Here is a 42,410-nt window from a genome sequence, read left to right on the forward strand (position 1 = left end):
GGCCACGGCCGTGGCCCGGGCACCCCGGGGGAGGGTCAGACGGCTCTACCTTCTGAGCTGGGTTGATCGAGCCACTCGTAAGGTTGGGTCGCCCAGGGGTGCTGGGTGTGGCTATCAGGCGGCTGCCGTTTCGTGGCTTCCCAGGCTTCGCCTCCCGGCACCCCACGACGACTCGGCCGCCGATTAGGAAGTGCGAGAAAGTCGCTGAGTAGAGCAATGCCGGCGAGGTCGTCCGTGGTACGAACAGCACGAACACGCACGTCAGGAGCATGATGAGCCGGATCTGGGCGGGGATCGACAGCGGCAAGGGCCACCATCACGGCCTGGCCCTCGACACGGACGGCAAGACCCTGCTGTCGCGGCGGGTCGCCAACGACGAGCCCGAGCTGCTGCAGCTGATCGGCGACGTTCTCGCCCTGGCCGGCGGCGGCCAGGTGACCTGGGCGATCGACATGACCGGCGGGGAGCCGGCCCTGCTGCTGAGCCTGCTGGTCGCCCACGGTCAGGAGGTCCTGTACATCCCCGGTCGGCTGGTGAACCGGGCCGCCGACGGCTACCGCGGCGAGGGCAAGACCGACGCCCGCGACGCCTATGTGATCGCCGACCAGGCCCGGATGTGCCGCGACCTGCGGCCCATCCGCCCCGGCGACGAGGCCGCCATCGAGCTCAAGCTGCTGACCGGCCGCCGAGCGGACCTGGTCGAGGACCGCACCCGCGCCGTCAACCGTCTGCGCGGAACCCTGCTGGGCATGTTCCCGGCCCTGGAACGAGCCCTGGACCTGACCAACGTGGGCCCGCTCAAGCTCCTGACCGGCTACCAGAGCCCGGCGGCGATCCGCCGGGCCGGGGTCGCGCGGCTGACCAAGTGGCTCGCCAACCGCAAGGTCAGAAACGCAAGATCCCTTGCTGAAAGGGCAGTTGAGGCCGCCGAGCGGCAGTACACCTCCGTCCCCGGGGAGAAGACCATCGCGAAGCTGGTCCACACCCTGGCCGAGGAGGTGATGACCCTCAACGAGCACATCACCGAGATCGACAAGCTCATCGAGGGCCGGTTTCGCGAGCACGAACTCGCCGACATAGTCCAGAGCGTCCCCGGCATCGGGGCGATCCTCGGAGCCGAATTCCTTGCCGCCGTCGGCGGCGACCTGAACGAATTCGACTCCCCCGACGCCCTGGCGGCCTTCGCCGGTGTCGCGCCCGCGCCGAGGGACTCGGGCAAGGTCAGCGGCAACCTCCACCGGCCGGTCACCTACCACCGCCGACTCCAGCGCGTGTTCTACACCTCCGCACTGGTCAGCGTCCGCTGCGATCCGAACTCGCGGACGTTCTACGACCGCAAGCGCGCGGAGGGGAAGAAGCACGTCCAGGCCGTGCTCGCCCTCGCTCGCCGACGCGTCAACGTCCTGTGGGCCCTGATCCGTGACCGGCGGTGCTACCAAGTCGCACCGCCGGTCACCGAGGCCGCTTGACAACGACATTAGGAAGCCCGGGTCAGGTGGCGGGCGAGGAACCGGACGGCGCTGTCGGCCTCGAAGCGGGGCAGCTCCTTGTGCCGGCCGGAGTTGACGTGCAGGGACTTCTCCGTCGAGGCGAAGGCGTCGAACAGTGCGAGGCCCTCCTCGCGGGAGATGTGCTCGTCGTCCCACTGCAGGTCGAACTCGATCGGGATGGTGATCCGCTTCGCCTGCTCGGCCAGGACGTGGGGCCAGTGCTGGCCGAAGACGGCCGCGGTGACCCGGGGTTCGGCCGCCACGAACGGTACGCCGATCGCGGTGCCCATGTTGATGCCCCAGAAGCCCACGGGGCCGTCGGTGCCGATCTCGGGGAGCTCCTGGAGGGCGTCCAGGGTGGCCCGGTACTCGGGCACCGCGAGATCAGCCAGGTGGGCGTTGTAGCGGACGACGATCGGGCCTTCCGGCTCGCCCGCCGCGCGGGCCCGGAACAACTCGGCGATCTCGGCCTCGTCGTGCGCCGTGCGCGGCCGGTCGCCGTGGCCGGGCGCGTCGAGGACGGCGACGTGGAAGCCGCAGCCCTGCACCAGGAGGCGGGCCCGGCCCGACATCGCCGGGTGCTTCTTGTGGTTGCCGCCGCCGTGGGCCATCAGGACCAGCGGTGCGCGGTCGGCGCCGGTGGCCGGCGACCAGAGGACTCCGGGGACGCCGGGGAGGTCGGAGTCGCCGTTCAGGGTGAAGTCGCGCTCGCGGATGCCGTTCGAGGTCGACTCAGAGGTGAACTGGAGAGAGTACATAGCGTGTTGCCTTTCGGGAATGCCCACATGTGTTCAGGGGCTCCCGGCGGACACCTACGTCTATCGCCCGACCGTCGCGGAGAGGGGGAGCACCCACATCGATACTGCGTTCACGGGGCTCACCTCCTCGTTCTCTTTCGCGGTCGGGAAGATCATGCAGGGCGAACGCCCCCGGGCGCAAGCCCTTTTCCCCTCACTCGCCGTCAAGTGCCGCGGCCACGGCCGCCTCCGCATGCAGACGAGTGGTCGGGAACACCGCGACGGGGCTGTCCTCGGGCCGCACCAGCAGTTCGATCTCGGTGCAGCCGAGGATCACGCCCTCCGCGCCCGCTGCCACCAGGTCCCCGATCACCCGCCGGTACGCCGCCCGGGACTCCTCCCGGACGATCCCGACGCACAGTTCCTCGTAGATCACCCGGTGCACCAGGGCGCGCGCGTCCTCTTCCGGCACCAGGACCTCCAGGCCGTGGGAGGCCAAGCGCCCCCGGTAGAAGTCCTGTTCCATCGTGAAGGCCGTCCCCAGCAGCCCCACCCGCCGGACGCCCGCCGCCCGGACGGCCTGCGCGGTGGCGTCGGCCAGGTGCAGCAGCGGGACCGAGACCGCCGCCGCGACCTGGTCGGCGACCTTGTGCATGGTGTTGGTGCAGATCAGCAGGAGGTCGGCGCCGGCTGCCTCCAGCGAGCGGGCCGCGCGGGCCAGGACCGACCCGGCCTCCTCCCAGCGCCCGGCGGTCTGCAACCGCTCGATCTCGGCGAAGTCGACCGAGTGGAGCACCAGGCGGGCGGAGTGCAGGCCGCCGAGCCGGTCGCGGGTGAGCTCGTTCAGCAGGCGGTAGTACTCGGCGGTGGATTCCCAGCTCATGCCGCCGATCAGACCGAGGGTTCGCATGGGCAGATTTATAAGCCGATGGAAGGCGAAGTGGCAACCCTATAAGCGAAGCTATGACCTTCCCCAGGCCTACCTCGCCACCCGGTGCTGCCACTCCCGGGTGAACACCACCGACCCGGCCTCCAGCGCCCGCAGCTGCACCACGCTGATGAAGTGCTCGGCATCGCACCGCAGTTGGGTGCGGGTCTGCACCGTGACGTCCCAGCCGATGTCCGGCCGCTCCAGCCGCACCGCGTGGTCCGTACGGGCCTGGGCGCTCAGCGGGGCGCCGGTGAGGACGCGGTAGGCGGTGACGGTCTGCTCGTCGCGGACCAGGCCGTCGGGGTGGGTGCGGGTGCCGCCGCCGGCGGGGGAGAGTTCGGTGCGCCACTCGTGGCGGCCGATGTCGTGCACCGTGAGGTGTTCGGGCCGGGCGGTGAGCGGCTCGGTGAGGTGGATGTCCGGCGGGTCGGGCAGTGCGGGCGGCTCGAAGGCGACGGGCGGGGCGCCGACGTCCGCGGCGAGGTGGCGCACGGGCAGGCTGAGCGTGGAGCGCGACGGGTCGACGGCGTAGCCGGTGTCGTCGGCGGGCGGCCACACCCACGGCCAGTAGACGGAGGACAGGGCGAGCCGCAACCGGTGCCCGGCCGGGACGGTGGCCGCGAAGGCAGCGAGCTCGATCTCGGCGTCCGGGCCGGCGGCCGTCAGCACGCCCCGGGTGAGCAGCCGCGAGGTGCCGTCCGGGGCGGCCTCGCAGAGCCGGGCGACCAGCTGGACGGGCCCGCCGCCCTCGCGGGAGCGCAGCCGCAGCCGCACCGTCGGGATGCCGAGCAGTTCGAGCGGCTCCGGCAGCGGCTGGGAGTCGAAGCAGACGGAGCGGCCGTCCTCCTCGCGCTGGTCCGGCGGCTGGTCGGCGGGGCGGCCGCGCGGGACGTAGGCGCCGGCGTTGAGGCCGGTGTGCTGCGGGGAGCGGACGTGGACGTAGCGGTCGTCGGCGGAGGTGCCGGCGGTGCGCAGCTGGCCGTCCAGCTGGTAGTGGATCTCGCGCACGTCGGGTGAGGGCCAGCTGTCCTCGCCGGTCCACCGGGTGCCGATCCAGCTCCGCAGGGCCGGCGCCTTGAGGGCGCCGGTGTCGGCGCCGCGCAGCCAGTGGTCCCACCAGCGCAGCGTCTCGGGCAGGGCGGCCTCGGGCAGGCCGTGCGGCCAGGGGCCGAGGACGGCGTGCGCGGTGGGGGACTCGGCCAGCAGGCGCAGGACGAAGGAGCAGGACGGATCGCCCCAGCCGGCGACCGCGAACACCGGGACGGAGACCGGCACGGTGGTGTCCCCGGCGGCGAGCCAGCGGTCGACCGGGGGTTCCAGCGACTCCAGCCGGGTGAGCCAGGCGGACCGCCAGGCGTCCCCGGTGTGCCGCGGGTCCGGCGGGAGCGCGGCGTCGGCGACCAGGGCGGTGAGCCGGGTGTGGAGGTCGGCGGCGAGGAGGGCGCCGCCGAGCCGGTGGCCGCCCTCGGGGCAGGCGGCGACCACGGCGCCCACGGTGTCCGGGCTGCGGGCGGCGAGGCGCAGCGCGTTGGTGGCGGCGGCGCCGGTGCCGAGCAGGCCGAGCCGGCCGTTGCACCAGGGGCGGCGGGCGATCCAGTCGATGACGGCGGCGCCGTCGGCGAGGTCCTGCTCGTCGCCGGGCTCACCGGGCAGGCCGTCGGAGTTGCCGTGGCCGCGGGTGTCGACCCGGACGGCGGCGTAGCCGTGGCCGGCGTACCAGGGGTGGCGCCGGGCGTCCTCGGCGACGGTGCGGTCGGAGAGGCGGTCGGCCGAGTACTCCAGCAGGGCCGGGACGGGCTCGTCGCCGGTCGGGCGCCACAGCCGGGCGGCCAGCCGGGTGCCGTCGGGCAGCGGGATGCGGACGTCCTCGCGGGTGGTGTGGAAGGGGTAGGACGGCATGGCCGCTCCCATCGGGTCCCGGGCCGGTGAGCACCGCGTGGCCCCGCGGCGCGTTCGGGGACGGCGTCGCGGGCGTCGGCATTCCGACAGTAAGGGGGGAAGCGGCGGATTTCCTGGCGAGCCGGTGTGAACAGGAGCGAACCACTGCGAACCACTTCGAACCAGTACGGATCAGGACCGGACGGACGAGTGCCGTGCGGTGGCGGGGTTCCGGGGGCCCGTGCGGCAGGGCACGAGACCGGTCCGTAATTGCGCATGACTTGCAACTGCTCGCCCGAGGGGGGAAAGATGGCCCAGCTCCGCCCGCACCACCCGAGAGGACCACCGGATGTCCAGCGCCGCCGCAGGTGCCCCGCCCGTCAGATGGCGAGACCGGCTCACCCGTGAGGAGTGGACGCGCCTGGCCGGGATGGGCGGTTTCATCCTGGTGCTGCACGTCGTCGGCTGGTTCACGCTGCTGGCCATGGTCGCGCCCGAGCGCTACGACGTCGGCGGCCAGGTCTTCGGCGCGGGCATGGGCCTGACCGCCTACACCCTCGGGATGCGGCACGCCTTCGACGCGGACCACATCGCGGCGATCGACAACACCACCCGCAAGCTGATGGGCCAGGGCAAGCGGCCGCTGTCGGTCGGCTTCTGGTTCTCGCTGGGGCACTCCTCGATCGTCTTCGGCCTCTGCGCGCTGCTCGCCTTCGGCATCCGCTCGCTCGCCGACGAGGTGGAGGCGGACGACTCGACGCTGCACCGGATGACCGGCCTGATCGGCACGACCGTCTCCGGCACCTTCCTGCTGCTGCTGGGCCTGATCAACCTGGGCGCGTTCAACGGCATCCTCGGGGTGTTCCGCCGGATGCGCCAGGGCGAGTACGACGAGGCCGAGTTGGAGCGCCAGCTGGAGCGGCGCGGGCTGATGAACCGGGTCCTCGGCAGGGTCACCCGGGCGGTCACCAAGCCCTGGCACATGTACCCGGTGGGCCTGCTGTTCGGCCTGGGCTTCGACACCGCCACCGAGGTGTCGCTGCTGGTGCTGGCCGGCGGCGCGGCGGCGTTCTCGCTGCCCTGGTACGCGCTGCTGACGCTGCCGATCCTGTTCGCGGCCGGGATGAGCCTGCTGGACACCATCGACGGTTCGTTCATGAACTTCGCGTACGAGTGGGCGTTCTCCAAGCCGGTCCGCAAGATCTACTACAACCTGACCGTCACCGGCCTTTCGGTGCTGGTCGCGCTGGTCATCAGCCTGGTCGAGCTGATCGGGCTGGTCGGCGAGAAGCTGGACATCACCAGCGGCCCGATCGCCTGGATCGGCGAGCTGGACCTCAACTTCGTCGGCTACGCGATCGTCGGCCTGTTCGTGCTGACCTGGATCGGGGCGATCGCGTTCTGGAAGTTCGGCAAGGTCGAGGAGAAGTGGTCGGCGGGGCTGGCCGCGGCCGAGTCGGAGTGATCCGTCGGGACGACCGAGGGGCCGGTGACCGGGGTATGGTCACCGGTCCCTCGGGGCTTCCGGCGTCCGCGCAGCGCCGTTCCGGGCTTCGCCCGGCCGGTGCTGGCCCGCGCTACCGCAGGGCGGCCAGCACCGCGTCGGCCATCGCCTTCTCGCCGGTCGCGTTGGGGTGGAACGGCACCGCGGGCGAGCCGGGCAGCGCGCCCTCGATCCAGCGGTCGTCGGAGCAGACGTCGTGCCCGGCGGTGGGCGTCGCGGTGTCCACGTACGTCGCGCCGTTCGCCGCCGCGGTGGACCTGAGGGCGGCGTTCAGCTCGTTGAGCACGCCGTACATGTACTCGACGTCGCCCGGCGTCACGGGCTGGCGCAGCACGCAGCTGGAGCCGTCGGCGGGCAGTACGGACGGGTAGCCGACCAGCAGCACCTTGGCCTTGGGCGCCTTGGCGTGGATCTGCCGGAGGGTGGTGGCGATCTGCGGGGCGATCGTGGTGGTGATCCGCTCGGCCAGGTCGTCGTTGCCGTACTGCCAGGACCAGGTGCTCCAGTCCCAGTAGCCGTGGTGGTAGACGTCCTTGCAGGGGGTGCCGGTCGGGTTGACCACCGCACCGGCGATGCAGGTGGCGACCAGCTCGCCGAGGCCGAGGTCGCTGGCGGCGAGGTCGTTGCCGCCGATGCCGAGGGTCACCAGGTCGGTGTCGCCGGTCACCGAGTCCAGCTGGGGGTCGTTGACCCGGATGAAGGCGTCGTACTGCGGCTGGGTCATGGCCTTGACCTTGGCGGCCGAACAGGTGACGTCGGTGTAGGTGCCGGCCTTGAGTGCGGCGGCGACCAGGTGGCCGTAGTTGCGGTCGGAGCGCAGGCACAGGCCGGCCGACTGGCCGGGCACGCCGGCACCCGCCGCGTAGGAGTCGCCGAGGGCCACGTAGTGCTTCGGCGCCGCGGTGGCGGCCTGGGCGGTGGTCGAGGTGAGCGCGAGGGCCGCGCCGAGGGCGACCGCGGCGAGCGCGGTGGAATTGCGGAGTCGCCGGGAATTCCGGGCAGGGCGGAGCACGGTTCCTCCTGGGGGAGAGAAACGACGGGTGGGGGAGGTGGTTCGACGGGTGGGGGTCGTGCCGAGCCGGGCCGCAGCTACTCGCAGGTAAGTTACTGCCAGGTTTCGCGCACGTCCATGGTTCCGACGGAAATCGCCGAAATTCCGTCAGCTGGCACCGGGTGACATTTCGAATTCCGCTCCACCGCGTATCGGAGGTGTTTTCGAAACGCCGTGGAGCGGAATTCGCGGACACGCTTGTTACCGGCCGGTTGACCGGGCGTCACCCCAGGCCGCACTATCGGCGCACACCGAACAGCCGCGACGGAGGACTGCGCAATGGCCCTGGACGCCGACGTCATCGTCATCGGAGCGGGACTCGCCGGCCTGGCCGCCACCGCCGAACTCGCCGACGCCGGACGGAAGGTGATCCTGCTCGACCAGGAGCCTGCCGCCTCGTTCGGCGGCCAGGCGCACTGGTCCTTCGGCGGCCTCTTCCTGGTCGACTCGCCCGAGCAGCGCCGGATGCGCATCCGCGACTCCCACGCCCTCGCCCTCCAGGACTGGCTCGGCACCGCCGGCTTCGACCGGCCCGAGGACGCCTGGCCGCGCCGCTGGGCCGAGGCCTACGTCGACTTCGCCGCCGGCGAGAAGCGCTCCTGGCTGCACCGCATGGGCGTGCGGTTCTTCCCGGTGGTCGGCTGGGCCGAGCGCGGCGGCTTCCTCGCCGACGGGCCCGGCAACTCGGTGCCGCGCTTCCACATCACCTGGGGCACCGGGCCCGGACTGCTCGCCCCCTTCGTCCGGCGGGTCCGCTCCGCCGCCGCCCGGGGACTGGTCGACCTGCGCTTCCGGCACCGGGTCACCGGGCTGACCGCCACCGCGGGCGTGCCCGACACCGTCACCGGGGAGGTGCTGGTCCCCAGCCCGGCCGGTCGCGGCGAAGCCAGCTCCCGCGAGGTCGCCGGGAGCTTCGAACTGCGCGCCCAGGCCGTGATCGTGGCCTCCGGCGGCATCGGCGGCAACCACGACCTGGTCCGCCAGGCGTGGCCCGCCCGGCTCGGCACCCCGCCCGCCAAGCTGCTCTCCGGCGTTCCCGCGCACGTCGACGGCCTGATGCTCGGGATCACCGCGCGGGCCGGCGCCAACCTGGTCAACGGCGACCGGATGTGGCACTACACCGAGGGCATCGAGAACTGGGACCCGATCTGGGCCCGGCACGGCATCCGCATCCTGCCCGGCCCCTCCTCGCTCTGGCTGGACGCCCGCGGCAACCGGCTGCCCGTCCCGCTCTTCCCCGGCTTCGACACCCTCGGCACCCTCGAACACATCATGGCGAGCGGGCACCAGCACACCTGGTTCGTGCTCAACCAGCGGATCATCGAGAAGGAGTTCACCCTCTCCGGCTCGGAACAGAACCCCGACCTGACGGGCAGGTCCGTGCGCGGCGTGCTCGGACGGGCACTGCCCGGCGCCCCCGGACCGGTCCGGGCGCACCTGCGGCACGGCCCGGACTTCGTCGTCGCCGGCAACCTCGCCGACCTCGCCCGGGGCATGAACGCCAAGACCCGCGAACCGCTGATCGACCCGTACGAGCTGCGCCGCACCGTCGAGGACCGCGACCGGCAGGTGGCCAACCCCTTCGCCAAGGACCTCCAGGTCACCGCCATCCACGGCGCCCGCCGCTACCTCGGCGACAAGCTCGTCCGCACCGTCGCCCCGCACCGCATCCTCGACCCGGCCGCCGCCCCGCTGATCGCCGTCCGGCTCAGCGTCCTGACCCGCAAGTCGCTCGGCGGCCTGCAGACCGACCTGTCCGCGCGGGTGCTGCGCCCGGACGGCGAGCCGCTGCCCGGCGTCTACGCGGCCGGCGAGGCGGCCGGCTTCGGCGGCGGGGGAGTCCACGGCTACCGGTCGCTGGAGGGCACCTTCCTCGGCGGCTGCCTGTTCTCGGGACGCACGGCGGGCCGGGCGGCGGCGGAGGCGGTGGCGTGACGGGCCTCGCGGGCGGTGCGGAAGGGCGGTGCGCCCTCTCCCCCGTCGGGGGCGCACCGCCGCCGCTCACCACCAACCGTGCCCGGGCCGTGCCCCCGGCGCCTATCCACATCGCGGCGGTGCCGGAGCACCTTTCCGGATAGCCCCGCCGGCCCGTCAGGCTCCGCGGCCCACCGTCCGCGAGGGCGGGTGCCCGAAGGTGCGGCGGTAGGCCGCGCTGAACCGGCCGAGGTGGGTGAAGCCCCAGCGGCAGGCGACCTCGGTGACGGTGCCGCTCGCCCGGCCGTCGGCGATGGCGAGCAGCTCGCGGTGGACCCGTTCGAGCCGGACCTCCCGCAGGTAGGCGAGCGGGGTGGTGCCCAGGTGGGTCCGGAATCCCTCCCGCAGTGCGCGGGTCCCGACCCGGGCGGCCTGGGCGATGTCGCCGACGGAGATCGGCTCGTGCGCGTGCTCGTCGCAGTACGCGGTGGCCCGCCGCAGGGCGCTCGGCAGCACCGCGCGGGCGCCGTCCGCCGACGGCCCGCTGAAGGAGTGCGGCTGGGCGTCCAGCAGGCCGTCGACGAGCAGCTTCTCGAAGTGCTGCAGACCCAGGGGAGACCGCTGGGCGAGTGGCGAGACGGCGAACTCCGCGAACTGCCGGGCCAGTCGGACCCAGGCGAGGACGGCCGGGTCGGCCGGGTCGAGGTGGTGGCGGAACCGCGGCGGCTGCCGGGGGAGGTCGCCGAGACGGACCGCGAGCGCCTGCTCGACCGTCTCGCGCCGCACCGCGAGCGCGCCGTTGCGGGCCCGGCTGTCCCACTCCATCGCGACCTGGTCCCCGGGCCCGGCGACGAACGGCGCGCCGGGCAGTTCGACGCCGTTCGCCCGGACCCGCAGACCCCCGGTGAAGGGCAGGATGACGCTGTAGAAGTCGGGCAGCTCCTCGGTGCGCAGTCGGACCTCCGCGCCGTAGGAGAGGTCGTAGAACCCGATCCCGCCCTCGTGGTAGACCCGGAAGCAGCCGGCCGGCTGCTGCCTCCCCGGCACGGTCAGGTGGTGCGAGGAGAGCCGTCCGCTCACGATCCGGCGCAGTTCGTCGAGGCAGCTGCCGCGGTACAGCGCAACGGGTCCGGGCGTGCCGTCGTCCGGCTCGGCCGGGTCCGCTGAGTGCGCTTGGTGCGACGGGTGCGCCGGGTGCGCCGGGTGGGTCACGCCGCCGCCCGGCGCCGGACGATCGCGAAGGATGCGAGGACCACCGAGGCGACCAGCCCCGCCAGGGCGAGCAGGGCCCCGAGCACCAGCAGCGCCGCCGCCCCGATCAGCTTGCCGGGGAGGGCGGGGGAGTCGGGGCCGGAGTGCCAGACCACCCGGCCCGTGGTGAGCTCGGCGAGGTCGACGGTGCCCTGCTGACCGTCGTCGGTCCGCTGCCGGGAGTCGACCGCCTGGTCGCGCCGGTCGCCCATCAGGAAGGCCCGGCCGGGGGGAACGGTGACGTCGAAGTCGTGGGAGCAGGTGCCGGTCCGCCGGACGTCCGGCTCGGCGACCGGCTTGCCGTCGAGGGTGAACTGGCCGCCGGCGCAGGTGATCCGGTCCCCGCCGAGGGCCATCACACGGGAGACGACGGCGGAGGAGGAGCCCCACGGGGAGTCGACGACGTAGACCTCGCCGCGCCGGACGTCGGCGGCCGCGACCCGGTCCGTCAGCATCCGGTCGCCCTGCCGGAGCCCCGGTGCCATCGCGGTGCCGTCCATCCGGTGGAGCGCGTAGCCGCCGGTGAGGACCACCGCGAGACCGAGCGCCCCGCAGAGGATCCCGAGCGCTCCCACGGCCACCGCGAACCACAGGCCCACGGCCCTCCGCTTCGGCATCCGTCCGTCCGTCCCTTCCTCGTGAACCGCCCCGAGCGGTCGACCGCCCCGAGTGGTGGACCGCCCGCGTCGGCTCGGGGCCCTGGGCATCCTAATGAGGGGCGCCGGGGCCCGGCGGGGGCGCCCGGGGCGGCGGGTACAGTTCCGGTGCAGAGCGTGCCGTCGACGGGGCTCGCCGACCAGGAGGGGGAGCAGGGCCGATGAGCCGCCGAGAGCGCGACCGCGACCGTGACCGCCGGTCCGGGGGCGGTTCCCCGGTCACCGTGACCGTCTGCCGCGGCTGCTGCTGCGGCACCGAGGCGAAGCACCCGGGGGTGGACCACGCCGGGCAGTACGAGCGGCTGCGGGCGGCGGTGGGCCCGGCGGGCCGGGTCCGGGCGGTGAAGTGCCTCGACGTGTGCTCCCAGTCCAACGTGGTGGTGGTCGGCCCCTCCAGCGAGGGCCGGGCGGCGGGCGGCCGCCCGGTCTGGCTCGGCTTCGTCCTGATGGACGAGATGATCGACGACATCGCCGCCTGGGTGCGGGCCGGCGGCCCGGGCCTGGCCGATCCGCCCGGGCTTCTCGACCTCCAGCTGATCTCGGTCTCCCGCAGGGTGCGCGAGGCGCTGCCGGACTAGGGTCCGTCGTCAAGCCCCGTCGCCCGCCCGCAGCCGGGGTTCGAGGACGGCCCCTGGCCCTCCGGTCGTGGCGACCCGTCAGGTCGTCCGGCCCAGGGCGCCGGTGGGGCCGGACCACTACCATGACCGGTGCATCGAGCGGTTCCGCGCAAAGGGAGGAAGACGATGACGACGGTCTGCCGCATCTGCGCGGGCACCGGCCGCACCGCCGGCCTCAACTGCCGTACCTGCCAGGGCACCGGTACCACCGAGGTGGGCGGCGGGGGCGGCAACTGCTTCCTCTGCAACGGCACCGGCGTGTACGTCCGCTACCGGGTGGACGCGACCGGCGCCAAGCAGGCCTACCGGGACGAGATCTGCCGCACCTGCGACGGCACCGGGGACCGGGCCGCAACCCACTGGGACGAGCCGTCGGCCTGAACGGCACGGGCGCGGCACGACGCAGACGGCACGGCACGGCACGGCACGACGCCACGCCGGGTCCTGGCGCCGGCACGCCACCGGCACGCCGCTCGCACGCCGCCGGCACACCGTCGGTACGGCGCCCGCGCCCGCCGCTCCCGCCGCCGGCCGTGCGACGCGACGCACGGTCAGGCCGTCGCTGAGCGGCGCCCATGATCCGGCGTCGACCCGGCGCAGACGCGTTCTTTACCGAACCATGGTCGAACGTTGGTGTTCGAATGGGCGACGCGCTGACGCCCGTTCACCGAACGTCCGTGTGGGGTCAACGCGCCGCTGACAGAGTCCCGCGCATGGATATCCCCAACATGGGCGTGCCGGCCAAGCTTGCCGACCGCATGAGCATGGCCGAGCAGCACGAGTACCTGCGGGCCCGCTTCTCCCGCCGTCGGATGCTGCGCGCCGGCGCCGTGACCGTGGGCGCCATCGCCGTCGGCGGCGCGCTGGGCAGCGGCCCGGCCGTCGCGGCCCCGGCCGGGCCGCAGCTGCTGACGGGCGGCACGACGGACGGCATCGACGGCTCGCTGGTCGCGCCGATCGGACGCCACCTCCAGTTCGGCCCCGAGCCGGACACCCAGTTCCGCATCTCCTGGCAGGTCCCGGCGCCGGTCAAGAAGCCGTTCCTGCGCTTCGGCAAGCACCCGTGGGAGCTCAGCCACAAGATCCAGGCCGAGGTCCGCGCCCTGCACACCCCGGCGCTGACCCCGAACAGCCAGCCGGTGGACCAGTACTACCTGCACGTGGCGCTGGAGGACCTGCAGCCCGACACCACCTACTACTACGGTGTCGGCCACGAGGGCTTCGACCCGGCCTCCCAGCAGCAGATCTCCACGCTGCACACCTTCCGCACCGCGCCCTCGCGAGACCACCGCTGGGGCAAGGTGTACGAGCCGTTCACCTTCACCGCCTTCGGCGACCAGGGCGTCAGCTCGCACGCGGCGGGCAACGACCACATCATCAAGGCGCAGAAGCCGGCCTTCCACCTGCACGCCGGCGACATCTGCTACGCCGACCCGGCCGGCTCCGGCACCGACCCGGACAAGTCCGTCTACAACGCCAGGACCTGGGACGACTTCCTGGTCCAGACCGAGACGGTCGCCGCCGAGATCCCGTGGATGGTCGCCTACGGCAACCACGACATCGAGGCCTGGTACTCGCCCAACGGCTACGGCGGCGAGAACACCCGCTTCTACCTGCCGGACAACGGCCCGGACCCGCGCAAGGTCCCCGGCGTCTACACCTTCCGTTACAAGAACGTCGGCGTCATCTCCCTCGACGCCAACGACGTCTCCTACGAGATCCCGGCCAACCTGGGCGTCTCGGCGGGCAAGCAGACCAAGTGGCTGGAGCGCACCCTCAAGGACCTGCGCGGCGACGAGACCGTCGACTTCATCGTGGTCTTCTTCCACCACTGCGCCTTCTCCACGACCGTCGCCCACGCCTCCGAGGGCGGTGTCCGCGAGGCCTGGGTGCCGCTGTTCGAGAAGTACCGGGTGGACCTGGTCATCAACGGCCACAACCACATCTACGAGCGCACCGACGCCATCCTCGGCAACAAGGTCTCGAAGCAGGTGCCGAGCGGCGCCACCATCGAGCCCGAGAAGGACGGCGTGGTGTACGTGACCGCGGGCGCGGCCGGCCGCAGCCTGTACAAGTTCGACGTGCCGGACACCTACGAGGGCCACGAGAACCACCAGGACGAGGTCACGACCTACTACTGGAGCAAGGGCCGGGTGAAGACCCCCGAGACCATCCAGTGGTCGCGGGTGCGCTACACCGGCTACTCGTTCATCAAGGTCGACGTGACCCCGGCCCAGCTGGGCCGCAAGTCGTCCATGAAGGTCACCGCGCTGACCGAGGACGGCCGGCAGATCGACAACTACACCATCCTGCGCGCGGTCGGCGAGGGCTGGGACTCCGGCCGGGACGACGACGGCGAGGGCGGCGGCTGGGGCTGGTAGTCCCGGGGTCGCGGGGTGCCCGGGGGCGTGACGGTGCCCCGGCGGTCGTGACGGTGCCCCGGCGTCGGGTCCTCCGACGCCGGGGCACCGGTGCGTTCAGCGCCGCGGACCGTACATGATCACCGCGACCCCGGCCAGGCAGATCAACGCGCCCAGCACGTCGTAGCGGGACGGCCGGAAGCCGTCCACCGCCATGCCCCAGAGCAGCGAACCGGCGACGAACACCCCGCCGTACGCGGCCAGCACCCGCCCGAAGTGGCTGTCCGGCTGCAGCGCCGCCACGAAGCCGTACGCGCCGAGCGCCACCACCCCGAACCCGGCCAGCCACCAGGGCCGTTGCTCGCGCACGCTCTGCCAGACCAGCCAGCAGCCGCCGATCTCGGCGACTGCGGCGAGGGCGAACAGGGCGGCGGAACGCAGGACGGTCATGACTGCCCAGCGTACGTGCCCGGCGTGCGTGCCCCGGGTGCACGCCTCGGATGCGTGGCCCGGCGTGTGCCCGGCGTGCGTGCCCCGGGGTGCGTGCTCAGGTCTGCCGGTACGTCGCCAGGAAGCGCCCGATCCGGTTGATCGCCGTCTCCAGGTCGTCGGCGCGCGGCAGGGTGACGAAGCGGAAGTGGTCCGGGCGGGGCCAGTTGAAGCCGGTGCCCTGGACGACGTGGATCTTCTCGCGCAGCAGCAGGTCCAGCACGAACCGCTCGTCGTCGACGATCCGGTGCACCGCCGGGTCGAGCTTCGCGAAGGCGTACAGGGCGCCCTTGGGCTTGACGCAGCTGACGCCGGGGATCTCGTTGAGCGCCTTGACCGCGATGTCGCGCTGCTCGGTGAGCCGGCCGCCGGGCAGCACCAGGTCGTTGATGGACTGGTGGCCGCCGAGCGCCGCCTGGACGGCGTACTGGGCGGGCACGTTGGGGCACAGCCGCATGCCGGAGAGCATGGTCAGGCCCTCCAGGTAGTCGGTGGCGTGCTGCTTGGGGCCGGAGACGACCAGCCAGCCGCTGCGGAAGCCGGCCACCCGGTAGGCCTTGGAGAGGCCGTTGAAGGTGAGGGTGAGCACGTCGTCGGCGAGGGCGGCCAGGCAGTGGTGCTCGGTGCCGTCGTAGAGGATCTTGTCGTAGATCTCGTCGGCCAGCACCATCAGCTGGTGGCGGCGGGCGAGGTCGAGGATGCCCTCCAGCAGTTCCCTCGGGTAGACCGCGCCGGTGGGGTTGTTGGGGTTGATGACCACGATCGCCTTGGTGCGGGCGGTGATCTTGGCGGCGATGTCGTCGAGGTCCGGGTACCACTCGGCCTCCTCGTCGCACAGGTAGTGCACGGCCTTGCCGCCGGCCAGCCGGACCGACGCCGTCCACAGCGGGTAGTCGGGCATCGGCACGAGCACCTCGTCGCCGTCGTCCACCAGCGCGGTGACGGCCATCTGGATCAGCTCGGAGACGCCGTTGCCGAGGTAGACGTCGTTCACGGTGACGCCCTGGACCCCGCGCTGCTGGTAGTACTGCACCACCGCGCGCCGGGCCGGCAGGATGCCGCGCGAGTCGCTGTAGCCGTGCGCGGCGGGGAGGTTGCGGATGATGTCCTGGATGATCTCCTCGGGCGCCTCGAAGCCGAACGGGGCCGGGTTGCCGGTGTTCAGCCGCAGCACGCTGTGCCCGGCCTCCTCCAGGGCGTTGGCCTGGTCGACCACCGGGCCCCGGATCTCGTAGCACACGTCATTCAGCTTGCTGGACTGCCGAAACTCCATCTGCGGCCTCCCGACCGTCACCACCGCTCCGTCGCTGCTGCTTTGTTCTACCAAGCTGGCACTTGGAAAGTCCAACCTCTTGGCTATGCTGATCCACATGTCACGCCGAAGCTACGACCAGTACTGCGCCGTCGCCCGCGCCCTGGACGCGGTGGGGGAGCGCTGGAGCCTCCTGATCGTCCGTGAACTCCTCGGCGGGCCGCGCCGCTACACCGACCTCCACGCCGACCTGCCCGGCGTCTCCACCGACATCCTCGCCGCCCGGCTCAAGCAGCTGGAGGGCGAGGGGCTCGCCGTCCGCCGCAAGCTGGAGCGGCCGGCCAGCGCGACGGTCTACGAGCTGACCGAACGCGGACGCGGACTGCGGCCGGTGATCGAGGCCCTGGGGGAGTGGGGGCTGGGCGCCCTCGGCGAACAGCGGCCCACCGACGCGGTCCGCGAGCACTGGTACACGACCGCCGGCGCCGCGCGGGAGGCGGCCGTCACGGGGTGAACGGCTCCGGGGAGGGAGGGCGGCGGCAAGGCCCCCGTCGCCGACCGCCGCCCCGGACCCAAGGATGGCGCGGACCGGTAAACGGGCACTGGACGCGCGATGAGCGCCGGGCCGCTGCCCGACCCGGCCCTGGGTACCCGCCCCCTGGGTACCCGTCTCCTGCGTACCCGTCTCCTGCGTGCACGGCCCCTGCGGGCCGGGCCCCGGCGCACTGGCCCGCCGGGCGCACACGTACGATCGTCGGACCGCGGAGCCACCTCGGGGCCGAACTCAGGAGAGCGGAGGCAGCCGTGCCCACCACCCACCGCAGCTACGCCAGTTACGTCGCCGTCGGGGACTCCTTCACCGAGGGCATGTGCGACGAGCTGCTGCCCGACGGCCACTACCGCGGCTGGGCCGACCGGGTCGCCTCGGCGCTCGCCGCCGAGCACGCGCAGCGGGTGGGCCGTGAAGAGCGGGTGGGGCCGGCGGACGGGGCCTTCCGGTACGCCAACCTCGCCGTCCGCGGCAAACTCATCGGCCAGATCCACGACGAGCAGCTCGCCCCCGCCGCCGCCATGGGCGCCGACCTGGTCACCCTGGCCGGCGGCTTCAACGACGTGCTGCGTCCGGGCTGCGACATCGCCCGGGTCGAGCGGCTGCTCGGCCGCTGCGCCACCGGCCTGCGCGCCACCGGCGCCACCGTCGTCCTGTTCACCAGCACCGATCCCACCCGCCGACTGGCGGGCAGCGCCCGGCTGCTCCCCGCCATCCTGCGGATGAAGGCCTTCGTGCAGGAACTCGGGCAGCAGGACGGCATCACCGTGGTCGACCTCTTCTCGGCGCCCTGCTTCGACGACCGCCGGCTCTGGGCCGAGGACCGCCTGCACCTGTCCCCGGAGGGCCACCGCCGGGTCGCCGAGGGCGTGCTCGAAGCCCTCGGCCGCCCCGCCGCCTTCGACTGGCGCGCCCCGATGCCCGCCGCCACCCCGCCCGGCCGCGCCGAGAAGCTGCGCTCCGACGCCCGCTGGCTGCGCACCCACCTCGGCCCGTGGATCGGCCGCCGCCTGACCGGCCGCTCCTCCGGCGACGGCCGCCCGCCGAAGCGGCCCGAGCTGCTGCCGTACCGCTAGTCCGCCGGTCCGCCGGTCCGCCGGCCTCCTGGATCCGCCGGCCCCCTCGGCCCGCCGACGCGCTACTGGTCCTCGGCCGGGCTGTCCCCGTCCAGCACCAGGCTCGCCATCCGGGAATGGGTGGTCCAGCCCAGCGCGGTGTAGAGCGCCTGCCCGTCCGCCGTGCCGACCAGCACGCCGGTGCGGGCGCCGGCCCCGTACGCGGTGGCCTGGAGGGACCGCATCACCACCGAGCCCAGGCCCCGGCGGCGGTGGTCGGGGTCCGTCACGATCTGGTCCGGTACGGCCACCGGGCCGGCCAGTCCCGCCTGGCCCCGGGCAGCCGGCCGGCCGTCCTCGGTGCGCACCAGTGCGCGCACGACCCCGCCCCTGGTCCAGGTGGTCAGGGTGTAGCCGGGCGGGAGCCCGGGCTGCTCCGGAGCGAGCGGGACGGTCATCAGGAAGCCCGTCACGTCCAGCCGCCAGCGCGGGCCCAGCCAGGGGCGCACGGTGGCGTCATCGGCGAACAGCTTCAGCCAGGTGGTGGGCGCGGTGATGCCCTCGGCGAGCTTGCGGACCTCGGCCTCGGTCGGCTCGGGCACCACGTGCCGGGCCACCTCCCCGGTCGGCGCGCCCACGTCGATGCTCCAGCCCCAGGGCTGCTCCACCGGATCGGCGGCGCCCCGGGAGACGATCCAGCCGCTGATCCACATCCGGACCAGCTCGGTGATGCTCGGCTGCGACATCGCCCCTCCTCCGTTACGTAATGGTCACACTGCCTCTGCGCACCTTACCGAGGTGAGGGTGCTCCTGCCCAGTAGGATTTCTGGTCCACGGCGCCGGAGCGGCGCCCGGCAGGTGGAAGGAACCCGGAACGTGCGCGAGACCGAGTCGCCGCAGGACCCGACGGCGGCCGCGCCGACCCCGCTGAACTCCGACTGCCGAAGCTGCTTCGGGCTCTGCTGCGTCGCCCTGCCCTTCGCCGCCACCGCCGACTTCGCCGTCGACAAGGCCGCCGGCACCCCCTGCCGCAACCTGCGGACCGACTTCAGCTGCGGCATCCACGCCCGGCTGCGCGACAGCGGCTTCCAGGGCTGCACCGTCTACGACTGCTTCGGCGCCGGGCAGCGGGTCTCCCAGGTCACCTTCGGCGGGGTCAGCTGGCGCGAGGAGCCGGCCGCCGCCCGGTCGATGTTCGACGTGTTCCCGATCGTGCGGCAGCTCCACGAACTGCTCTGGTACCTCACCGAGGCACTCACCTTCGAGCCCGCCCGCTCCGTCCACGCCGAACTGCGGCAGGCCCTGGAGGAGACCGACCGGCTGGCCGGCGGCACCCCCGAGGAGATCCTCGCCGTCGACGTGCCCGCCCACCGCCGGCGGGTCAGCGAGCTGCTGCTGCGCGCCGGCGAACTCGTCCGCGAAGCCGTCCCCCGCCGTCGCGAGCACCGCGGCGCCGACCTCTTCGGGGCCCGCCTGCGCGGCGCCGACCTGCGCGGCGCCAACCTGCGCGGCGCCCTGCTGGTCGCCGCCGACCTCTCCGGCGCCGACCTGCGCCTCGCCGACCTGATCGGTGCCGACCTGCGGGACGCCGACCTCACCGGCGCCGACCTCACCTCGGCGCTCTTCCTCACCCAGGCCCAGCTCAACGCCGCCCGCGGCGACGCCTCCACCCTCCTGCCGCCCACCCTCACCCGCCCCGCCCACTGGCCGGAGACCGCCGCCCCGGCGGCCCCCGCCGCCCCGCGCAAGCCGCGCGGAACGGGCCGGCCCCACGGCCCCCGACCGGCCCGGGGGCGCCGTCGCTAGCCGTGTCGATCCGCAGGGGTTCGCGCGGGTGATCGGAGCGGGTGATCGGGGCCGGCCTCCGGAGCCCGCCGTGTGCGGCTCTCCCCGGCCTGAGTGCCGAATGCCTCCGGCCGTTCTGGAACGCCTGCTCGGCAGCAGCTCGTGCGCGTCGAGGGCCGGGCCGCAGGCGCCGGGGGGCCGCGAGGCCGCGAAGCCGGCCCGGCGCTCCTGACCTGCGTCGTCGCTCGATCCGCGTCAGGCGTCGATACGAAGCCAGGTGTCGCCGGCACGAAGCCACAGAGAGCCGTCACGCCCCTGCCCGCAGTGCATGACCACGCGGCCGGGAACTCGGATCTTTCGCCGGTCGGTCACGCTCCAGCCAGTGCCGACCAGCTCGGCCCGGACCACCTCGATCGACCGACGGTTGTGATCGCGCTTGGTCAGGACCGCACGACTGCCGCGCACGGCGAACCCGTCCGGGGCGGCCACGGGGCTGCGCCAGCTGGTCACCTCATCCGTGGAGGGCGTGATCCGTGTCAGGAACGTGCCCCCACGGCTTGTGCCGGAGTACCAGACCAGCCACACGCGGTCTCCTTCGGTGGCGGAGGTGCAGCCTTCCAAGGGCGCATCAGGAAGTCGGCCTCCCGGCACCCACGTCGCCTGGCCGTCGGCACTCCAGCCGGCAAGGCCCGCTGCCGACTCCGGGTGGCCACCGTAGATCCCTTCGTCACCGTAGGCCGTCCAGATCGACCCACCACGATCGGTCGTCAGAACGGGTATGTCGTCACCGATGCAGAAGCTGCTCTCCTGGTGGTCCTCTGGGGATCGCACGACGGCGTTCGGAGGCCAAAGCCCCGCGTCATCCCTGAACGTGCGACCGCTCGCCATGAGAAGGCGCGAACCAGGGAGGAGCGCGATGTGACTGGGGTGTTCCGGTATGTCCGTCACCAGTCGGCGCTCCACCGATCCGTCCGTCCGGCGGGTCACCAGCACCCCGTCGAACGGGAGGTCGGGCCTCCATCCGACCCAGCCCTTGACGTGGCGGCTTCGGCGGAGGTGTCGTCGATGCACCAGCAGAACAGCGAGCTCTCCTGTGGGCCCGGCCGTCCACCACAGCGGGCGCCACCCTGCCCAACGATCGGCAGCGGGCAGCCTCCAGACCTTCTGCAGTTCACTGACCGTCGGCACCGCAGCCCCCTCGCGATCGCAGCACCCGGATGCCGGTGCTGTCGAGGGGAGTGTAGGGGCGCCGCCACCGGCCCCCGGTCGGTGACCGGCCCGGGGGCTCAGGCGCCGGCGTAGCCCCGGGTCAGCAGGTCGAAGGCGCGGTCGGCGGCGGCGACCGCCTCGGGGTGGAGCTCGTCGGCGGTGCGGCCGTCGTGGTGGATGCGGTGCCAGGTGCGCAGGGCGAGGACGCGCTGGGTGGCGGTGACCTGGGCGGCGAGCAGGGGAGCGGTGAGCTCGTGGGGCGGGGCGAGGTCGGGGTCCTCGCGCAGGGCGTCGGCGAGGGACTGTTCGGCGCGGGCGGTGTAGGCGCCGACCCGGGCGGCCAGGCTCGGGGTGCCGTACACCAGGCCGGTGAAGGCCAGGACCTGGGGGTGGTCGTTGAGGCCGGTGACCGGGTCGCGCCGGGCCAGGCCGTCCAGGAAGTCCCGGCGCAGGGCGTCGAGCGCCGACTCGTCGGCGCCACGGCCCCGGACCACGTCGGCGGCCTGGTCCTGGTGGTCGGCGAAGCGGTGGACGACCAGGTCCTCCTTGCTGGGGAAGTAGCTGAACAGGGTCGGCTTGGAGACCTCGGCGGCGGCCGCGACGTCCGCCACCGACACCTGGTCGAAGCCGTGCTCCAGGAACAGCGCGATGGCCGCCTCGGAGATCGCCCGCCGCGTCCGCTCCTTCTTGCGCTCCCGCAGTCCACTCATGCGGACCAGGCTAGCAGCCGGAGTTGACCGGGGCAGGTTTCTGACCTGGTTCGGCATCGTCGGCAGTGGGAAGAGGTGGGCGCCCGAGCGCGAGGACGGTCAAGCATTCCAACGGCCTGGCCGACCCGTGCCGTTGGCGGCGCGAGCGGGACCGGGGGCGACCCGGTGCGGGAGGGCCCGCGGAGCCGGCGTCCGGGCAGCCGCCGGTCACCTGCCGCGATCGGCGAGGACCTCGCGGACGACGTACCGGGCGTTGGCCGTGCGGGCCTGGTCGGTGTGCCGGTAGTAGGGGATCGTCACCAGGGCGATGGAGAAGGCCCAGGCGCGGGCGCGGGCCCACATCGCGTCGTCCACGTGCAGGGCGGCCCGGAAGGCGGGGCGGGCGGAGGCCGGGAGCAGGTACCAGGCGGCGATCAGGTCGGCGGTGGGGTCGCCGACGCCCATCAGGGCGAAGTCGAGGACGGCGGCGAGCCGGCCGGTTCTGGAGAGCAGCAGGTTGCCCGGGGTGAGGTCGCCGTGCATCCAGACCGGCGGGCCGTCGTACTCGGGGAGCCGGAGGGCCTTGTCCCACAGGGCGGTTGCGGCCGCGGTGTCGATGGTTCCGGCGAGCTGGGCGATCGCGGCGCGGGTGGCGCCGTCCCGGGAGGCGAGCGGGACGCTGCGGGGCCCGACCGGGGCGCCCGACGGGTCGACCGCGCGCAGGGCGTTGACGAAGCCGGCCAGGTCGCGGGCCAGCGATCCGGGGGCGGCGAGGGCGCCGACCGCCGGGTTCACGCCGTCGAGCCAGCGCAGCACCGACCACTCCCACGGGTAGCCCGCGGCGGGGCGGCCGACGGCGACCGGTACGGGCACGGGCAGCGGGAGCCGTGGTGCCAGCCCGGGCAGCCACCGGTGTTCCCGGCGGACGTCCCCGGCCGCCCACTCCACCCGGGGCAGCCGGACGGCGAGTTCGGGCCCGAGCCGGAACATCGCGTTGTCCGCCCCGGCGGACCCGACCGGGGTGACGGGAAGGCCCACCCACTCGGGGAACTGGGCGGAGACCAACCGCCGTACCAGGGCCGCGTCGACGACCGGTTCCTCGGGGTGCATCCGGGCGGCAGCGCACATGCCCGGCAGCGTACAGCGCGGGCCTCCGGCCTTCAGCCGGAATCCCGGAACTACCGGGCCCGATGACGTGAGGAAATGGTGTCCGGGCGGCAGACGGGCGGGGGACGGGCGGCAGACGCACGGCGGACACGCGGCAGACACGCGGCGAGTGCGCCCCGCGGTGGCCAGGGCGGCGGAGCGGCCCGCTCCCGCCGGCGTGACCCGAACCCTCCAACTGGGCCCCGCTCGCGCCGGGTTGGGAGCGCCGCCGGGCCGCGCCACGCCCGCTGCCCCGGGTGCGGCCGGGTGCCGTCACCGGTACCTGCCAGAATGCAGGGCGTACGGCGAAAGCACTGAAGGAGAAGGTGACCGGCTTCGTGACCACCTCAGTCGAACAGGGGGCCCACCGGGCCCAGCAGGCGATCGAGCGGAAGATCGCCGAGGAACTGGGGGTCCGCGAGGGGCAGGTGAAGGCGGCCGTCGACCTGCTCGACGGCGGCGCGACCGTCCCCTTCGTGGCCCGCTACCGCAAGGAGGTCACCGGCTCGCTGGACGACTCCCAGCTGCGGTCCCTGGAGGAGCGGCTGCGCTACCTGCGCGAGCTGGAGGAGCGCCGGGCGGCCGTCCTGGAGTCGATCGAGGCCCAGGGCAAGCTGGACGACGCGCTGCGCGCCCAGGTGCTCGCCGCCGACTCCAAGGCCCGGCTGGAGGACATCTACCTGCCGTTCAAGCCCAAGCGGCGCACCAAGGCGCAGATCGCCCGCGAGGCCGGTCTGGAGCCGCTGGCCGACACCCTGCTCGCCGACCCGGCGCAGGACCCGGCGACGCTGGCCGCCGGGTACCTCAACGAGTCGGTGGCGGACGCCCCGGCGGCGCTGGAGGGGGCCCGCGCGATCCTGGTCGAGCGTTTCGGCGAGGACGCCGACCTGGTCGGTTCGCTGCGCGAGCGGATGTGGACCCGGGGCCGGCTGGTCGCCAGGGTCCGCGACGGCAAGGAGGCCGACGGCGCCAAGTTCGCCGACTACTTCGACTTCGCCGAGCCCTACACCAAGCTCCCCTCGCACCGCATCCTGGCGATGCTGCGCGGCGAGAAGGAGGAGGTGCTCGACCTCGAACTCTCTCCGTACGACGGCGAGTCCGAGGGCGACCTGCCCGGCGCCAACGACTACGAGCAGCGCATCGCGGCCCGCTTCGGGATCGCCGACCGCGGCCGCCCGGCCGACAAGTGGCTGGTCGACACCGTCCGTTGGGCGTGGCGCACCCGCATCCTGGTCCGGCTCGGCATCGACCTGCGCGCCCGGCTGCGCGCCGAGGCCGAGGACGAGGCGGTACGCGTGTTCGCCGCCAACCTGCGCGACCTGCTGCTGGCCGCCCCGGCCGGCACCCGCGCCACCATGGGCCTGGACCCGGGCTTCCGCACCGGCGTGAAGGTCGCCGTGGTGGACGCCACCGGCAAGGTCGTCGCCCACGACACGATCTACCCGCACCAGCCCGCCAACAAGTGGGACGCGGCCCTCGGCACCCTGGCCGCGCTGGCGCGCAGGCACGACGTCGACCTGATCGCGATCGGCAACGGCACCGCCTCCCGGGAGACCGACAAGCTCGCCGAGGACCTGATCAAGCGCCACCCCGAGCTGAAGCTCACCAAGGCGATGGTCAGCGAGGCCGGCGCCTCGGTCTACTCGGCCTCCGCGTTCGCCTCCCAGGAGCTGCCGGACCTGGACGTGTCGATCCGCGGCGCGGTCTCCATCGCCCGCCGCCTCCAGGACCCGCTGGCCGAACTGGTCAAGATCGACCCCAAGTCGATCGGCGTCGGCCAGTACCAGCACGACCTGAGCGAGGTGAAGCTCTCCCGCTCGCTGGACGCCGTGGTCGAGGACTGCGTCAACGCCGTCGGAGTGGACGTCAACACCGCCTCGGCGCCGCTGCTCACCCGGGTCTCCGGCATCACCGCCACGCTGGCGGACAACATCGTGGCCCACCGTGACGCCAACGGCCCGTTCCGCACCCGCAGGCAGCTCAAGGACGTCGCCCGGCTCGGCCCCAAGGCCTTCGAGCAGTGCGCGGGCTTCCTGCGCATCCCCGGCGGGGACGACCCGCTGGACGCCTCCAGCGTGCACCCGGAGGCCTATCCGGTGGTGCGCCGCATCCTCGCCGCGACCGGCGGGGAGCTGCGCGAGCTGATCGGCAACGGCGAGCGGCTGCGCGCGCTGCGCCCGGAGGACTTCGCCGACGACACCTTCGGCGTCCCGACCGTCACCGACATCCTCGGCGAGCTGGACAAGCCGGGCCGTGACCCGCGCCCGGCCTTCCGCACCGCCGTCTTCAAGGAGGGCGTCGACAAGATCGGTGACCTCGAGGTCGGCATGGTGCTGGAGGGCGTGGTCACCAACGTCGCCGCCTTCGGCGCCTTCGTCGACGTGGGCGTCCACCAGGACGGCCTGGTGCACGTGTCCGCGCTGTCCAGGAACTTCGTCAAGGACCCGCGCGAGGTCGTCAAGCCCGGGGACATCGTCAAGGTCCGGGTGCTCTCCGTGGACGTGCCGCGCAAGCGGATCGGGCTCACCCTGCGGCTGGACGACGAGGTCGGCCGCGACCGCGGCGGCGACCGGGGCGACCGGCAGGCCCGCCCGCCCCGCCAGGAACGGCGCGGTCCCGGTCAGGGCGGTCAGGGCGGCCGCGGCGGCCAGGACCGGCGGGACCGGGGCGGCCAGGGTGACCGGGGCGGCTTCGGCGGCGGCGCGCCCGCGAACAGCGCCATGGCGGACGCGCTGCGCCGCGCGGGCCTGACCGGCGGTGGCGACGGCGGCTCGGGCGGTCGGCGCTCCGGTCGGCGCTGAGCGGACGGTGTTGAGCAGCCGGGGGTGAGCAGCCGGCGCTGAGCGGCCACCGTTGAGCGGTCGGCGCTGAGCGGACGGCGCTGAGCGGACGGCGCTGAGCGGGCGGTAGCGGCGGTGGCCGACACGGCCGGGGCCGGTGGGTGCGGGATGCGCCCACCGGCCCCGGCCGTCGCGTCCGGTCACATCAGGAGCTTGTCCTTGGCCTTCCGGTACTCCTCGTCGGAGATGGCGCCCCGGTCGCGCAGGTCCGCCAGCCTCGCCAGGTCCTCGACGTGGCTTCCACCGCCGCCGCCGCCCTCCGCCGGCGTCCCGGCCGCGTCCCGGATGTACGCCCGGACCGCTGCGTCGGCCTGCTGGGCCTGTTCCAGGTCCCGTTTGCCCATGCTCTGGCCGCGGGCGATGAGGTAGACGAGGACGCCGAGCAGTGGCAGGAGGATCACCAGGATCAGCCAGCCGGCCTTGCCCCAGCCGCTGAGGTCGTGGCTGCGGAAGATGTCCGTGATGATCTTGAACAGCAGGAAGAACCAGAGCACCCAGAGGAAGAGCTCCAGCATCGTCCAGAAGATGTTGAGCAGGGGGTAGTCGGCGGCCAGCGGGACGGCCAACGGGTAGGTGTCCATGGTTGAGTCATATCACCGCAAAACGGACACCGTGGTCCGGTGTTCCACCGTTCCGGTGAGCCCCCGCAGCCCCGGGACCCCACGGCCGCCGAAGCCCCCGTGGCCTCAGGCGCAGCCCTCGGAACCCCTCCGCCGACGGCCCGGCGCGGCGCCTCAGCCCCGTCGGGCCCGCTCCCGCAGCTCCACCGCGAGGCCGATCAGCTCGCCCCACCACCCGTCGTGCCCGGTGAGCAGCAGCCGCTGCGCCTCGGCGGCCGGGACGGCCCGGACCTCTACCACCTGCTCGCCGTCCGCCGGGTTGGTCGGCGTGGAGTCCAGGGCGACCTCCGCCCACCCCCACAGCCAGGCCTTCTCCGGGTGCGGCTGCCACGGCCGGTACGGCACCGGGTCGTCGGTGCGGCAGCGGTGCGCGCCCAGCCAGGCCGGCTCGCCGAGCAGACGGGCGCCGGCCTCCTCGCGCAGCTCGCGGGCCAGGCAGGCGGCGACGGACTCGCCCTGCTCCCGGGTGCCGCCGGGCAGGAACCAGTGGTCGCGGTCGTCCCGGCACAGCACCACGCCGCCGTCCGCGAAGCCGACCAGGTGGATGTTGGTGACCAGGTCGTCCGGCGGCAGCACGGTGGAGAACTGCGCGTCGTAGCGGCCCCAGGCCCAGTACTGCGGCGCGTGCAACGCGGGGAAGAGGGCGGCGAGTTCGGCGGATCCGGCGGTCCCGGTGGTTGCGCCGGTCTCGCCGGTGCCGGTGCGGTCGGTGGTGCCGGTGCTTTCCGTGCTCCCGGTGCTTTCCGTGCTCCCGGTGCGGTCCGTGGTGTCGGTCATTCGGTGATCGTAGTGCCGGCCGGGAAACGGCGGGGAGCGCTCTGGTGGACGAGGGCGATGTCGGGGGTGGCGACGGCGAGCGGTCGGCTGTGCCCCCGGTCGGCCGGGGCGCCCACCCAACTGCCCAGCGACATCTCGGCGGTGATGCCCGGTCCGAATCCGGCGATCAGCCCCGGCGCGCCCTCGGGCGCGCCGCCGTCGGCGAACAGCCGGGCGAGGGCGTCGAAGACGACGGCGCTGGCGATGTTGCCGCGTTCGGTGAGCGTGGCCCGGCTGTAGCGGAACACCGCCGGCTCGACGTCGAGGAAGCGGCAGAGGTCGTCGAGGATCCGCGGGCCGCCCGCGTGCACGATGTAGAAGCCCAGTCCGGAGGCGTCCCAGCCGTGTTGGCCCGCCAGGCCGCGCAGCGCGGGCGCGAGCAGCTCCATCGTGCCGGGCACCCGCTTGTCCAGTTGGAAGTGGAAGCCGGTGTCCTCGACCCCGTAGGAGATCCAGTTCTCGGTGTCCGGCACGAGGTGGGAGCCGTTGCGCTCGACGCGCACCCCGGTGCCGCCGTGGCCGCGCATCACCACGGCGGCGATCGCGTCGCCGAACAGGCCGTTGGAGAGCAGCGAGCCGACGCCGAGGTCGCTCGGCTGGTAGCAGAGCGAGCAGAACTCGCAGGCGACGATCAGCACGTTGGCGCCGGGGTAGGCGCGGCAGAAGTCGTGCGCCCGGTTGACGGCGGCGCCGCCGGCCGCGCAGCCGAGCTGGGCGATCGGCACCTGGCGGGTGTCGGAGCGGAAGCCCATGGTGTTGATCAGCCAGGCGGTCATCGACGGCATCATGAAGCCGGTGCAGGAGACGTAGACGATCAGGTCGATGTCCCGGGCCGGCACCTCGGCGTTGGCCAGGGCCCGTTCGACCACCGCGGGGACGCGGGCCTTGGCCTCCCGCTCGTACACCCGGTTGCGGACGGTGAAACCGGGGTGGGTGAGGGTCTGCTCGATCGGCTGGACCAGGTGCCGGGTGCGCACCCCGGTGTTCTCGATCAGCCGCAGCACCAGGCCGAGTCGGGGGTGGCCGGCGTGCAGGGTGCGGGCCAGGTCGAGGGTCTCGTCGAGGGTGATGACGTGCTCGGGCACGGCGACGGCGGGGCGGCAGAGTGTTGCCATGGTGGGTCTCCCCGTGGGGGCGGCCGTGGCGGGCCGGCGGCGGACGGCCGGGCGGTGGCCGGTGATGTGCGTGGAAGGGTGTGCGGGAGGCGCCCGGCGGCCGTGCGGGAGGCGCGCCGGGAGCGGGAGGTCACCAGGCGAGGGGCAGGGCCTGCGGGAACCGCCAGATGGAGCCGGAGTCCCAGTCGAGTTCGGACGGCGCGACGGCCAGCCGCAGCCGGGGGAAGCGCCGCAGCAGGGTGCCGATCGCGACCTGCAGCTCCATCCGGGCCAGGTGCGAGCCGAGGCAGTGGTGCTGGCCGTGACCGAAGGCCATGTGGGTGGGCGCGCCGCGGTCGAGGTCCAGCTCGTCGGGCCGCTCGTACACGGCGGGATCCCGGTTGGCGGTGAGGTAGGAGACGTGCACGGCCTCGCCGGCCCGGATCAGCACCCCGCCCAGCTCCACGTCCTCGACGGCGACCCGGGCGATGCCGACGCCCTGGCGGAACGGGATGAAGCGCAGCAGCTCCTCCAGGGCCTGCGGCAGCGTCTCCGGGCGGGCGCGGAGCTTGGCGAGCTGCTCGGGGTGGGTGAGCAGGGTGTAGGTGATGTTGCTGAGCTGGTAGGTGCTGGTGTCGTGGCCGGTGACCAGCAGCACCATCGCCATGACGGCCAACTCCTGGTCGTCCAGCAGTTCGTCGCCGTCGCGGGCGGTGGCGAGCGCGCTGATCAGGTCCTCGCCGGGATCGGCGCGGCGGGCGGCGGTGAGCTCGGTGAAGTAGCCGCGCAGTCCCGCCTTGGCCTCCTCCTGGCCCTTCCGGCTGCCCGGGCCCATCCGCATCATGGCGACGGCCCACGTCCGCAGCCGGGCGCGGTCCTCCGGCGGGATCTCCAGCAGCTCGCAGATGGTGTGCAGCGGGAGCCGGCTGGACAGGAAGCGGACCAGGTCGGCCGGGGCGCCGTGCTCCTCCATCTCGTCCAGGTAGCCGCTGACGACGTCCTGCGTCCGGGCGCGCATCCGTTCCACCTGGCGGTTGGTGAAGCCCTGGGCGACCAGGCGGCGCAGCCGGTTGTGGGCGGGCGGGTCCATCAGGTTGATGGCCTCGGCCTGGGCGATCGGGGCGGGCGTCATCCGGGGAAGGTCCCGCCCGATGCCGGCGGCGCGGCTGAACCGGCGGTCGGTGGTGACCACCTTGACGTCCTCGTAGCGGGTGGCGAGCCAGGCTTCGCCCGCACCGTGCGGCAGTCGGATCCTGGCGATCGGGGCCTCGGTGAGCAGCCGCTTGAGGAGGGGGTCGAACTCCAGACCGTCGGTGTGGTGGAAGGGGCAGTCCCACACGGGGGTGGTGGTGGTCACGGGCCTGTCCAATGGTCCTTGTCGTGCCGGGGCGTTGGTGTCCGAGCGGTTCGTCACCGTTCCGGCGCGGACATGCAGATGTTCCCCCATGGGTTGGCAAAGATGTGAGTTCGCCGAACTGTTCCCTCCATCGAGTGAGATGGCTGATTGTCATGCGAATTGCCCCCGCTGCCGCGGTACTTGGCGGATCGCCGGGCGGCACCTCGGCGACCGGCCGGCGGATTCGGCGGCTACCGCACCGTCCGGTGGTCCGGGGCGGGTCCGGCGGTCCGCCGCGGGTCCGGCGGTACGGGCGGCCGGGTGGTTCTCCGCCGCGCCGTCCGCCGCACGGCTGACGCGCCGCCAACCGCCGCCGTTCGAACGCCTATCATCGCGCCATGGCCACCGCTGAGCTGATCCGCATCGTCTCCCGCTCCTCGCCCATGGCGCTCGCCCAGGTCGAGCGGGTCCGCGCCGAACTCGCCGCCCTGCACCCGGCCCTGCGCACCGAGGTGGTGCCGGTCACCACCTCGGGCGACCGCTGGACCGGAGACCTCGCCCAGCTGGGCGGCAAGGGCGCGTTCACCAAGGAGGTCGACGCCGCGCTGCTCGCCGGGGAGGCCGACGTCGCCGTGCACTGCCTCAAGGACGTGCCCGCCGACCGCCCGCTGCCCGCCGGCACCGTCTTCGCCGCCTACCTGCGCCGCGACGACATCCGCGACGCACTGGTCCACCCCGGTGGCCTGACCCTCGCCGAACTCCCGGCGGGCACCCGGATCGGCACCTCCTCCGTCCGCCGCATCGCCCAACTCGCCGCCTCCCACCCGCACCTGGAGTGCGTCCCGATCCGCGGCAACGCCAACAGCCGGCTGGCCAAGCTGGCGGCCGGGGACGTCGACGCGCTGCTGCTCGCCGTCTCCGGCCTGGAGCGGATCGGCGAGCCGGAGCGGATCACCGAGGTCCTCGGCGTGGAGGGGATGTGCCCGCCGATCGGCGCCGGCATCCTCGTGCTGCAGTGCCGGGAGGACGACACCGCGACCATCGAGGCCGTGAGCGGGCTCGGCCACCACGACACCTGGCGCGAGGCGGCGGCCGAGCGGATGTTCCTGCACGCGCTCCAGGGGCACTGCAACAGCCCGATCGCCGGCTACGCCAAGGCCGAGGCGGACGGCCGCCTCTCGCTGCGCGGCCGGGTCTTCAGCCCGGACGGCAAGCGGGTGCTGGACGCCCACGAGTGGGCGGGCGCGCTCAGCCCCGAGGACCTCGGCACCTCGGTCGCGCTGGCGCTCAAGCGGCAGGGGGCGCAGGAGCTGATCGCCGCGATCCCGCACTGAGCACGGCCCTGCTCCGGCGCCCGGTTTCCGCGGGCTCCGGCGGGCTCCGGCGGGGGAGAGCGACGGAGAACCGGGTGGGTGTCCGGGGCGTCCGTTGAGGCGTGATCAGTGCGGTGCTCGGCGGGATGCCGAATTTCTGGCCCGGGCTGCTGCTCTCGCTGGTGCCGGCGGCTCTGCTGAACCGGCCGGTGGGGCGGCTGCTCCGGGCCCACTGGGTGGTCGGCTTCCTGCTGCTGCTCGGGCTCGGCGGGGTGGTCGTGGCGACGCTGCTGCCGGAGGCCTTCCGGCTGTCCGAGGCCGTCGTGCGGCACTGCACGGTGCGCGGCGGCCGGCCGCGCTCACCGTACGAACTGCTGCACGTGCGGCACATCGAGCTGAAACTGGCGACCTACGCCCCGGTGGGCTTCGCCGCGGCCCTGGCGGGGACGCGGCGGCGGGCGGCGGTGGCGCTGCTGGGCACCGCCGCGCTGCCGTTCGCGGTGTCGGCGCTGCAGTACGCGGTGCCGGCGATCGGGCGCAGCTGCGACGTGCAGGACGTCTGGGACGGGGTGCAGGGGGTCGTGCTGGGTGCGGCGCTGGGCCTGGTGGCGGGGCCGGTGGGGCGGACGGTGACCAGGGCCCGGGCCCGGGTGCCGTCGGTGTGACGGAGCCGCGGCCCGGGTCGGCATCGGGCCCGCGGTGCGCCGGGGGCCGATCACCTTCGCCCTGGCGGTCGCCCACCGCCGTCGCCGCCGCCGTACCGCGTGAACTCCGCTGCGCGGGACGTCGGACCCGCCGACTTCCCGCGCGCACGGTCCCGCGTGTTCAGCGCGGCCGGTGGTCGGTGCCCGCCCGGCCGACCTCCTGAGGGGCTCGGTTCGCGTTGACCAGGGTGTCGGCCAGGTGCTCCGCGACGGTCCCGTCCAGCGGCGCGTGCCCGAGTAGGAAGCGGTACCAGAACACCCCGTAGACCTGGTCGACGATCAGGTCGAGGTCGGCGTCCGCCGCGAGTTCGCCGCGCTCGCGCCCCCGGGCCAGCAGGTCGCGCAGGGCGGTCCGGCGGGTGGCGGTGAAGGTCTGCATCAGTTCGGCCAGGTGGGGGTCGCGGGCCGCCTCGCGGACGACCGTCCGCAGCGCGGAGGCGGTGGTGCCGCGCTGGGCGGCGGCGAAGGTGGTGGCGACGAAGGCGCGCAGGTCGCTGCGGAGGGCGCCGGTGTCCGGGCCGGAGACGTCCTGGTCGGCGCGGTCGGTGAGGGCGTCGAGCAGCACCGCGCCCTTGGAGGGCCACCAGCGGTAGACGGTCTGCTTGCCCACGCCGGCCGTGCGGGCGATGGCGTCGACGGTGACGGGTGTGCCGTCGGAGTCGGCCAGCAGCCGCAGGGCGGCGTCCAGGATCGCCTGCTGGGCGGCCTCGTTGCGGCGGCGGCCGGTGTGGGGGCGCGCGGACGGTCCCTGCTCGCTTGCGGAGGCGCCCCGGGATGCTTCGCGGGAGTCGTCCCGGGCGTCTGCGCCCGCGCCCGCGCCGGCCCCGGACCCGGTTCGGGGGTCGGTCCTGCTCATCGTGGTGCCCCTTTCGTCATCGCCGCTTGACAAGACTAGCAGTCTCGACAAGCATCATTGCCGGAACCAGCGGTCTCGACAATGACCCGGACAAGCCGGAAAGGCCCACCACCATGAGCACTGCGTCAAACCCCTTCGCCGGACAGCGCGTCGTCGTGATGGGCGGCAGCTCGGGCATCGGGGAGTCGGCTGCGGCCGCCTTCGCCGCGGACGGCGCCGAGGTCGTGATCACCGGCCGCAGCCGCGAGCGGCTGGACTCCGCCGTGGAGCGGATCGGCGGCAGGACGACCGGTCAGCAGGTGGACGCGACCGACCCGGCCGCCCTCGCCGCCTTCTTCGCCGAACTCGGCGGCGTCGACCACCTGGTGGTCGCGGTCAGCGGCGCGGCCGGCAGCGGCCCCTTCGCCGGGCTCGACCTGGCCGACCTCGCCGCCGGGTTCGACGCCAAGTTCTGGGCGCAGGTCCGGGTCCTCCAGGCGGCGCTGCCGCATCTGCGCGAGGACGGTTCGGTCACCCTGATCACCGCTGCCTCCGCACGCGCCGCCATCCCCGGCACCGCCGGTCTGGCCGCCATCAACGGTGCGCTGGAGGCGATGGTGCCGCCACTGGCCGTCGAGCTGGCCCCGCTGCGGGTCAACGCCGTCTCGCCCGGTGTCATCGACACCCCGTGGTGGGACCGCGTCCCTTCCGAGCAGCGCAGCGCACTGTTCGACGGGCTGGCCGCCACCACCCCGGTCGGGCGGGTCGGCCGCCCCGAGGACGTGGCCCGGGCGATCCACATGCTGGCGGCGAACACCTTCGTCACCGGCGTGGTCCTCGACTGCACCGGCGGGGCCAACCTGCCCACCGGCCGCTGAGTCCACCGGCGGAGCCGCCCCGGGCCGAACCGGAGCCGCCCCGGGCCGAACCGGAGCCGCCCCGGGCCGGACCGACCCCGCGCGGCCGGGCCCGGACCGACCCAGGGAGGCCGGCCCCGGACCCCGCGTGGCCCGGGCCGGCCCGCCTGCTACCGCTCGCGGCGCGTCACCACTCCGCCACCCGGTAGTCCTTCAGGAACACCCCCGACATGGGATGCCCCGCCTCGCCGCGCACGATCGGGTCGTACACCCGGGCCGCGCCGTCCACGATGTCCAGCGGAGTGCGGAAGCCCCGAGCGGCGATCCGGGTCTTCTTCGGCGCCGGGTTCTCGTCGGTGATCCAGCCGGTGTCGACGGCGCACATGTGCACGCCCCGGGTGGCGAGGTCGGCCGCGCTGGTGCGGGTGAGCATGTTGAGCGCGGCCTTGGCCATGTTGGTGTGGGGGTGGCGCGCGGTCTTGTTGCGGACCGCGAACCGGCCCTCCACGGCGGTGACGTTGACGATGTAGCGGGCCGGGTGGGCGGAGGCGAGCAGCAGCGGCAGCAGCCGGTCGCAGAGCAGGGCCGGGGCCAGGGCGTTGACCAGCTGGGTCTCCAGCACCTCGGCCGGGTCGAGCGAACCGAGGGTGGCGGACCAGGAGTTGGCCGGCGCGAGGTCGGGAAGCAGCCCGGCCTCGTCCGTGAGGTCCAGCAGTGATCCGCCGCCGCCCGAGGGGAGTTGGGCCGCCGCACCGGAGAAGGGGCGGAAGCCGGGGGCGTGGGTGATCGCCCGGCGGTCGGCCGGGGGCAGCGCGGTGGACTCGCCCGCGGCCAGCAGGGCGTAGGACTCCGGCGGACGGCGCAGGGTCTGCGCGGCGTTGTTGACCAGGATGTCCAGCGGGCGGCCGTCCGCCCGCAACTCCTCGGTCAACCCGAGGACCTGGCGCGGGTCGCGCAGGTCGACGGCGACCACGCTCAGCCGGTCCCACCAGAGCTCGCTGCCCTCGGCGGCGCGGAAGCGCCGGACGGTGTCCTGGGGGAACCGGCTGGTGACGATCAGCTCGGCGCCGTCCCGGAGCAGCATCAGCGCGAGCTGGAAGCCGATCTTCACCCGTCCTCCGGTGAGCAGCGCCCGGCGCCCCCGCAGGTCGGTGCTCAGGCCCCGCCGGGCGGTGTTGTCGGCCGCGCAGTCCGGGCAGAGCATGTGGTAGAAGCCGTCGACCTGGCGGTACGCCCGCTTGCAGACGTAGCACCTGCGCGGGGTCAGCAGCTCGCCGACCGGTCCGGTGGCGGCCGGGGTGAGCGGCGCGTCCTCGCGGCGGTCGCGGGCGCCGGTCGCGGTGGCGGCGAGCAGCTCGGCGTCGGCCTCCCGGGCGGTCTGCCTGGCCTCCTGGCGGCGGCGCTTGCGGCTCTCCAGGACGAAGGAGCTGAGTTGTCGCTCGACGTGCAGCCGGGTGCGGTCGTGTGCGGGGAGTGCGCGCAGCCGGCCGAGCGTGCTGCTGAACGCGGCGAGTTCCTCGGGGGTGAAGCCGGCCGCGCGGGCGGCGTCGCCGGTCGGAAAGATCGTGCTGAGCTGGTCGTGGTCGTCCCGGACCGTCATGTCCGCCCCCTCGTGCCGTACAGGTGGGACGGACTGTAATCGACGGCCCAGGCCGATGAGATGTCAATTTCTCCCCGGCGTCACCGGGCGGTCGGCCCGCTCCGGAGCCCGCCGGATCCACCCCGCACCGTGCCTCCCGGTCGCACGCGCCGGGGTGCCGGCGGCCCCCCGGCCCACCGGCACCCCGGACGTCGGTGCCCCCTCGGACGCGGACTCAGCCCGTGTACCGGCTGAAGATCTTCGCGAACTCGTAGGGCTGCTGCGGGATGTTGGTGCACTTCGACAGCGAGCCGCCGGTGCAGGCGTTGGCGTCCCGGGTGGCGTCCCAGAAGGCCAGCAGGCCGAGGTGGTGCTGCTGGGCGAAGGCCACCAACTGCTGGGCGGCTGCCTGGGAGTAGATCTGGTGGTCGTCGTTCTCGCCGATCATCGGGGTGACCCCGACCATGGCCCACAGCTGGGCGTCGGTCTTCGCCGGGTAGAGCGCCTTGAGCTGGCCGAAGAGCGACTGGGCGGCCTGGACGGCGGCGTTGCCGTAGTCGGTGCCGGACCGGTAGTAGTCCATCGCCATGACGTTCACCAGGTCGAGGTCGACTCCGGCGTCCCGGGCGGACTTGACGATCGCGACGCCCTCGCTGGTCAGCCCCTCCGGCAGGACGGGCAGGGTGAGCGAGACCTTCAGGCCGGGGTGGGCCTGCTGGAGCCTGGCGAGCGCGGCGGAGCGGCGGTCGTTGGAGGCGGTGTCGGCGATCGCCGCGCCCTCGATGTCGTAGTCGACGTAGCGCAGGCCGTAGGCCCTGACCACGGCGTCGTACTCGGCGAACAGGGAGTCCACCGAGCCGCAGGCGGCGGCGAGTTCGGTGCCGCTGGCGCCGCCGAAGGAGAGCTTGACGTCGCCGCCGGCCGAGCGCAGCGCGTCGACCTGGTCCTTGGCCCAGCCGGTGCGCGGGTCGTAGGCGTTGAACCAGCTGGCCTTGCAGCCGACGCCGGTGACGAAGCCCATGGTGTAGCCCTTGACGCCGCCGGACGTGGCCATGGCCGGCATCGACGGGGTGGGCCAGGCGCCCATGTCGATGTACGGGGCGACGGGCAGGGCGGCGTTCGGCGGCGGGGTGGTGGTCGGGCCGCCGGTGGGTGTCCCGGTCGGTGTGCCGGTGGGCGTCCCGGTGGGCGGTGGGGTGCTCGGGCCGCCGCCGGGGCCGGTGAGCGTGATGTCGTCGGCCAGGTAGGCGCCCTGCCCGTACCAGCCGTGCAGGTAGACGGTGACGCTGGTGGTGGCCGGGCCGGTGGTGAAGGCGGTGGACAGCTGCTGCCAGCCGGGGCCGCCGGCCGTCCAGGTGGCCGGGTCGGTGACGCCGCTGCCGGTCGCGCCCAGGTAGACGTACTGGCCCTGGACCCAGGCGCTCAGCCGGTAGGCGGTGTTGGGCTGGACGGCCACGGTCTGCCCGCACTGCGCGGTGTCGCCGTTGCTCACCGCCCCCTTGAGCGCGTGGCTCCCGCCGTGCGCGCCGGAGTCGACGATGCTGCCCGTCCCGGCGGAACAGTTCCAGGGGGCCAGGGCGCCGCTCTCGAACCCGGCGTTGGCGAGCAGGTTGCCGTCGGCGGCGCCGGCGTTCCCGGCCAGGCCGGCGAGGGCGCCGGCGGCGAGCACGGTGGCGGTGGTGAGGCTCAGCACCGCCGTCCGGCCGGTCGGTCGGCGGTGTGCGGGGGCGGGTCGGAGCGCGCTGGGCATGGGGGTGCCTCTCGGGACGGGGCCGCCCGCGCCGGGCGGGCGCGGGGCAGGCGGCAGCGTGGGGGCTGGTCCGGTGCGGGGGAGCGCGGTGCTGAGGATCAAACTGGACTAGACCAGCTGGCGCGTCAAGCGCTTCCGGCGTCCGGGATCCCGTCGGGGGCGGCTCTTAGGGGCGTTTTAAGGATGGGGCGTCAGTTCCGCCAGCTCCTCGGCGGAGAGCGCGAGTCCGGCCGCTGCGGCCGAGTCGCGGACGGAGGCCGGCCGACGCGCGCCGGGGATCGGGACGACGGCCGGGGACTGCGCCAGATGCCAGGCGAGGCAGATCCGCTGGGGGCTGACGCCGCGGGCCCGGGCGAGGGCGTGGAAGGGGGTGTCCGTGCTGGGCGCGGCGGTGCCCGGGTCGTCGACGGCGCTGGGTGAGATCCCCCCGAGCGGGCTCCAGGGCAGGAAGGCCAGGCCGAGTTCGGTGCAGAGGTCCAGGGTGTCGCGGGTGGCCTGGTGGGCGGGGGAGAACCGGTTCTGCACGGAGACCAGGCGTGGGCCGAGGATCGCGTGGGCGGTGCGGATCTGCCCGCAGTCCACGTTGGACAGGCCCACCATCCGGACGGTGCCGGCGTCGGCGAGCTCCCGCAGCGCGCCGACGGAGTCGGCGAAGGGGACGTCCGGGTCGGGCTTGTGGAGCTGGTAGAGGCCGATGCTCTCCACGCCCAGGCGGGCGGCGGAGGCCTCGGCCGCGCGGCGCAGGTGGCGGGGGCGGCCGTCGACCGTCCACGTGCCGTCGCCCGGGCGGCCCCGGCCGCCCTTGGTGGCGACCAGCACCCCGTCCGAGCCGCCGCGGTGGGCGGCGAGCGCCCGGGCCACGAGGCGTTCGTTGTGGCCGACTTCGCCGGCGTGCCAGTGGTAGCTGTCGGCGGTGTCGATCAGCGTCACGCCCGCGTCCAGGGCGGCGTGGATCACGGCGAGCGCCTGGTCCTCGTCCGGGCGGCCCTCCACGGACAGCGGCATGGCGCCCAGGCCGATGGCGCTCACCGGGGTTCCGCCGATGGCACGGGTCGCGGCAGGGGTGGTGGTCATCGGCGGGACTCCTTGACGGCCTGGGGCAGCCAGTCGGTGATCGGGGAGAAGCGGAAGCCGAGGCGGGCCGCCCGGCCGGTGTCCATCGGGTAGCTGCGGTCGAAGGAGAACGGCGAGGGAGGTTCTCCGGCCGCGGCGACCAGCCTCGGCTCGGTGCCGGTCTCCCGCCCCACGGCCGCGCACAACTCGCGGACGTCCAGCGTCCCGTGGGAGGCGGCGTTGACCGGACCGGTGAAGTCGGCCGCCGCGGCCCAGGCCAGGAAGCGGGCGATCTCCGGCGCGGAGACGAAGGACGCGCGCTGCGGTGCGGGGTGGACGGCGATCGGCAGGCCGCGCTCGATCCGCTCCACGTAGTGCGCCAGCCGTCCGGTGAAGTCGGATCCGCCGAGGACGTGCGCGGTGCGCACGGTGACGACGCCGAACGGCGCCTGCCGGGTGAGCCGGGCTTCCGCCTGGCGCTTGCCCTCGCCGTAGTGGTCCGCCAGGAACGCCTGGTCGTGCCAGGGGAGTCGGTGGTCCACCGGCTCGGCCGACAGGTCGAGGGCCGACTCGGCGAGGGCCGGTCCGCCGGGGCGGCCGAGGTGGGCGTAGACCTCGACGGTGGAGGTCATGACGTAGCGCGGGGTGCGGTCGGCGAAGACCCGCGCGGCCGCGGCCGCCTGGACGGGCGTGTAGCAGACCTGGTCGACCACGGCGTCGAAGCGCCGCCCGGCGAGTGCCGCCCGCAGCGCGGTCTCGTCGTCGCGGTCGGCGCGCAGGTGGGTCACCCCCGGCGGGGCGGGTGTCGAGCCGCGGTTGACGACGGTCACCCTGGCGCCCGCGTCCCGCAGTTCCTCGACCAGCCGTCTTCCGAAGTGGCGGCTGCCGCCGATCACGCACACGTCCACGTTCTCGTTCCCTCCCGGTCCGGTGCTGTCCGTTTCCGGTGATCAGCCTGCCGCGCACCGGCCGACAGCGGTAGTGTCGATCGAAAGCCCCCGTCATCAGGAGAACTGTTGATCGACGTCCAGCGGCTCGCGGTGTTGCGCGAGGTCGCCCGCTGCGGCAGCTTCAACCAGGCTGCCGCCGCGCTGCGTTGCACCCCTTCGGCGGTCTCGCAGCAGATCGCCGCACTGGAACGAGGCCTCGGCGCGCCCGCGGTGGAGCGCTCCACACGCGGGGTCACCCTCACCGAGGCGGGCCGCCTGCTCGTGGAGGCCGCCGACGCGATCGCCGCCGAACTGGCCGACACCGAACAGCGCATCGGGAAGCTGACCGCCGAGCGCACCGCCCTCGTCGTGGCCGCCTTCGCCAGCGGCGGCCGGCGCCTGCTGCCCGGGGCGCTCGGCGGCTTCGTCGCCGATCATCCGGACGTGGAACTGACGATCCTGGAGGCGGAACCGGAGGAGAGCCTGCCCGCCGTCCGCGAGGGGCGGGCCGACCTCGCCCTCGCCTACCACCTGGACGGCCCACCGCCCGCCCGCCCCGGCGACCGCTCCGGTCTGGACTGGTCACCGCTCGGCGAGGACCCGCTGCGGGTCGTGCTGCCCCGCCACCACCCGGTGGCGGCCGGCTACCGGCTCCGGCCCGAGCCGCTGCACCTGGCCGAACTCGCCGACCAGCGCTGGATCCTGGGCTGCCGCAAGTCGGCCGGCCAGCTCGCCCGCCATGCCGCCCTGGCCGGCGTCGACCTGCGGATCTCCTGCACCGCGACGGACTACGAGTTCGCCCAGTCCCTGGTCCGGGCCGGCGTCGGCATCGCGCTGATCCCCGAGATCGGGCTGACCGGGCATCCGGACCTGGTGGCCCTCCCGCTCGCCGAGCCCGGCCCGCGCCGGCACCTGGGCGTGGCCCTCTCCCGCCGCCGCCGCGGGCCCGCCGCGCGGCTGGCGGAGGAACTGGCGGCCCGGCTCGCGGCGGAACCGGAGGCTCTGGCGGAGGAGGCGGAGGCGTAGGCGGTGGCGGAGGCCGAGGAACCGGACGCGGACGCCCAGGAGGCGGAGCAGCCGGACGCGGGCGAGGTGGGACGCCGGACGCGGGCGAGGTGAAACCCGGAGGCGCGCGCTCCGCCCGCACCTCTACGGTGGCCCGATGACCCCACGCAATCCGAACGATCCCTTCGGCGGCCCGCGGATCCACTTCCTCGGCGACTCCTTCGTCCAGGGCCTCGGCGACCCGGAGTTCCGCGGCTGGGTCGGCCGGGTGCTGCAGGCCGCCGCGCCGCACGCCACCGCCTTCAACCTCGGTGTCCGGCGCGACACTTCGGCGCACGTGCGGCAGCGCTGCTGGGCCGAGGCGGAGGCTCGCACCCTCCCCGGCGCGGACCACCGGCTGGTGCTCTCCTTCGGAGCCAACGACGCGGTGACGGAGGGCGGCGCGACCCGCGTCGCGCACGAGGACACCCTCGCCCACCTCGCCGCCCTGCTCGACGGCGCCCGCGAGCGCGGCATCGCCGCCCTGGTGGTCGGCCCGCCCCCGGTGGTGGGCATGGGCGCGGACCACCTGGAGCGGTTGCGGCGGCTCGTCCCCGCGATGGCCGGAATCTGCGCCCCGCACCGCGTCCCGTTCGTCGACGTCACCGAGGCGCTGGCCGGCGACCCGACCTGGACGGCCGAGGCCGAGGCGGCGGACGGTGCCCACCCCGGCGCCGGCGGTTACGCGCGGCTCGCGCAGCTGGTGCTCGACGGCGGCTTCGGCGACTGGATCGAGCCACGGCCGGGTCGGGCTTGACCTTGAGTGCACTCGAAGGTGAAAGCTGGACGCGTTGATCCAATCCACGCTGGTCCAACAGAGGAATCGGAGCACTGGCATGCGCAACGCCCCGTTCGGCAGCAACGGCCCCGAGGTCGGCGTCATCGGCCTCGGCTGCATGGGGATGACCTTCGCCTACGACGTGGGGAACCGCGACGACGAGAGGTCGGTCGGCGTGATCCGCCAGGCCCTCGACCTCGGCGTCTCCCTGATCGACACCGCCGACATGTACGGCCCCTTCACCAACGAGGAGGTGGTCGGCGCCGCGCTGGCCGGCCCCCACCGCGAGCGCGCCTTCCTGGCGACGAAGGTGGGCATCGTCCCCGGCGGCGCCGGCGCGACCGCCCGGGACGGCAGGCCCGAGCACGTCCGCCGCTCGATCGACGACAGCCTGCGCCGCCTGGGCACCGACCACGTCGACCTCTACCAGCTGCACCGGGTCGACCCGGACGTCCCGATCGAGGAGACCTGGGGAGCGCTGGCCGAGACCGTCCAGGCCGGCAAGGCGCTGCGGATCGGCCTGTCCGAGGTGACCGTCGAGGAGATCAAGCGGGCCCAGTCGGTGCACCCGGTCGCGTCGGTGCAGTCCGAGCTGTCGCTGTGGACCCGGGACGTGCTGGCCGACGTGCTGCCGTACACCGAGGAGCAGGGCATCGCCTTCCTGCCGTTCTCGCCGCTCGGCCGCGGCTTCCTGACCGGCAGCATCTCCTCCTTCGACGACCTGCCCGAGGACGACTTCCGCCGCCGGCTGCCGCGCTTCCAGCAGGACGCGCTGAAGACGAACCTGGCGCTGGTCGCCAAGGTCCGGGAGATCGCCGAGCGGGTCGGCGCGACGCCCGCGCAGGTCGCGCTGGCCTGGGTGCTGGCCCAGGGCCGGTACGTCTTCCCGATCCCGGGCACCAAGACCCCGCGCTACCTGGTGGAGAACGTGGCCGCGGCCGAGGTCCGGCTCTCGGCGGCGGACCTGGCCGAGCTGGACGCGCTGCCGGCCGCGGAGGGCGGGCGCTACAGCTGACCGCCGCCGCGGGCCGCGCCCTCAGCGCTCCATGACCCAGACCAGCTGCCGGCCGGTCTCGCCGGGGGCCCGCACGGCGACCTCGGCGACCCGCTCCAGCCGGTAGCCGAGCTTGCGGGGGACGGCCGCGCTGGCGCGGTTCGCCTGGTCGCAGCGGATCTCCACCCGCGTGATCCCGGGCAGCGCCAGCGCGGCCTCGGTCAGCGCACCGGCCGCGGCGGTGGCGATGCCGCGGCCGACGTGCCGGGCGGCGACCCAGTAGCCGATCTCCAGGGCGCCCGGGCCGATCCGTCCGTGCAGGCCGAAGGCGCCGATCACCCGGCCGGGTTCGGCGTCCAGGCCGGCCAGGTACATGAAGTCCGTGCCGGCCTCCCAGGCGGCGGCGCCGGCCCGGGTGAGCTCCGCCGTCCGCGCCCGGGTCGGGGCCTCGGCCGCCCACTCCATCCAGGGCCGCAGATGGTCCAGGTCGGCGCGGACGGCCCGGTTCAGCGCCGCCGCGTGGGTACTGCGCCGGCGGTGCAGGCGGAGGCCGCCGGGCAGCCGGAGCAGCTCGGGCGGCCGCCCGGGGGAGACCTCCAGTGGGCCACAGGGCTGTGGCTGTCCTCGCGTCATGGCGGCGATTATGTCCTTGGCCCGGACCTGTCACCATCCGGCACCCGCGCCCGCCGCCGTCCGGGGGCGCGTCGGGCGCACCCGTGCATCCGGCGCACGGCCGGCGGTCAGAGCCGGACCATCACCTCGTCGAGCTCCTTGCGCCGCAGATCCGGCACCCGCGCTCCCTCGGCCGGGTACCCGACCGGGATGACGTAGGCGGCCCGCTCCTCGGCCGGGCGGTCGCACACCTCGTTCAGGAACCTCATCGGGCTCGGCGTGTGGGTCAGCGTGGCCAGCCCGGCCTGGTGCAGCGTGGCCAGCAGCAGTCCGACCGCGATCCCCACCGACTCCTTGGTGTAGTAGGGCCGCGGCGACTGCGGCCCCTTGTGCACCTCGAACACCACGATCACGGCCGGCGCGTCCTCCAGGAACGGTTTGTGCCAGTCGGTGCCGATCGGCGCCAGCGCGGCCAGCCACTCCGCCGAGGCCCGGTGGCCGTAGAACTCGCGCTCCTCCGCCTCCGCGGCCTCGCGCAACCGCCGCTTGCGCTCCGGGTCGGTGACCACCACGAACCGCCAGGGCTGGACGTGCGCACCGCTGGGCGCGGTCGTCTTCATCTTCTGCTGGAACGACTTCCTGTTCGCCATCTCCCTGACGTCGACCACCTCGGCCAGGACGGTGCCGGCGGC

At 74.0% G+C, this 42,410-nt stretch carries 38 protein-coding genes and 1 pseudogene; 16 read left to right on the top strand and 23 right to left on the bottom strand.

Going from position 1 to position 42,410, the window contains the following annotated elements; all coding sequences use genetic code 11:
• Positions 1–272: 272 nt before the first annotated feature.
• On the top strand, positions 273–1,469 hold the full coding sequence (locus ABT247_RS06920) for an IS110 family RNA-guided transposase (protein ID WP_502892397.1): 1,197 nt from the start codon (positions 273–275) through the stop codon (positions 1,467–1,469).
• Between the two features lie 8 nt (positions 1,470–1,477).
• Here the strand turns inward: ABT247_RS06920 and ABT247_RS06925 are convergent, their stop codons facing one another.
• The 3 genes from ABT247_RS06925 to ABT247_RS06935 form a co-directional block, all read right to left on the bottom strand.
• Entirely contained in the window at positions 1,478–2,248 is a 771-nt protein-coding gene (locus ABT247_RS06925) for an alpha/beta hydrolase family protein (protein WP_350739112.1), read from the bottom strand.
• A 193-nt stretch (positions 2,249–2,441) separates the two neighbouring features.
• On the bottom strand, positions 2,442–3,137 hold the full coding sequence (locus ABT247_RS06930) for an aspartate/glutamate racemase family protein (RefSeq protein ID WP_350739115.1): 696 nt from the start codon (positions 3,135–3,137) through the stop codon (positions 2,442–2,444).
• Positions 3,138–3,206: 69 nt separating this feature from the next.
• Positions 3,207–5,057, bottom strand: a complete 1,851-nt coding sequence (locus tag ABT247_RS06935; protein ID WP_350739118.1) for a CocE/NonD family hydrolase — start codon at positions 5,055–5,057, stop codon at positions 3,207–3,209.
• A gap of 328 nt (positions 5,058–5,385) precedes the next feature.
• On the opposite strand from ABT247_RS06935, the gene nicT reads away from it, so the two are divergent.
• On the top strand, positions 5,386–6,501 hold the full coding sequence (gene nicT / locus ABT247_RS06940; RefSeq protein ID WP_350739121.1) for a Nickel transporter NicT: 1,116 nt from the start codon (positions 5,386–5,388) through the stop codon (positions 6,499–6,501).
• Positions 6,502–6,613: 112 nt separating this feature from the next.
• Here the strand turns inward: nicT and ABT247_RS06945 are convergent, their stop codons facing one another.
• The gene (locus ABT247_RS06945) at positions 6,614–7,552 is read right to left on the bottom strand and encodes an SGNH/GDSL hydrolase family protein (RefSeq protein WP_350739124.1); all 939 of its coding nucleotides are present in this window, start codon (positions 7,550–7,552) and stop codon (positions 6,614–6,616) included.
• 318 nt (positions 7,553–7,870) lie between these two features.
• Between ABT247_RS06945 and ABT247_RS06950 the strand changes: the two genes are divergently transcribed.
• Positions 7,871–9,526, top strand: a complete 1,656-nt coding sequence (locus tag ABT247_RS06950) for an FAD-binding dehydrogenase (protein ID WP_350739127.1) — start codon at positions 7,871–7,873, stop codon at positions 9,524–9,526.
• Positions 9,527–9,682: 156 nt separating this feature from the next.
• On the opposite strand, the gene ABT247_RS06955 is transcribed toward ABT247_RS06950, so the two are convergent.
• Both ABT247_RS06955 and lepB read right to left on the bottom strand, forming a co-directional pair.
• A complete protein-coding gene (locus ABT247_RS06955; protein WP_350739131.1) occupies positions 9,683–10,717 on the bottom strand; it encodes an AraC family transcriptional regulator in 1,035 nt (344 codons plus the stop codon).
• Positions 10,714–11,373: a signal peptidase I gene (gene lepB / locus ABT247_RS06960; protein WP_350739134.1), complete on the bottom strand. Its 660-nt coding sequence runs from the start codon at positions 11,371–11,373 to the stop codon at positions 10,714–10,716. Before lepB ends, ABT247_RS06955 begins: the two co-directional genes overlap by 4 nt.
• Before the next feature lie 200 nt (positions 11,374–11,573).
• On the opposite strand from lepB, the gene ABT247_RS06965 reads away from it, so the two are divergent.
• The 3 genes from ABT247_RS06965 to ABT247_RS06975 all read left to right on the top strand — a co-directional run bounded on the left by ABT247_RS06965 (position 11,574) and on the right by ABT247_RS06975 (position 14,410).
• Entirely contained in the window at positions 11,574–11,990 is a 417-nt protein-coding gene (locus ABT247_RS06965; protein ID WP_350739136.1) for a (2Fe-2S) ferredoxin domain-containing protein, read from the top strand.
• A gap of 165 nt (positions 11,991–12,155) precedes the next feature.
• Complete coding sequence (locus ABT247_RS06970; RefSeq protein WP_350739139.1) at positions 12,156–12,410, top strand: hypothetical protein; 255 nt, start codon at positions 12,156–12,158, stop codon at positions 12,408–12,410.
• A 332-nt stretch (positions 12,411–12,742) separates the two neighbouring features.
• On the top strand, positions 12,743–14,410 hold the full coding sequence (locus tag ABT247_RS06975; RefSeq protein ID WP_350739142.1) for a purple acid phosphatase family protein: 1,668 nt from the start codon (positions 12,743–12,745) through the stop codon (positions 14,408–14,410).
• A gap of 96 nt (positions 14,411–14,506) precedes the next feature.
• Here the strand turns inward: ABT247_RS06975 and ABT247_RS06980 are convergent, their stop codons facing one another.
• The gene (locus ABT247_RS06980) at positions 14,507–14,839 is read right to left on the bottom strand and encodes a YnfA family protein (RefSeq protein WP_350739145.1); all 333 of its coding nucleotides are present in this window, start codon (positions 14,837–14,839) and stop codon (positions 14,507–14,509) included.
• 97 nt (positions 14,840–14,936) lie between these two features.
• The gene (locus ABT247_RS06985) at positions 14,937–16,151 is read right to left on the bottom strand and encodes a pyridoxal phosphate-dependent aminotransferase (RefSeq protein ID WP_350739147.1); all 1,215 of its coding nucleotides are present in this window, start codon (positions 16,149–16,151) and stop codon (positions 14,937–14,939) included.
• A 97-nt stretch (positions 16,152–16,248) separates the two neighbouring features.
• Here ABT247_RS06985 and ABT247_RS06990 point away from each other — a divergent pair.
• A pseudogene (locus tag ABT247_RS06990) lies at positions 16,249–16,602 on the top strand (winged helix-turn-helix transcriptional regulator); the annotation flags it as partial.
• Between the two features lie 332 nt (positions 16,603–16,934).
• Positions 16,935–17,756, top strand: a complete 822-nt coding sequence (locus ABT247_RS06995) for an SGNH/GDSL hydrolase family protein (RefSeq protein ID WP_350739150.1) — start codon at positions 16,935–16,937, stop codon at positions 17,754–17,756.
• A 62-nt stretch (positions 17,757–17,818) separates the two neighbouring features.
• Here the strand turns inward: ABT247_RS06995 and ABT247_RS07000 are convergent, their stop codons facing one another.
• Positions 17,819–18,481: a GNAT family N-acetyltransferase gene (locus tag ABT247_RS07000; protein WP_350739154.1), complete on the bottom strand. Its 663-nt coding sequence runs from the start codon at positions 18,479–18,481 to the stop codon at positions 17,819–17,821.
• A gap of 130 nt (positions 18,482–18,611) precedes the next feature.
• Between ABT247_RS07000 and ABT247_RS07005 the strand changes: the two genes are divergently transcribed.
• Positions 18,612–19,541 carry a pentapeptide repeat-containing protein gene (locus tag ABT247_RS07005; RefSeq protein WP_350739157.1) on the top strand — a complete coding sequence of 310 codons (930 nt, stop codon included), beginning with the start codon at positions 18,612–18,614 and terminating at the stop codon, positions 19,539–19,541.
• A 234-nt stretch (positions 19,542–19,775) separates the two neighbouring features.
• Here the strand turns inward: ABT247_RS07005 and ABT247_RS07010 are convergent, their stop codons facing one another.
• The 3 genes from ABT247_RS07010 to ABT247_RS07020 all read right to left on the bottom strand — a co-directional run bounded on the left by ABT247_RS07010 (position 19,776) and on the right by ABT247_RS07020 (position 22,546).
• Positions 19,776–20,708: a hypothetical protein gene (locus ABT247_RS07010; protein ID WP_350739159.1), complete on the bottom strand. Its 933-nt coding sequence runs from the start codon at positions 20,706–20,708 to the stop codon at positions 19,776–19,778.
• A 98-nt stretch (positions 20,709–20,806) separates the two neighbouring features.
• Positions 20,807–21,439 (bottom strand): TetR family transcriptional regulator, encoded by a 633-nt coding sequence (locus tag ABT247_RS07015; RefSeq protein ID WP_350739161.1) that lies wholly within the window; start codon positions 21,437–21,439, stop codon positions 20,807–20,809.
• Positions 21,440–21,646: 207 nt separating this feature from the next.
• The gene (locus ABT247_RS07020; RefSeq protein WP_350739164.1) at positions 21,647–22,546 is read right to left on the bottom strand and encodes an aminoglycoside phosphotransferase family protein; all 900 of its coding nucleotides are present in this window, start codon (positions 22,544–22,546) and stop codon (positions 21,647–21,649) included.
• 356 nt (positions 22,547–22,902) lie between these two features.
• Here ABT247_RS07020 and ABT247_RS07025 point away from each other — a divergent pair, with 356 nt between their 5' ends.
• Positions 22,903–25,365 carry a Tex family protein gene (locus tag ABT247_RS07025; protein WP_350739168.1) on the top strand — a complete coding sequence of 821 codons (2,463 nt, stop codon included), beginning with the start codon at positions 22,903–22,905 and terminating at the stop codon, positions 25,363–25,365.
• A 179-nt stretch (positions 25,366–25,544) separates the two neighbouring features.
• On the opposite strand, the gene ABT247_RS07030 is transcribed toward ABT247_RS07025, so the two are convergent.
• From ABT247_RS07030 to ABT247_RS07045, 4 genes are all read right to left on the bottom strand, one after another.
• Complete coding sequence (locus tag ABT247_RS07030) at positions 25,545–25,985, bottom strand: SHOCT domain-containing protein (protein WP_350739171.1); 441 nt, start codon at positions 25,983–25,985, stop codon at positions 25,545–25,547.
• A gap of 153 nt (positions 25,986–26,138) precedes the next feature.
• The gene (locus tag ABT247_RS07035; protein WP_350739174.1) at positions 26,139–26,801 is read right to left on the bottom strand and encodes an NUDIX domain-containing protein; all 663 of its coding nucleotides are present in this window, start codon (positions 26,799–26,801) and stop codon (positions 26,139–26,141) included.
• Complete coding sequence (locus ABT247_RS07040) at positions 26,798–27,955, bottom strand: type III polyketide synthase (RefSeq protein ID WP_350739177.1); 1,158 nt, start codon at positions 27,953–27,955, stop codon at positions 26,798–26,800. The genes ABT247_RS07035 and ABT247_RS07040 overlap by 4 nt, the downstream gene beginning before the upstream one ends.
• 130 nt (positions 27,956–28,085) lie before the next feature.
• The gene (locus ABT247_RS07045; RefSeq protein WP_350739180.1) at positions 28,086–29,291 is read right to left on the bottom strand and encodes a cytochrome P450; all 1,206 of its coding nucleotides are present in this window, start codon (positions 29,289–29,291) and stop codon (positions 28,086–28,088) included.
• 377 nt (positions 29,292–29,668) lie between these two features.
• Here ABT247_RS07045 and hemC point away from each other — a divergent pair, with 377 nt between their 5' ends.
• Both hemC and ABT247_RS07055 read left to right on the top strand, forming a co-directional pair.
• Positions 29,669–30,604, top strand: coding sequence for a hydroxymethylbilane synthase (hemC, locus tag ABT247_RS07050; RefSeq protein WP_350739183.1), 936 nt, complete (start codon positions 29,669–29,671; stop codon positions 30,602–30,604).
• Positions 30,605–30,729: 125 nt separating this feature from the next.
• On the top strand, positions 30,730–31,248 hold the full coding sequence (locus tag ABT247_RS07055; RefSeq protein ID WP_350739186.1) for a VanZ family protein: 519 nt from the start codon (positions 30,730–30,732) through the stop codon (positions 31,246–31,248).
• Between the two features lie 160 nt (positions 31,249–31,408).
• Here the strand turns inward: ABT247_RS07055 and ABT247_RS07060 are convergent, their stop codons facing one another.
• Positions 31,409–32,143 carry a TetR/AcrR family transcriptional regulator gene (locus ABT247_RS07060; protein WP_350739189.1) on the bottom strand — a complete coding sequence of 245 codons (735 nt, stop codon included), beginning with the start codon at positions 32,141–32,143 and terminating at the stop codon, positions 31,409–31,411.
• A gap of 113 nt (positions 32,144–32,256) precedes the next feature.
• Here ABT247_RS07060 and ABT247_RS07065 point away from each other — a divergent pair, with 113 nt between their 5' ends.
• Complete coding sequence (locus ABT247_RS07065) at positions 32,257–33,000, top strand: SDR family oxidoreductase (protein ID WP_350739192.1); 744 nt, start codon at positions 32,257–32,259, stop codon at positions 32,998–33,000.
• 166 nt (positions 33,001–33,166) lie between these two features.
• Here the strand turns inward: ABT247_RS07065 and ABT247_RS07070 are convergent, their stop codons facing one another.
• From ABT247_RS07070 to ABT247_RS07085, 4 genes are all read right to left on the bottom strand, one after another.
• Positions 33,167–34,579, bottom strand: a complete 1,413-nt coding sequence (locus tag ABT247_RS07070) for an SDR family NAD(P)-dependent oxidoreductase (RefSeq protein WP_350739194.1) — start codon at positions 34,577–34,579, stop codon at positions 33,167–33,169.
• 214 nt (positions 34,580–34,793) lie between these two features.
• Positions 34,794–36,308 (bottom strand): carbohydrate binding domain-containing protein, encoded by a 1,515-nt coding sequence (locus tag ABT247_RS07075; RefSeq protein ID WP_350739197.1) that lies wholly within the window; start codon positions 36,306–36,308, stop codon positions 34,794–34,796.
• Between the two features lie 177 nt (positions 36,309–36,485).
• Positions 36,486–37,382: an aldo/keto reductase gene (locus tag ABT247_RS07080; RefSeq protein ID WP_350739200.1), complete on the bottom strand. Its 897-nt coding sequence runs from the start codon at positions 37,380–37,382 to the stop codon at positions 36,486–36,488.
• Positions 37,379–38,269: an NAD-dependent epimerase/dehydratase family protein gene (locus tag ABT247_RS07085; protein ID WP_350739203.1), complete on the bottom strand. Its 891-nt coding sequence runs from the start codon at positions 38,267–38,269 to the stop codon at positions 37,379–37,381. Before ABT247_RS07085 ends, ABT247_RS07080 begins: the two co-directional genes overlap by 4 nt.
• Before the next feature lie 108 nt (positions 38,270–38,377).
• Here ABT247_RS07085 and ABT247_RS07090 point away from each other — a divergent pair, with 108 nt between their 5' ends.
• The 3 genes from ABT247_RS07090 to ABT247_RS07100 all read left to right on the top strand — a co-directional run bounded on the left by ABT247_RS07090 (position 38,378) and on the right by ABT247_RS07100 (position 41,127).
• Entirely contained in the window at positions 38,378–39,316 is a 939-nt protein-coding gene (locus ABT247_RS07090) for a LysR family transcriptional regulator (protein ID WP_350739206.1), read from the top strand.
• A gap of 136 nt (positions 39,317–39,452) precedes the next feature.
• A complete protein-coding gene (locus ABT247_RS07095; protein ID WP_350739209.1) occupies positions 39,453–40,091 on the top strand; it encodes a GDSL-type esterase/lipase family protein in 639 nt (212 codons plus the stop codon).
• 79 nt (positions 40,092–40,170) lie between these two features.
• Positions 40,171–41,127, top strand: coding sequence for an aldo/keto reductase (locus ABT247_RS07100; RefSeq protein WP_350739212.1), 957 nt, complete (start codon positions 40,171–40,173; stop codon positions 41,125–41,127).
• A gap of 21 nt (positions 41,128–41,148) precedes the next feature.
• On the opposite strand, the gene ABT247_RS07105 is transcribed toward ABT247_RS07100, so the two are convergent.
• On the bottom strand, positions 41,149–41,739 hold the full coding sequence (locus tag ABT247_RS07105; RefSeq protein WP_350739214.1) for a GNAT family N-acetyltransferase: 591 nt from the start codon (positions 41,737–41,739) through the stop codon (positions 41,149–41,151).
• Between the two features lie 107 nt (positions 41,740–41,846).
• The gene (locus ABT247_RS07110) at positions 41,847–42,386 is read right to left on the bottom strand and encodes a nitroreductase family protein (RefSeq protein WP_502892398.1); all 540 of its coding nucleotides are present in this window, start codon (positions 42,384–42,386) and stop codon (positions 41,847–41,849) included.
• Between the last annotated feature and the right edge of the window lie 24 nt (positions 42,387–42,410).

The sequence above is a fragment of the Kitasatospora sp. NPDC001539 genome, from assembly GCF_040298565.1.
Lineage (GTDB): Bacteria > Actinomycetota > Actinomycetes > Streptomycetales > Streptomycetaceae > Kitasatospora.

Bases quoted from the DNA above. Each gene is read 5' to 3' on its own strand.
- ABT247_RS06920 (WP_502892397.1), top strand. From the start codon at position 273: ATGAGCCGGATCTGGGCGGGGATCGACAGCGGCAAGGGCCACCATCAC.
- ABT247_RS06925 (WP_350739112.1), bottom strand. From the start codon at position 2,248: ATGTACTCTCTCCAGTTCACCTCTGAGTCGACCTCGAACGGCATCCGC.
- ABT247_RS06930 (WP_350739115.1), bottom strand. From the start codon at position 3,137: ATGCGAACCCTCGGTCTGATCGGCGGCATGAGCTGGGAATCCACCGCC.
- ABT247_RS06935 (WP_350739118.1), bottom strand. From the start codon at position 5,057: ATGCCGTCCTACCCCTTCCACACCACCCGCGAGGACGTCCGCATCCCG.
- nicT (WP_350739121.1), top strand. From the start codon at position 5,386: ATGTCCAGCGCCGCCGCAGGTGCCCCGCCCGTCAGATGGCGAGACCGG.
- ABT247_RS06950 (WP_350739127.1), top strand. From the start codon at position 7,871: ATGGCCCTGGACGCCGACGTCATCGTCATCGGAGCGGGACTCGCCGGC.
- lepB (WP_350739134.1), bottom strand. From the start codon at position 11,373: ATGCCGAAGCGGAGGGCCGTGGGCCTGTGGTTCGCGGTGGCCGTGGGA.
- ABT247_RS06965 (WP_350739136.1), top strand. From the start codon at position 11,574: ATGAGCCGCCGAGAGCGCGACCGCGACCGTGACCGCCGGTCCGGGGGC.
- ABT247_RS06970 (WP_350739139.1), top strand. From the start codon at position 12,156: ATGACGACGGTCTGCCGCATCTGCGCGGGCACCGGCCGCACCGCCGGC.
- ABT247_RS06975 (WP_350739142.1), top strand. From the start codon at position 12,743: ATGGATATCCCCAACATGGGCGTGCCGGCCAAGCTTGCCGACCGCATG.
- ABT247_RS06980 (WP_350739145.1), bottom strand. From the start codon at position 14,839: ATGACCGTCCTGCGTTCCGCCGCCCTGTTCGCCCTCGCCGCAGTCGCC.
- ABT247_RS06985 (WP_350739147.1), bottom strand. From the start codon at position 16,151: ATGGAGTTTCGGCAGTCCAGCAAGCTGAATGACGTGTGCTACGAGATC.
- ABT247_RS07000 (WP_350739154.1), bottom strand. From the start codon at position 18,481: ATGTCGCAGCCGAGCATCACCGAGCTGGTCCGGATGTGGATCAGCGGC.
- ABT247_RS07015 (WP_350739161.1), bottom strand. From the start codon at position 21,439: ATGAGTGGACTGCGGGAGCGCAAGAAGGAGCGGACGCGGCGGGCGATC.
- ABT247_RS07020 (WP_350739164.1), bottom strand. From the start codon at position 22,546: ATGTGCGCTGCCGCCCGGATGCACCCCGAGGAACCGGTCGTCGACGCG.
- ABT247_RS07030 (WP_350739171.1), bottom strand. From the start codon at position 25,985: ATGGACACCTACCCGTTGGCCGTCCCGCTGGCCGCCGACTACCCCCTG.
- ABT247_RS07035 (WP_350739174.1), bottom strand. From the start codon at position 26,801: ATGACCGACACCACGGACCGCACCGGGAGCACGGAAAGCACCGGGAGC.
- ABT247_RS07040 (WP_350739177.1), bottom strand. From the start codon at position 27,955: ATGGCAACACTCTGCCGCCCCGCCGTCGCCGTGCCCGAGCACGTCATC.
- hemC (WP_350739183.1), top strand. From the start codon at position 29,669: ATGGCCACCGCTGAGCTGATCCGCATCGTCTCCCGCTCCTCGCCCATG.
- ABT247_RS07055 (WP_350739186.1), top strand. From the start codon at position 30,730: ATGCCGAATTTCTGGCCCGGGCTGCTGCTCTCGCTGGTGCCGGCGGCT.
- ABT247_RS07060 (WP_350739189.1), bottom strand. From the start codon at position 32,143: ATGAGCAGGACCGACCCCCGAACCGGGTCCGGGGCCGGCGCGGGCGCG.
- ABT247_RS07065 (WP_350739192.1), top strand. From the start codon at position 32,257: ATGAGCACTGCGTCAAACCCCTTCGCCGGACAGCGCGTCGTCGTGATG.
- ABT247_RS07070 (WP_350739194.1), bottom strand. From the start codon at position 34,579: ATGACGGTCCGGGACGACCACGACCAGCTCAGCACGATCTTTCCGACC.
- ABT247_RS07075 (WP_350739197.1), bottom strand. From the start codon at position 36,308: ATGCCCAGCGCGCTCCGACCCGCCCCCGCACACCGCCGACCGACCGGC.
- ABT247_RS07080 (WP_350739200.1), bottom strand. From the start codon at position 37,382: ATGACCACCACCCCTGCCGCGACCCGTGCCATCGGCGGAACCCCGGTG.
- ABT247_RS07095 (WP_350739209.1), top strand. From the start codon at position 39,453: ATGACCCCACGCAATCCGAACGATCCCTTCGGCGGCCCGCGGATCCAC.
- ABT247_RS07100 (WP_350739212.1), top strand. From the start codon at position 40,171: ATGCGCAACGCCCCGTTCGGCAGCAACGGCCCCGAGGTCGGCGTCATC.
- ABT247_RS07105 (WP_350739214.1), bottom strand. From the start codon at position 41,739: ATGACGCGAGGACAGCCACAGCCCTGTGGCCCACTGGAGGTCTCCCCC.